Origin of the sequence: Pseudomonas aegrilactucae (assembly GCF_019168305.1) — a bacterium.
Classification (GTDB): domain Bacteria; phylum Pseudomonadota; class Gammaproteobacteria; order Pseudomonadales; family Pseudomonadaceae; genus Aquipseudomonas; species Aquipseudomonas aegrilactucae.
The window spans coordinates 1-50,797 of sequence record NZ_JAHTBI010000068.1; the positions used below are offsets into that span (position 1 = coordinate 1).

Annotated in this window: 46 protein-coding genes and 2 pseudogenes; 18 read left to right on the forward strand and 30 right to left on the reverse strand. The window is 64.5% G+C overall.

The annotated features are described in order from the left end of the window. Positions 1-26 precede the first annotated feature (26 nt). Together glpK and KUO17_RS18580 are read right to left on the reverse strand one after the other, a co-directional pair. Positions 27-1,526, reverse strand: a complete 1,500-nt coding sequence (glpK, locus tag KUO17_RS18575) for a glycerol kinase GlpK (protein ID WP_217976988.1) — start codon at positions 1,524-1,526, stop codon at positions 27-29. Between the two features lie 65 nt (positions 1,527-1,591). Further along, the gene (locus KUO17_RS18580; protein WP_217976989.1) at positions 1,592-2,443 is read right to left on the reverse strand and encodes an MIP/aquaporin family protein; all 852 of its coding nucleotides are present in this window, start codon (positions 2,441-2,443) and stop codon (positions 1,592-1,594) included. Positions 2,444-2,745: 302 nt separating this feature from the next. Between KUO17_RS18580 and ybaK the strand changes: the two genes are divergently transcribed. Together ybaK and KUO17_RS18590 are read left to right on the forward strand one after the other, a co-directional pair. Further along, positions 2,746-3,216, forward strand: a complete 471-nt coding sequence (gene ybaK, locus KUO17_RS18585) for a Cys-tRNA(Pro) deacylase (RefSeq protein ID WP_217976990.1) — start codon at positions 2,746-2,748, stop codon at positions 3,214-3,216. Between the two features lie 91 nt (positions 3,217-3,307). Then, positions 3,308-4,087 carry a PhzF family phenazine biosynthesis protein gene (locus KUO17_RS18590; protein ID WP_217976991.1) on the forward strand — a complete coding sequence of 260 codons (780 nt, stop codon included), beginning with the start codon at positions 3,308-3,310 and terminating at the stop codon, positions 4,085-4,087. Between the two features lie 104 nt (positions 4,088-4,191). Here KUO17_RS18590 and KUO17_RS18595 read toward each other — a convergent pair whose 3' ends face one another. Then, on the reverse strand, positions 4,192-5,301 hold the full coding sequence (locus KUO17_RS18595) for an ABC transporter ATP-binding protein (protein ID WP_217976992.1): 1,110 nt from the start codon (positions 5,299-5,301) through the stop codon (positions 4,192-4,194). Next, entirely contained in the window at positions 5,298-6,218 is a 921-nt protein-coding gene (argF, locus tag KUO17_RS18600; RefSeq protein WP_217976993.1) for an ornithine carbamoyltransferase, read from the reverse strand. Before argF ends, KUO17_RS18595 begins: the two co-directional genes overlap by 4 nt. 369 nt (positions 6,219-6,587) lie before the next feature. Between argF and KUO17_RS18605 the strand changes: the two genes are divergently transcribed. Both KUO17_RS18605 and grxD read left to right on the forward strand, forming a co-directional pair. Continuing rightward, on the forward strand, positions 6,588-8,696 hold the full coding sequence (locus KUO17_RS18605) for a molybdopterin oxidoreductase family protein (protein ID WP_217976994.1): 2,109 nt from the start codon (positions 6,588-6,590) through the stop codon (positions 8,694-8,696). Between the two features lie 92 nt (positions 8,697-8,788). After that, a complete protein-coding gene (grxD, locus tag KUO17_RS18610) occupies positions 8,789-9,124 on the forward strand; it encodes a Grx4 family monothiol glutaredoxin (protein WP_217976995.1) in 336 nt (111 codons plus the stop codon). A gap of 167 nt (positions 9,125-9,291) precedes the next feature. On the opposite strand, the gene bfr is transcribed toward grxD, so the two are convergent. Then, a complete protein-coding gene (bfr, locus tag KUO17_RS18615) occupies positions 9,292-9,762 on the reverse strand; it encodes a bacterioferritin (RefSeq protein ID WP_217976996.1) in 471 nt (156 codons plus the stop codon). Positions 9,763-9,963: 201 nt separating this feature from the next. Continuing rightward, positions 9,964-10,182 (reverse strand): bacterioferritin-associated ferredoxin, encoded by a 219-nt coding sequence (locus KUO17_RS18620; protein ID WP_043861976.1) that lies wholly within the window; start codon positions 10,180-10,182, stop codon positions 9,964-9,966. A 233-nt stretch (positions 10,183-10,415) separates the two neighbouring features. Here KUO17_RS18620 and KUO17_RS18625 point away from each other — a divergent pair, with 233 nt between their 5' ends. Continuing rightward, positions 10,416-11,018, forward strand: a complete 603-nt coding sequence (locus KUO17_RS18625) for a peroxiredoxin (protein WP_217976997.1) — start codon at positions 10,416-10,418, stop codon at positions 11,016-11,018. 171 nt (positions 11,019-11,189) lie between these two features. Here KUO17_RS18625 and rnt read toward each other — a convergent pair whose 3' ends face one another. Next, a complete protein-coding gene (gene rnt, locus KUO17_RS18630; RefSeq protein WP_163947483.1) occupies positions 11,190-11,801 on the reverse strand; it encodes a ribonuclease T in 612 nt (203 codons plus the stop codon). 53 nt (positions 11,802-11,854) lie between these two features. After that, positions 11,855-12,901 carry a dihydroorotase gene (gene pyrC / locus KUO17_RS18635; protein ID WP_217976998.1) on the reverse strand — a complete coding sequence of 349 codons (1,047 nt, stop codon included), beginning with the start codon at positions 12,899-12,901 and terminating at the stop codon, positions 11,855-11,857. 131 nt (positions 12,902-13,032) lie between these two features. Here pyrC and KUO17_RS18640 point away from each other — a divergent pair, with 131 nt between their 5' ends. Both KUO17_RS18640 and KUO17_RS18645 read left to right on the forward strand, forming a co-directional pair. Further along, complete coding sequence (locus tag KUO17_RS18640; protein ID WP_217976999.1) at positions 13,033-14,001, forward strand: flagellar protein MotY; 969 nt, start codon at positions 13,033-13,035, stop codon at positions 13,999-14,001. 135 nt (positions 14,002-14,136) lie between these two features. Then, a complete protein-coding gene (locus KUO17_RS18645; protein WP_217977000.1) occupies positions 14,137-15,354 on the forward strand; it encodes an argininosuccinate synthase in 1,218 nt (405 codons plus the stop codon). A 54-nt stretch (positions 15,355-15,408) separates the two neighbouring features. Here KUO17_RS18645 and KUO17_RS26760 read toward each other — a convergent pair whose 3' ends face one another. After that, positions 15,409-15,921 carry a hypothetical protein gene (locus KUO17_RS26760; protein ID WP_255263671.1) on the reverse strand — a complete coding sequence of 171 codons (513 nt, stop codon included), beginning with the start codon at positions 15,919-15,921 and terminating at the stop codon, positions 15,409-15,411. A gap of 465 nt (positions 15,922-16,386) precedes the next feature. Between KUO17_RS26760 and KUO17_RS18655 the strand changes: the two genes are divergently transcribed. Next, positions 16,387-17,013: a response regulator transcription factor gene (locus KUO17_RS18655; protein WP_217977001.1), complete on the forward strand. Its 627-nt coding sequence runs from the start codon at positions 16,387-16,389 to the stop codon at positions 17,011-17,013. A 73-nt stretch (positions 17,014-17,086) separates the two neighbouring features. Here the strand turns inward: KUO17_RS18655 and KUO17_RS18660 are convergent, their stop codons facing one another. From KUO17_RS18660 to metG, 8 genes and pseudogenes are all read right to left on the reverse strand, one after another. Then, entirely contained in the window at positions 17,087-17,266 is a 180-nt protein-coding gene (locus tag KUO17_RS18660; protein WP_217977002.1) for a PA3496 family putative envelope integrity protein, read from the reverse strand. A 104-nt stretch (positions 17,267-17,370) separates the two neighbouring features. Beyond that, on the reverse strand, positions 17,371-18,009 hold the full coding sequence (gene nth / locus KUO17_RS18665; protein ID WP_217977003.1) for an endonuclease III: 639 nt from the start codon (positions 18,007-18,009) through the stop codon (positions 17,371-17,373). A gap of 4 nt (positions 18,010-18,013) precedes the next feature. Next, positions 18,014-18,535, reverse strand: coding sequence for an Rnf-Nqr domain containing protein (locus KUO17_RS18670; RefSeq protein ID WP_217977004.1), 522 nt, complete (start codon positions 18,533-18,535; stop codon positions 18,014-18,016). Further along, entirely contained in the window at positions 18,528-19,145 is a 618-nt protein-coding gene (locus KUO17_RS18675; RefSeq protein WP_217977005.1) for an RnfABCDGE type electron transport complex subunit G, read from the reverse strand. The genes KUO17_RS18670 and KUO17_RS18675 overlap by 8 nt, the downstream gene beginning before the upstream one ends. After that, positions 19,142-20,125 (reverse strand): RnfABCDGE type electron transport complex subunit D, encoded by a 984-nt coding sequence (locus KUO17_RS18680; RefSeq protein ID WP_425274878.1) that lies wholly within the window; start codon positions 20,123-20,125, stop codon positions 19,142-19,144. The genes KUO17_RS18675 and KUO17_RS18680 overlap by 4 nt, the downstream gene beginning before the upstream one ends. 16 nt (positions 20,126-20,141) lie before the next feature. Further along, positions 20,142-20,957 (reverse strand): annotated as a pseudogene (locus KUO17_RS18685) (RnfABCDGE type electron transport complex subunit B); the annotation flags it as partial. Further along, complete coding sequence (locus tag KUO17_RS18690) at positions 20,954-21,529, reverse strand: Rnf-Nqr domain containing protein (RefSeq protein WP_217977008.1); 576 nt, start codon at positions 21,527-21,529, stop codon at positions 20,954-20,956. The gene KUO17_RS18690 and the pseudogene KUO17_RS18685, both read right to left, overlap by 4 nt. A 91-nt stretch (positions 21,530-21,620) precedes the next feature. Continuing rightward, positions 21,621-23,660, reverse strand: a complete 2,040-nt coding sequence (gene metG, locus KUO17_RS18695) for a methionine--tRNA ligase (protein WP_217977009.1) — start codon at positions 23,658-23,660, stop codon at positions 21,621-21,623. A 151-nt stretch (positions 23,661-23,811) separates the two neighbouring features. Here metG and apbC point away from each other — a divergent pair. Then, a pseudogene (gene apbC / locus KUO17_RS18700) lies at positions 23,812-24,907 on the forward strand (iron-sulfur cluster carrier protein ApbC). A 155-nt stretch (positions 24,908-25,062) separates the two neighbouring features. On the opposite strand, the gene KUO17_RS18705 reads toward apbC, so the two are convergent. After that, on the reverse strand, positions 25,063-25,272 hold the full coding sequence (locus KUO17_RS18705; RefSeq protein WP_163945321.1) for a cold-shock protein: 210 nt from the start codon (positions 25,270-25,272) through the stop codon (positions 25,063-25,065). Positions 25,273-25,624: 352 nt separating this feature from the next. Here KUO17_RS18705 and dcd point away from each other — a divergent pair, with 352 nt between their 5' ends. Continuing rightward, entirely contained in the window at positions 25,625-26,191 is a 567-nt protein-coding gene (gene dcd, locus KUO17_RS18710) for a dCTP deaminase (protein ID WP_163945323.1), read from the forward strand. A gap of 100 nt (positions 26,192-26,291) precedes the next feature. After that, the gene (locus tag KUO17_RS18715) at positions 26,292-26,519 is read left to right on the forward strand and encodes a hypothetical protein (RefSeq protein WP_217977010.1); all 228 of its coding nucleotides are present in this window, start codon (positions 26,292-26,294) and stop codon (positions 26,517-26,519) included. A gap of 1 nt (position 26,520) precedes the next feature. Here KUO17_RS18715 and pdeM read toward each other — a convergent pair whose 3' ends face one another. From pdeM to KUO17_RS18750, 7 genes are all read right to left on the reverse strand, one after another. Then, positions 26,521-27,180 carry a ligase-associated DNA damage response endonuclease PdeM gene (gene pdeM, locus KUO17_RS18720; protein ID WP_217977011.1) on the reverse strand — a complete coding sequence of 220 codons (660 nt, stop codon included), beginning with the start codon at positions 27,178-27,180 and terminating at the stop codon, positions 26,521-26,523. Continuing rightward, a complete protein-coding gene (locus tag KUO17_RS18725; protein ID WP_217977012.1) occupies positions 27,181-29,640 on the reverse strand; it encodes a ligase-associated DNA damage response DEXH box helicase in 2,460 nt (819 codons plus the stop codon). It lies immediately after the preceding gene. 61 nt (positions 29,641-29,701) lie between these two features. Next, the gene (locus KUO17_RS18730) at positions 29,702-30,466 is read right to left on the reverse strand and encodes an ABC transporter ATP-binding protein (RefSeq protein ID WP_217977013.1); all 765 of its coding nucleotides are present in this window, start codon (positions 30,464-30,466) and stop codon (positions 29,702-29,704) included. 10 nt (positions 30,467-30,476) lie between these two features. After that, positions 30,477-31,592, reverse strand: coding sequence for a succinylglutamate desuccinylase/aspartoacylase family protein (locus KUO17_RS18735; protein ID WP_217977014.1), 1,116 nt, complete (start codon positions 31,590-31,592; stop codon positions 30,477-30,479). 8 nt (positions 31,593-31,600) lie between these two features. After that, positions 31,601-32,311, reverse strand: coding sequence for an ABC transporter permease (locus tag KUO17_RS18740; protein ID WP_217977015.1), 711 nt, complete (start codon positions 32,309-32,311; stop codon positions 31,601-31,603). Continuing rightward, on the reverse strand, positions 32,308-33,036 hold the full coding sequence (locus tag KUO17_RS18745; protein ID WP_217977016.1) for an ABC transporter permease: 729 nt from the start codon (positions 33,034-33,036) through the stop codon (positions 32,308-32,310). The genes KUO17_RS18740 and KUO17_RS18745 overlap by 4 nt, the downstream gene beginning before the upstream one ends. A gap of 139 nt (positions 33,037-33,175) precedes the next feature. Continuing rightward, positions 33,176-33,958: a transporter substrate-binding domain-containing protein gene (locus tag KUO17_RS18750; RefSeq protein ID WP_217977017.1), complete on the reverse strand. Its 783-nt coding sequence runs from the start codon at positions 33,956-33,958 to the stop codon at positions 33,176-33,178. A 238-nt stretch (positions 33,959-34,196) separates the two neighbouring features. Here KUO17_RS18750 and KUO17_RS18755 point away from each other — a divergent pair, with 238 nt between their 5' ends. The 7 genes from KUO17_RS18755 (at position 34,197) to KUO17_RS18785 (ending at position 42,452) form a co-directional block, all read left to right on the forward strand. Continuing rightward, positions 34,197-35,453 (forward strand): cystathionine gamma-synthase family protein, encoded by a 1,257-nt coding sequence (locus KUO17_RS18755; protein ID WP_217977018.1) that lies wholly within the window; start codon positions 34,197-34,199, stop codon positions 35,451-35,453. Positions 35,454-35,548: 95 nt separating this feature from the next. Next, positions 35,549-36,979, forward strand: coding sequence for an amino acid permease (locus KUO17_RS18760; RefSeq protein WP_217977019.1), 1,431 nt, complete (start codon positions 35,549-35,551; stop codon positions 36,977-36,979). 52 nt (positions 36,980-37,031) lie between these two features. Next, the gene (locus KUO17_RS18765) at positions 37,032-37,922 is read left to right on the forward strand and encodes a LysR substrate-binding domain-containing protein (protein ID WP_163950385.1); all 891 of its coding nucleotides are present in this window, start codon (positions 37,032-37,034) and stop codon (positions 37,920-37,922) included. 16 nt (positions 37,923-37,938) lie between these two features. Beyond that, positions 37,939-39,312: a threonine synthase gene (gene thrC / locus KUO17_RS18770; protein ID WP_217977020.1), complete on the forward strand. Its 1,374-nt coding sequence runs from the start codon at positions 37,939-37,941 to the stop codon at positions 39,310-39,312. 20 nt (positions 39,313-39,332) lie between these two features. Continuing rightward, the gene (locus tag KUO17_RS18775) at positions 39,333-39,770 is read left to right on the forward strand and encodes an Lrp/AsnC family transcriptional regulator (RefSeq protein WP_217977021.1); all 438 of its coding nucleotides are present in this window, start codon (positions 39,333-39,335) and stop codon (positions 39,768-39,770) included. Between the two features lie 215 nt (positions 39,771-39,985). Continuing rightward, positions 39,986-41,029, forward strand: coding sequence for a homoserine dehydrogenase (locus tag KUO17_RS18780; protein ID WP_217977022.1), 1,044 nt, complete (start codon positions 39,986-39,988; stop codon positions 41,027-41,029). A 31-nt stretch (positions 41,030-41,060) separates the two neighbouring features. After that, on the forward strand, positions 41,061-42,452 hold the full coding sequence (locus KUO17_RS18785) for an aldehyde dehydrogenase family protein (RefSeq protein WP_425274879.1): 1,392 nt from the start codon (positions 41,061-41,063) through the stop codon (positions 42,450-42,452). A 108-nt stretch (positions 42,453-42,560) separates the two neighbouring features. Here the strand turns inward: KUO17_RS18785 and KUO17_RS18790 are convergent, their stop codons facing one another. From KUO17_RS18790 to KUO17_RS18810, 5 genes are all read right to left on the reverse strand, one after another. Continuing rightward, positions 42,561-44,198, reverse strand: coding sequence for an ATP-dependent DNA ligase (locus tag KUO17_RS18790; protein ID WP_217977024.1), 1,638 nt, complete (start codon positions 44,196-44,198; stop codon positions 42,561-42,563). Next, entirely contained in the window at positions 44,195-45,211 is a 1,017-nt protein-coding gene (locus tag KUO17_RS18795) for a ligase-associated DNA damage response exonuclease (protein ID WP_217977025.1), read from the reverse strand. The genes KUO17_RS18790 and KUO17_RS18795 overlap by 4 nt, the downstream gene beginning before the upstream one ends. A gap of 68 nt (positions 45,212-45,279) precedes the next feature. Continuing rightward, on the reverse strand, positions 45,280-47,319 hold the full coding sequence (locus tag KUO17_RS18800) for a c-type cytochrome (protein ID WP_217977026.1): 2,040 nt from the start codon (positions 47,317-47,319) through the stop codon (positions 45,280-45,282). Positions 47,320-47,500: 181 nt separating this feature from the next. Further along, positions 47,501-49,939 carry a penicillin acylase family protein gene (locus tag KUO17_RS18805; protein WP_217977027.1) on the reverse strand — a complete coding sequence of 813 codons (2,439 nt, stop codon included), beginning with the start codon at positions 49,937-49,939 and terminating at the stop codon, positions 47,501-47,503. Between the two features lie 117 nt (positions 49,940-50,056). Beyond that, positions 50,057-50,698: a glutathione binding-like protein gene (locus KUO17_RS18810; protein WP_217977028.1), complete on the reverse strand. Its 642-nt coding sequence runs from the start codon at positions 50,696-50,698 to the stop codon at positions 50,057-50,059. Positions 50,699-50,797 lie beyond the last annotated feature (99 nt).

Genomic DNA, 50,797 nt, shown 5'->3' on the forward strand with positions numbered 1-50,797 from the left:
TGCCAGCGAAGGGGGCCAGTGAGGGCTTATTCCTCGTGCGGCTCCCAGTCACGGGTACGGTCCACAGCCTTGAGCCAGCCGGCATACAGCTTCTCTTTCTGCACCTCATCCAGTTGCGGGGTGAACTCGCGCTCGATGACGGCCTTGCCGCGCAGTTCGTCCAGCCCGCTCCAGAACCCGCACGCCAGGCCCGCCAGGTAGGCGGCGCCCAGGGCGGTGGTTTCGCGCATCTGCGGGCGCTCCACGCAGGTGCCGAGGATGTCGGCCTGGAACTGCATCAGGAAGTTGTTGGCCACCGCGCCACCGTCCACGCGCAGGGCGCTCAGACGTTCGCCGCAGTCCTGCTGCATGGCATCGAGCACGTCGCGGGTCTGGTAGGCGATCGACTCCAGCGCGGCGCGGATGATGTGGTCGACCTTGACCCCACGGGTCAGGCCGAACAGCGCACCGCGTGCATACGGGTCCCAGTACGGCGCGCCCAGGCCGGTAAAGGCCGGCACCAGATACACGCCATTGCTGTCCTTGACCTTGCTGGCGAAGTACTCGGTGTCGTGGGCATCGTTGACGATCTTCAGCTCGTCACGCAGCCACTGCACGGTGGAGCCACCGTTGAATACCGCGCCTTCCAGCGCATACGCCACCTCGCCACGCGGGCCGCAGGCGATGGTGGTGAGCAGGCCATGGGACGACTGCACGGCCTTGTCGCCGGTGTTCATCAGCAGGAAGCAGCCGGTGCCGTAGGTGTTCTTGGCCTGGCCTGGCTCGACGCACATCTGGCCGAACAGCGCGGCCTGCTGGTCGCCGGCGATACCGGCGATGGCGATGCCGCTCTTGGTGTGGCCGTAGACTTCGGAGGAGGAACGCACCTCGGGCAGCATCTGCTTGGGAATACCCAGCAGTTGCAGCATCTTTTCGTCCCACTGCAGCGTGTGGATGTTGAACAGCAGGGTGCGCGAGGCGTTGGTGTAGTCGGTGACGTGCACTTTGCCGCCCGAGAACTTCCAGATCAGCCAGGTATCCACGGTGCCGAACAGCAGTTCGCCACGCTCGGCGCGCTCGCGTGCCCCTTCGACGTTGTCCAGGATCCATTTGAGCTTGGTGCCGGAGAAGTACGGGTCAGTCACCAGGCCCGTGGTTTCGCGAATGTAGTCCTGGTGCCCGTCACGCTTGAGCTGCTCGCAGATCTCGGTGCTGCGCCGGCACTGCCAGACGATGGCGTTGTACACCGGGCGACCGGTTTCGCGGTCCCACACCACGGTGGTTTCGCGCTGGTTGGTGATACCGATGGCCGCCACCTGATCGTGGCTCAGGCCGGCCTGGGCCAGCGCTTCGACCATGGTCGCGCTCTGGGTGGCGAAGATCTCCATCGGGTCGTGCTCGACCCAGCCCGCCTGTGGGTAGTGCTGGGCGAATTCGCGCTGGGAGGTGCCGACCACATTGGCGTCGCGGTCGAAAATGATGGCCCGCGAACTGGTCGTGCCCTGGTCCAGGGCAATGATGTAGTGCTTGTGCTGGGTGTCGGTCATGTCAGTGGCCTTGCACTAAATAGGTGGAGGTCAGGGCAGTGCGAGCCTGGCTCGCAGGTCCGGCATCAGGATGCCTGGGTCTTGCCTTGAGTGTTGTCGTCGGTCTGGGCGCTCGCGCTGGCTGCACTGGGCAGGTTGCGTGCGATCACGCCGCGATAAAGGGCTGCGCCCAAGGTTGCGCCTATGATCGGCGCAACGATTGGAATAAGGAAATACGGAATGTCGCGTGCGCCCGTAAAGGCCACATCGCCCCAGCCGGCCAGGAAGGTCATCAGCTTGGGCCCGAAGTCGCGTGCCGGGTTCATCGCAAAGCCGGTCAGCGGGCCCATGGCGCTGCCGATCACGGCGATCAGCAGGCCGATCAGCAGCGGGGCCAGCGGGCCGCGCGGCAGACCGTTGTTGTCGTCGGTCAGCGACATGATCACGGCCATCAGAATCGCGGTGATGATCGCCTCCACCAGGAACGCCTGGCCGGTGGACAGTGCCGGGTGCGGGTAGGTGGAGAACACCGAGGCCAGTTCCAGGCTGGCCTGGCTGCCGCGCACCATGGCGTGGGTTTGTTCGTAATCGAAGAACAGGTTGCTGTACAGCGTGTACACCAGCGCCGCACCGCAGAATGCGCCAGCGACCTGGGCGAGGATGTAGAACGGCAGCTTGCGCTTGTCGAAGCCGGCGAACAGGCTCAGGGCGATACTGACAGCCGGGTTCAGGTGTGCCCCCGACACCCCGGCGGTGAAGTAGATCGCCATGCTCACGCCCACACCCCAGATGATGCTGATTTCCCACAGGCCAAAGCTGGCACCGGCGACCTTGAGCGCTGCCACACAACCGGTACCGAAAAAGATCAGCAGTGCGGTGCCCAGGAATTCGGCCATGCATTGGCCGGACAATGTCGGTTCTCGTAGAGCGGTCGTCATTCGTTACCTCGGTTCTTGTTGTTGTGAGGCGCGTGTGCGCTCGATAAAAACCCGAACAGAATCCCCATTCTGGTCGGGTTGACGGCAGAAATGCACCTTGTGAGGGCATCTCAATATTCAGAATCGAAAAAATATAGACAAGAAACGATGATGTCAAAGGTCGAAAGTGAACCACCATTCATAATCTGACTGAAGCCATCGCGCGTGATGCTGTAGGTAACCGGTGGGGTATTGGTTGGCACTGAAGTTTTGCCCTACAGTAGCGAGCGAATGGACACCCTTTACCTTGCCCGGAGCCCTGCATGACCCCCGCCCTGGATTTGCTCAAGAAGGTGCGCGCCGAGCACCGTATCCACAGCTATGAACACGATCCCAAGACGGCCTCGTATGGCCTTGAAGCTGCGGAGAAGCTGGGCCTGGCACCGGCCCAGGTGTTCAAGACGCTGCTGGCCAGCAGCGAGAAGGGGGAGTTGCTGGTGGCGGTGGTACCGGTGGTGGGCAGCCTGGATCTCAAGGCCCTGGCCCAGGCCGCCGGGGTGAAGAAATGCGAAATGGCGGACCCTGGGGCCGCGCAGCGCTCCACCGGCTATCTGCTGGGCGGGATCAGCCCGTTGGGCCAGAAGAAACGCCTGCGCACGTTCATCGATGAATCTGCGCAGCAGTTTGACACCATCCACGTCAGTGCCGGGCGGCGCGGGCTGGAGGTGGAACTGGCGGCCGCGGTGCTGGCCGAGCATACCCAGGCGCGCTTCGCAGCGATTGGGCGCGCTTGAGATCTGTATGCTGCAAATCAGCTGACTCTGTCTATGGAGCCCGGACGCGAGTGCAGGCATGCTCGCTGCCTTCATCTACAGGAGTTGCCATATGCCGCTTGAATTTCACCAGGTCGATGCCTTCAGTACCCAGCCGTTCAGCGGCAACCCGGCGATGGTGTATCGCCTGGAGCAGTGGCTGCCCGTTGAACTGATGCAAAAAATTGCGGCCGAGCACAACCTGGCTGAAACCGCGTTTGTGGTGCGTGAGGGGGAGCGCTGGCGTATCCGCTGGTTCACCCCTGTCACCGAAGTGCCACTGTGCGGGCATGCCACGCTGGCCAGTGCTCACGTGCTGTTCGAGGTGTATGGGGAAAGCGCCGAGCGCCTGCAGTTCGACAGCCAGTCCGGGCCGTTGACCGTCACGCGCGAGGGTGATCGGCTGGTGCTGGACTTCCCGCGCTACGACCCGCAGCCGCTGGCCGAACGGCCGCCGGTGGCGCAGGCGCTGGGGTGCCCGGTGGTCGAGGTGTGGCAGACCGAAGAGTTGTTCGTGGTGCTCGACAGCGAACAGGCGGTGCGCGAGTGCCAGCCGGACATGGCCGCGCTGGCGGCGTTGCCGGGGCTTGGCGTGATCGTCACGGCACGTGGCGTGGAGCATGATTTTGTGTCGCGTTACTTTGCGCCGGGGATCGGCATACCTGAAGACCCGGTGACCGGCTCTACGCATTGCTCGCTGATTCCCTACTGGGCGCAGCGCCTGGAAAAGGATGAATTGCGCGCACGGCAATGTTCGTCGCGTGGGGGCGAGCTGTTCTGCCGGCTGGAGGGGGAGCGGGTGAAGATTGGCGGGTATGCGACGCTGGTGGCGAGCGGCACATTGTTCATCTAGGGGTATCAAGGGCCCTTTCGCTGGCAAGCCAGCTCCCACAGGGGTGGTGGTGATCCTTGTGGGAGCTGGCTTGCCAGCGAAGGGCTGCGTAGCAGCCCAGGTTTTCAGAGCGCCGAGCTGTAGCGCCGCACGCCGTTTTCGACCGCTGGCAGTTGCGCTGGCACCGTGCCGGCCACCGGGAACAGCACCAGATGGTCCGCCGCCACTTCGATCCCTACTTCACCACCGACCTGATGGTCGACATGGCTCGGGAAGATCGCCTCCAGCTGGCTGCCCGTGCCCAGTTGCAGGCGGTACAGCGTCGAGGCGCCCAGGAAGCTCTTGCCGACGATGCTGGCCTTGAGCGCGCTGTGCGGTGCATGCACGATGTCGTCCGGGCGCAGCAGCACGTCCACCGCACTGCCCTGTGGCAGGGTGTAGGCACGGTTGCCGCGCAGCTCGCCCAGTTCGGTCTGCACCGACTCGGGGCTGGTCAGCTGGCCGCGGATGAAGTAACCCTGACCGATGAAGCTGGCCACGAATGGCGTAAAGGGCTCGTGATAGAGGTTGTACGGCGTGTCCCACTGCTCCAGCCGACCTTCCTTGAACACGCCCACGTGATCGCTGACCGCAAAGGCTTCTTCCTGGTCGTGGGTGACCAGGATCGCACTGGTGCCACGGCTCTTGAGGATGTCGCGCACCTCATGGCTGAGGCGTCGGCGCAGCTCGACGTCGAGGTTGGAGAACGGCTCGTCGAGCAGCAGCAGTTGCGGCTCGGGTGCCAGTGCGCGGGCCAGGGCCACACGCTGCTGCTGGCCGCCAGACAGCTCGTGCGGGTAGCGCCCGCCGAGCGTGTCCAGCTTCACCAGCTCGAGCATTTCTTCGACCACCTGGCGCTGGCGCGGGTGCTTGCCGATACCGAAGGCAATGTTTTCGGCCACGGTCAGGTGCGGGAACAGTGCGTAGTCCTGGAACACCATGCCGATGCGGCGCTTCTCCGGGGCCAGGGTGAACCCGGCCTTGGAGATGACGTCGCCCGCCAGGCTGATCTCGCCTGCATGTACCGGTTCGAAGCCTGCGATGGCGCGCAGCGTGGTGGTCTTGCCGCACCCGGAGGAGCCCAGCAGGCAACCGATGTCGCCGGCATTGAGGTGCAGGTTGAGGTTCTGGACGATGCGCTGCTCGCCATAGCCGCAGGCGAGGTCGCGCAGGTTGAGCAGTAAAGGTTGACTCATGCGTGGTGATAGGCCGGTTCAACAAGGTATTCGAGAAGTGCCTTCTGTGCATGCAAGCGGTTTTCGGCCTGGTCCCAGGCGACCGAACGTGGGTCGTCGAGCAGGTCCAGGCTGATTTCCTCGCCACGGTGGGCGGGCAGGCAATGCATGAACAGGGCATCCGGAGCCGCCAGGTCGAGCAGTGCACGGTTGACCTGGTAGGGCGCAAACAGCGCCAGGCGCCGAGCAGTTTCCTCCTCTTGACCCATGGAAGTCCAGACATCGGTGCTCACCAGGTGCGCACCGCGCACGGCATCCTTCGGGTCGCGCACGATCTGCACGCGGTCACCGGCCTGCTCGACGAAGCGCGCAGCTGGCTCGTAACCTTGCGGGCAGGCGATGCGCAGCTGGAAGTCGAACTGGATGGCCGCTTCTATATAGCTGTTGCACATGTTGTTGCCGTCACCCACCCAGGCCACGGTCTTGCCCTGGATCGAGCCACGGTGCTCGAGGAAGGTCTGCATGTCGGCCAGCAACTGGCACGGGTGCAGGTCGTCGGACAGGCCGTTGATGACCGGAACGCGCGAGTTGGCGGCGAATTCGGTCAGGGTGCTGTGGGCAAAGGTACGGATCATCACCGCATCGAGCATGCGCGACATGACGATGGCGCAATCGCCGATCGGCTCGCCACGGCCCAGCTGCGTGTCACGCGGGGACAGGAAAATGGCCTGGCCGCCGAGCTGGATCATGCCCGCCTCGAACGACAGGCGGGTACGCGTCGACGACTTTTCGAAGATCATGCCCAGCACGCGATTTTTCAGGGGCTCGAAGAGTACGCCGCGGTTACGCAGGTCCTTCAGCTCGATCCCTCGGCGGATCACACTGACCAGTTCTTCGGCGGTGAAATCCATCAGGGAGAGAAAGTGCCTAGCGCTCATCATTGACTACCTTTTTGCAACAGACCGCAGATCATCCAATGCCGGTTTTTTAAAACAACGGACGTGACCTGCGGCAGAAGCCGCACGGGGCGACGAAATAGGGAAAGGCGCAATACTATAATTAAATGTCGCGTCTTACCAAGAGGGGGCTGCGAACTCGGCACTGCCGAATGTGTTGCAAGCCGTTGTGGCGACGCTTTTCATTGGCCCTGGACAGGCTTTGTACACTGCCCGCAGAGGCGTTTGCAACGGCGCTCACCCTATCGGTGTGCCTGATGCCGGGCGATTCACGCGGCGAACGTCACTGGCGAGCGGCGCGGGGCGGGGCCATAGTCAGGCCTGGCTCAAGACCCGAAAAAAGAGGCAGCCATGAGCAAGACCGTGCATTACCGCGCCTGCCACCTGTGCGAGGCCATCTGCGGCCTCAGCCTTGAGGTCACCACCGAGGAGGGCCAGGCCCCGCGTATCAGTTCGATCAAGGGCGACCCGCTGGACAGCTTCAGCCGTGGCCATGTGTGCCCCAAGGCGGTGGCCCTGCAGGATATCCAGAACGATCCGGACCGCCTGCGCAGCCCCATGCGCCGCCTGGGCGAGCAGTGGCAGCCAATCGGCTGGGACGAGGCGTTTGCGCTGGCCGCCGAGCAGCTTGTGGCCGTGCAGCGGCGTCACGGCGCCAATGCGGTGGCGGTGTATCAGGGCAACCCCAGCGTGCACAACTACGGGCTGATGACCCACAGCAACTATTTTCTCGGGCTGCTCAAGACCCGCAATCGCTTCTCTGCGACCTCGGTCGACCAGTTGCCCCAGCACCTCACCAGCTTCCTGATGTACGGCCACGGGCTGCTGCTGCCGATTCCGGACATCGACCACACGGATTTCATGCTGATCCTGGGCGCCAACCCGCTGGCCTCCAACGGCAGCATCATGACCGTGCCCGACGTCGAAAAGCGCCTCAAGGCCATTCAGGCACGCGGTGGCAGGCTGGTGGTGGTCGATCCGCGGCGCAGCGAGACTGCGGCGATGGCCGACCAGCACCTGTTCGTGCGTCCAGGCGGCGACGCGGCACTGTTGTGTGGGCTGCTCAACACCCTCTTCGAAGAGGGGCTGAGCCGCCCCACGCACCTGCCGGTGAGTGGCCTGGAAACGGTGCGTCAGGCCATCAAGCCCTTCAGTGCCGAAGCCATGAGCCCGCGCTGCGGCATCGATGCGGCGCAGATTCGCCAGCTGGCACGTGACTTCGCCGCTGCCGACAAGGCGGTGTGCTACGGGCGCATGGGCATCTCGACCCAGGCCTTCGGCACGCTGTGCCATTGGCTGGTGCAGATGATCAACCTGGTCAGCGGCAATCTGGACCGGGTCGGCGGCGCGTTGTGCACCGAACCTGCGGTGGACCTGGTGGCAAGCACCGCCGGTGGGCACTTCAATGCCTGGCAAAGCCGGGTGTCGGGCCTGCCCGAGTACGGCGGCGAGTTGCCGGTGGCGGCGCTGGCCGAGGAAATGCTGTGTGCCGGTGAAGGCCAGGTGCGCGCGCTGGTCACCGTGGCCGGCAACCCGGTGCTCTCCACGCCCAACGGACGCCAGTTGGAACACGCGCTGCTAGGGCTGGAGTTCATGCTCAGCGTCGACCTCTACATCAATGAGACTACCCGCCACGCCGACCTGATCCTGCCGTCGACCTCGGCCCTGGAGAACGATCACTACGACACCACCTTCAACCTGCTGGCGGTGCGCAACGTCAGCCGTTTCAACCGGGCGATACTGCCCAAGCCCGAGGGCGCGTTGCATGACTGGGAGATCTTCGTCGGGCTGGCCAGCGCCTATGCGGCGCTGGTCGACAAGCCGCTCAAGCCGACCCTGGCACCGGCGCAGATGATCGACCTGGGGTTACGTGGCGGGCGCTATGGTGCGGGATCGGCGTTCGACCTGTCGCTGCAGACGCTTGAGCAACACCCGCATGGCATCGACCTTGGGCCGTTGCAGCCCAACCTTGCGTCACGTCTGAAGACGGCCAGCCAGATGATAGAAGCGGCCCCCCAGGTGGTACTGGCCGATCTGGAGCGTTTTGCCGGACAGACGGCCCCCGCCGTCAGCCAGTTGCTGCTGATCGGTCGTCGGCATGTGCGCAGCAACAATTCCTGGATGCACAATTACCATCGCCTGGTCAAAGGCAAGCCGCGTCACCAGTTGCTGATGCACCCCGATGACCTGGCACGCCGGCATCTGCAGGATGGCCAGCGGGTACGGGTGAGTTCGCGGGTAGGCAGCATCGAGGTCGAGGTGCAGGCCAGCAGCGACATGATGCCCGGGGTGGTGAGCCTGCCGCATGGCTTTGGCCATGGTCGGCCTGGGGTGCGCCTGGGCATCGCGCAGGGCCAGCCGGGGGCCAGTGCCAACGATCTGACCGACGAACGTCAATTCGATGCGGTATCGGGCAATGCGGCGCTCAACGGGGTACCGGTGCAGGTGGTTGCGGCCTGAGTGCGGCAAGGCCGAGCGTCATGCTCGGCTTTCCGATACAATGCGTCACCGTGCCGACAACCAGGTCGGAAAGTTCAGCCGCGAGGTGCTTCATGGATATCATCGAAACAATCAAAGAGCAGATTGCCAACAACACCATTCTGCTTTACATGAAAGGCTCGCCGAATGCCCCGCAGTGCGGTTTTTCGGCCAAGGCGGCGCAAGCCGTGATGGGTTGCGGCGAGAAATTCGCTTACGTGGACATCCTGCAGAACCCGGAAATCCGCGCCAACCTGCCCAAGTACGCCAACTGGCCGACCTTCCCGCAACTGTGGGTAGCCGGTGAGCTGGTCGGCGGCAGCGACATCATGACCGAGATGCATGCTGACGGTTCACTGCAGGCCCTGATCAAGGACGCTGCAGCCAAAGCCGAGGCCGCCAAGGCCTGATTTTGCTGTGGTACTGAAGAGCCCCGCATCTGCGGGGCTTTTTTGTGCCTGTCGCCCAAAAGCTTCGCTGGCAAGCCCGCTCCCACAGGGTTTTATGAGTGCCACGACCGCCCCCATAAAAAAGCCCCGCGGATGCGGGGCTTCTCGTTGCAGCCAGACCGGCGCGATTACTCGCCCATCTGCGACTGCAGGTAGTTCTCCAGGCTGACCTTGTCGATCAGGCTCAGCTGGGTTTCCAGCCAGTCGATGTGCTCTTCCTCGGCTTCTAGGATGTCTTCGAGCAGTTCGCGGCTACCGAAGTCGCCCACGGTCTCGCAATGCGCAATCGCAGCCTTCAGGTCGGTCAGGCCTTTTTGCTCCAGGCGCAGGTCGCATTCGAGCATTTCTTTGGTGTGCTCGCCGATCATCAGCTTGCCCAGGTCCTGGACGTTCGGAATGCCTTCGAGAAACAGAATACGCTTGATCAGTTTGTCAGCGTGTTTCATCTCTTCGATGGATTCTTTGTATTCGTGCTTGCCGAGCTTTTCCAGGCCCCAGTCTTCATACATGCGCGCATGCAGGAAGTATTGGTTGATCGCGACCAGCTCGTTTCCGAGGATCTTGTTGAGATGCTGGATGACGCTAATGTCGCCTTTCATGATGGGGTCCTGTCCTGCGTAAGTGTGTCTATAGGCAGGAGTTTGAGCCCGGCAACTTCCGGTGTCAAACCTAAGTTATTGAATAATAAGTGAAAATTAATCGGAATAAGAATGTTTGTGTTCCGCGTTTTAACCCTAACTACTTGAATTACAGGCATAAAAAAACCGGACGCAGGGTCCGGTTCTTCAAATTCGCTGTTTTTACGCCGCTGTAAATTCCACGGGGTAGGGCAGGGCGGCCTGGCTGACCTGCAGTTTGGTCAGGGTTTCACGTACCACTTCCTTGGCCAGGCAGGCACATTTGCCGCACTGGGTGCCTACGTTGGTGGCGGCACGGACTTCCTTGTAGCTGCAGCATCCTTCGTAAATCGCATCGCGGATCTGTCCGTCGGTCACACCAACACAAAGACACACATACATAAGGGAGACCATCGCTGGTAAAGGCTTGATGTCGTGGAGCTTAATGCTAATGAGAATGCTTGTCAAAGTACCTGGCGCAAAGCCGTGTTCCAGAGCGACCGGCGGTACGCATTACTGGCCGGCGGCCATTAACTCGGCGAGTGGCGCAGGTGGTGTATGATGCGCAGTTCTTGTGATGCCAGCCGGCCTCAGGCCCGCTGTGCGAACTGTTCACTACCATCAGGAGATACCGAATGAGCGTACTCGTAGGCAAAAACGCCCCGGACTTCACCGTTCCAGCCGTGCTGGGCAATGGCGAAATCGTTGACAGCTTCAACCTGGCTTCGGCCATCAAGGGCAAGTACGGCCTGGTGTTCTTCTACCCGCTGGACTTCACCTTCGTCTGCCCGTCCGAGCTGATCGCCCTGGACCACCGCATGGACGACTTCAAGGCGCGCAACGTCGAAGTGATCGCCGTTTCGATCGACTCGCACTTCACCCACAACGCCTGGCGCAACACCCCGATCAATGCCGGCGGCATCGGTCAGGTCAAGTACATCATGGCAGCCGACCTCAAGCACGAGATCGCCAAGGCCTATGACGTCGAGTCCGAAGGCGGCGTAGCCTTCCGTGGCGCGTTCCTGATCGACGACAAGGGTGTCGTGCGTTCGCAGATCGTCAACGACCTGCCGCTGGGCCGCAACATGGAAGAGCTGATCCGTCTGGTCGACGCGCTGCAATTCCACGAAGAGCACGGCGAAGTCTGCCCTGCCAACTGGAAAAAAGGCGACAAGGGCATGACCGCTTCGCCAGAAGGTGTTGCTGCTTACCTGAGCGAGAATGCTGGCAAGCTGTAAGCGCCACGCACAAAAAAACCGGCCCTGGTGGCCGGTTTTTTTGTGCCTGTGAAACAGCAGCCCTGCAGCGACGACACTGGCCTCTTCGCTGGCAAGCCAGCTCCCACAGGTGTCCGGTGATCCTTGTGGGAGCTGGCTTGCCAGCGAAGTGGGCGACACGGCCCTCACGGGTCAGTCGCGAAAATCCTGCCAGCCGCCCATTTCCTTCCAGCGGTTGACGATGCCGCAGAACAGCTCGGCGGTCTTTTCGGTGTCGTAGCGCGCCGAGTGCGCCTCGCGCCCGTCAAAGTCGATGTCGGCACTCTGGCAGGCACGCGCCAGCACCGTCTGACCATAGGCCAGGCCGGCCAGGGTAGCGGTGTCGAAGCTGGAGAACGGGTGGAACGGGTTGCGCTTCATGTCGTGGCGCGCCACGGCAGCATTCAGGAAGCCCAGGTCGAAGCTGCTGTTGTGCCCGACCAGGATGGCGCGCTTGCAGCCATTGGCCTTGAGTGCCTTGCGAATGCCGCGGAAAATGTCGGTCAGCGCCGACTCTTCGCTCACCGCCATGCGCAGCGGGTGATCGAGCTTGATCCCGGTGAAGTCCAGGGCCGCCTGTTCGATGTTGGCACCCTCGAACGGCTCGACGCGGAAGAAATAGGTGTGTTCCGGGAACAGGAAGCCTTTTTCGTCCATGCCGATGGTGACGGCGGCAATTTCCAGCAGCGCGTCGGTGGCGCAGTTGAAGCCACCGGTCTCCACATCCACGACGACTGGCAGGTAGCCGCGAAAGCGCTCTGCCATGGGGTGGCGCGAACCGCCGCCTTGACCTTCCTGGTCGTCTTCGTAATCGTCGCTCACACAGTGTCCTCCAGCAGGCGCCAGCGCAGTTGCTCACCGGCGCGCAGCGGAATGACAGTCTGCTCACCAAAGGGCAGGCTGCTTGGGGCGGTCCAGCTTTCGCGGACCAGGGTAATACGGTCGGTGTTCGCCGGCAGGCCGTAGAACGCCGGGCCATGCAGGCTGGCAAAGCCTTCGAGCTTGTCCAGTGCATTGCGCTGTTCGAACGCCTCGGCATACAGTTCGATGGCGGCGTAGGCGGTGTAGCAGCCGGCACACCCGCAGGCCGCTTCCTTGGCGTGCTGGGCATGCGGCGCCGAGTCGGTGCCGAGGAAGAACTTGCTGCTGCCGCTGGTAGCTGCGTCAAGCAGGGCCACCTGGTGGGTGTTGCGCTTGAGAATCGGCAGGCAGTAGAAGTGCGGGCGAATCCCCCCCACCAGCATGTGGTTGCGGTTGTACAGCAAATGCTGCGCGGTGATGGTCGCGCCCACGTTGGCCGGGGCCTCGTTGACGAACTGCACGGCTTCGGCGGTGGTGATGTGTTCGAACACCACCTTCAGCGTCGGGAAGCGTTCGACCACACGGCGCAGGTGCTCGTCGATGAACAGCTTCTCGCGGTCGAACACGTCGATCTCGGGGCGGGTCACTTCACCGTGCACCAGCAGCGGCATGCCCACCTCGGCCATGGCTTCGAGTACCGGGAAAATCTTGTCCAGGCTGGTCACGCCGGAGTCCGAGTTGGTGGTCGCACCGGCCGGGTACATCTTGGCGGCATGCACGAAGCCACTGGCCTTGGCCGCGCGAATGTCTTCGGGCTGGGTGCGGTCGGTGAGGTACAGTACCATCAGCGGTTCGAAGCGGCTGCCGGCCGGCCGGGCCGCCAGAATGCGCTGGCGATAGGCGTCGGCTTCGGCGGTGTTGCGCACCGGCGGTACCAGGTTGGGCATGATGATGGCGCGGGCAAAAGTGCGCGCTACGTCACCGACGGTGTGGGGCAAGACAGCGCCATCGCGAAGATGGATGTGCCAGTCGTCGGGACGCAGGAGGGTCAGGCGGTCGGACATTGGGGATTCCAGGCGGTTCGAACTCCCGGTGAATGCTACCGGAAAAGCCTGATCACGGCACTCGCTATCAAGTTTTGCCGAGGCTGTCCGATAGCTTGCAGGTATGCCGTAAGAAATTTGTGGAGCCGCCCGTGCGCCAGCGTTACCTAGCCCTGCTCAGTATGTTTGCCAGCCTGCCGGCCGTGGCACTCACCTTCCAGACTCGCGTGGAGAACATCGAGTGGAAAGTCGAGGGCGACCAGTTCGAGTGTCGGCTGATCCAGCCGATTGCCGATTTTGGCAGCGGTGAGTTCGTGCGCCGTGCCGGCGAGCAGGCAACCTTCCAGCTGCGCTCAAGCAGCAATGTGCTCGGCGCAGGCTCTGCGACCCTGTTGGCGGCCGCCGCGCCGTGGCAGCCCGGGCGTGGCGATATCAGCCTGGGCTCGGTGCGCATGGCCCGCAGTGGCGTGCTCTTCACCAGCTCGCAGGGACAGGCCAGTCGCCTGATCAACGGCCTGCTCGACGGGCGCAGCACCGTGGTGCGCAACTATGCCGGCGAAGCCGGACGCACCATGGAGGTACGCCTGCTGCCGGTGAAGTTCAACCGGGCCTACGGTGACTACCAGGCCTGTGCCGCCAAGCTGTTGCCGATGAACTACGACCAGGTGCGCCAGGCACGTGTCGGCTTCCCAGGTGGGGGTATCGACCTGGATGCCGATGCACGGGCGCGGCTGGACGTGATCATCGACTTCCTCAAGGCCGACCCGACGGTCAACCACATCGAACTCGACGGGCATTCCGACAACAGCGGCAATCGTCTGACCAACCGCGACCTGTCGCGTCGTCGCGCCCTCGCCGTGCAGGAATACCTCAAGGCCCATGGCATCCCCGAAGAGCAGATCAGCGTGCGTTTCCATGGCGAGCGCTACCCGCTGGCAGCCAACAGCAATGCTGCCAACCGCGCGCGCAATCGCCGGGTCAATATCCAGTTGGACCGCGTGACCCCGGTCGAGAAGCCCAAGGAGGTCGCGCCGCCGGCACCGGCAGCGCCTGCCGGCACTGCCCCGGCACCTGCGCCGACGCAAACCCCGGCGGCCCGCGCAGGCAAGCCTGCCGCCTGATCGATCGGTGCGACGTTGCGTCGCGCCGACGACAGTTACTGTCGCTTTGTCGTCACAAGCTGTCGCCCCACTGTAAATTTTGCGGTAAGGCCGGTAGAATCATCGGCTTTCCGTACAACCCCGTGGAGTGATGGCATGGCGGACGTAAAAAAGGTCGTACTGGCGTATTCCGGCGGCCTTGATACTTCGGTGATTCTCAAGTGGCTGCAAGATACCTACAACTGTGAAGTGGTGACGTTCACCGCCGATCTGGGGCAGGGCGAGGAGGTCGAGCCGGCCCGCGCCAAGGCTCAGGCCATGGGTGTCAAAGAGATCTACATCGATGACCTGCGCGAAGAATTCGTCCGCGATTTCGTGTTCCCGATGTTCCGCGCCAACACCGTTTACGAAGGTGAGTACCTGCTGGGTACTTCCATCGCGCGTCCGCTGATCGCCAAGCGCCTGATCGAGATCGCCAACGAAACCGGCGCCGATGCCATTTCCCATGGCGCTACCGGCAAGGGCAACGACCAGGTGCGTTTCGAGCTGGGTGCCTACGCGCTCAAGCCAGGCGTCAAGGTCATCGCGCCATGGCGCGAATGGGACCTGCTCTCGCGCGAGAAGCTGATGGACTACGCCGAGAAACACGGCATCCCGATCGAGCGTCACGGCAAGAAGAAGTCGCCGTACTCGATGGACGCCAACCTGCTGCACATCTCCTATGAGGGCGGTGTCCTGGAAGATACCTGGACCGAGCACGAAGAAGACATGTGGCGTTGGACCAAGTCGCCAGAGGCCGCGCCAGATGTTGCGACCTATCTGGAGCTGACCTACCGCAACGGTGACGTCGTGGCGCTGGACGGTGTCGAGATGACCCCGGCCACCGTGCTGGCGACCCTCAACCGCATCGGCGGCGAGAACGGCATCGGCCGTCTGGACATCGTCGAGAACCGCTATGTGGGCATGAAGTCCCGTGGTTGCTACGAAACCCCGGGCGGCACCATCATGCTGCGCGCGCACCGTGCGATCGAGTCGATCACCCTGGACCGCGAAGTCGCACACCTCAAGGACGAGCTGATGGCCAAGTACGCCAGCCTGATCTACACCGGTTACTGGTGGAGCCCTGAGCGTCTGATGCTGCAGCAGATGATCGACGCCTCGCAGGCCAATGTGAACGGTGTGGTTCGCCTGAAGCTGTACAAGGGCAACGTGATCGTGACCGGTCGCCAGTCCGATGATTCGCTGTTCGACGCCAACATCGCGACCTTCGAAGAAGATGGCGGTGCGTACAACCAGGCTGACGCTGCGGGCTTCATCAAGCTCAATGCACTGCGCCTGCGCATTGCCGCGAACAAGGGCCGTTCACTGGTGTGAACCGGCTCCTGAGCGCACGAACCCCGGCCTGATGGCCGGGGTTTTTTTTTGCCTTCAGTTTTGCTGTGGCGCCGCTGTGATGGTGCCCGTGGTCAGGGTGGTCTGGGTGCCGGTGTCCAGGTTCTGGAACACCACGTTGCCCGGCGTGCTGTTGTGTGTGATGAGGTGGCGCACCAGATGATCGATCAGTTGCGTGGCGTGCGCGCCGCTCACGATGATGGTCGACCCCAGCGAGAGATCGGCAGGGCGTACGTCGGGCAGGCGCGGCGTGGTATCCGCAGGCGGTGCTGCAGTGACCTCGCGATCGGCATGGGCAGGGCCTTTGAGTTCTTCCACTGCGCCGCCATTGGCCTCCTGATGATCCTGCAGGTAAAGGCTCTTGGTGTTGAAGTTCAAGGTGAGGAAAAACAGGATCGTCAGGAAGGGCGGAAACCCGACCAGGAACCAGGTGTAGATACTCTGGCTGTCTTCCCCGAGAAATGGCAATGAGGCCAACGCCGAGGCTTCGATGATGCCGGCGAAGATGGCAATGATGGTCAGCGGGCTTTTCGGTTCGGCGTTGCTCATATGCGTGCCTTCTGCTCGGCGGGAGCCTGTGCGACGTAGGCGGCAGGGCTCGCCCGCCAACTGTTTTCGCTCACTATGCCGTGCCCCTGTGGCGCTGTTCAGGGGGTGATGGATCACCCGCAGGAACTGTTTCGGCGGGTGTGCCACACGCTGACGCCATGCGTGTCGGATATTGACTTGTACGGCCCGAATATCCCGGATATTTCCTTCAGTAACGGGCGTGTTGTCATATAGCCGGTGCCGGTGGGCAATGTTAGTGTTTGTTGGAGTGTCTAGCCCGCTTATATAGCCGTTAGATGTTTCGAGTACATGCAAACTACCGGGAAGTTTTGTAGGAATAATCTTCTATTTGTGTGGGTTGTGTCTTGGTCTGCAACTGTGCAAGGAAGCTGCAATGCGCTCGGCCAGTTGACTAGGCTATTGTGCGGGCTCAAAAAATCGAACAGCGAAAATTGGATTTTGCCCATGAATAAAGTGCTGATCGTGGATGATCATCCGGTCATTCGCCTGGCTGTACGCATGCTGATGGAACGGCATGGCTATGAAGTCGTGGCGGAGACCGACAATGGCGTGGATGCGCTGCAGTTGGCCAAGGAACACTTGCCCGATATCGTGATTCTGGATATCGGCATGCCCAAGCTCGATGGCCTGGAGGTCATCGCCCGATTGACCTCCAACGGCATTATTCTCAAGGTGCTGGTGCTGACCTCCCAGGCGGCCGGGCATTTCTCCATGCGGTGCATGCAGGCGGGGGCGGCAGGCTATGTGTGCAAGCAGCAGGACCTGACCGAGTTGCTCAGTGCCATCAAGGCGGTGCTGTCGGGTTACAGCTACTTCCCCAACCAGGCCTTGCACTCGGTACGTTCCAACCTGGGCGGTTCAAGTGAAGCGGACATGGTCGAGCGTCTATCGGGTCGGGAAATGATGGTGCTGCAGCAGTTGGCCCGCGGCAAGAGCAACAAGGAAATTGCCGACGGCATGTTCCTGAGCAACAAGACCGTCAGTACCTACAAGACCCGCTTGCTGCTCAAGCTCAATGCCCGTTCGCTGGTGGATCTGATCGAGCTGGCTCAGCGTAACGGTCTGGTCTAGGCGTACGGTGGGCAGCAGGGCCTGCCTGGCGCAGGCTCGCTACCGCGGGCCGACCTGCTGCCAGGGGTAGGGCTCAGAGGTCGAAGTCGTAGTCGGCCAACTGCTTTTGCAGGCGCCGTTCTTCCAGCATGTTGTCGATGGTGCGACGCTTGCTGAGGTTGGTTTTGGCCGCTTCCGGCTGCACCTCGGCTTCCTGATCTTCACTCTGGTCGGACTCGACGTCGATATCCAGCTCTTCGTTATCGGTGCTCATCAGTCACTCCACGCCAAGAGGGCTATTGGCGCACCTTATAACGATATTTTCAAAGCCGGTAAAAAAGATTTTTTCAATCGGCTGTGATCGTTTTCACTATTTGTTCAATCGTCAGAGGTTTTCTGCGGGTACTCGCACAGGTCCTCTATGCGGCAACTTCCACAACGCGGTTTGCGTGCCTGGCAGACATAGCGTCCATGCAGGATCAGCCAGTGGTGGGCGTCGAGCAGGTAGTCCCTGGGTACAAACTTCATCAGCGCTTTTTCTACCTCCAGCACGGTCTTGCCCGGCGCGATCCGGGTACGGTTGCTGACCCGGAAAATATGCGTGTCCACCGCCATGGTCGGTTGGCGAAAGGCTGTGTTGAGTACCACGTTGGCGGTCTTGCGTCCCACGCCGGGCAGGGCTTCGAGTGCCTCGCGGGTTTGCGGCACTTCACCGCCATGCCGCTCGACCAGCAGGCGGCAGGTCTCGATCACGTTCTTGGCCTTGCTGTTGTACAGGCCGATGGTCTTGATGTAGCTCGACAGCCCTTCGACACCCAGCGCATGGATTGCCTGGGGTGTATTGGCCACGGGGTACAGGCGCGCGGTGGCCTTGTTGACGCCCACGTCGGTGGACTGGGCCGAGAGGATCACGGCAATCAGCAATTCGAACGGGGTGGTGTAGGCCAGTTCGGTTTTCGGGTCCGGATTGTCTTCGTGCAGCCTGCGAAAGATTTCCAGGCGTTTGGCAGCGTTCATGGGCTCAGAGGCTTCCTTGACGGCTAGAGGAGGTGGGCGTGCGCCGCACCCGGTTGAAAAGGGCCAGGGCCAGGCCCAGCAGGATCAAGGCGCCTGGGGCCAGTTGGGCCAGATGCAGCCCGCCATTGCCCAGCAGTTCGCGGCACAGGCCCAGCAATACCTGCACTGTACCGAGCGCGACCAGCAACAGCATGGCCGCTCGCCAGCCATGGCGGCGTCCCAGGCTGTGTTCGAACAGCACGCATTGCAGTGCAATCAGTGCCGGGTAAGGCCCCAGCGTGGTGTACAGCTCCAGTGCCCAGGCGCGCAGGCTCAGTTCCAGGCAGGTCACCAGCGCGCACGCCAGCAGCAGGCTTGCCAGTTCTGCGCCCAGGCCGTGCAGAGCATGGCGCAGCGGCGTCATGCACGCGCGGTGCAGGCTCAGGCTCAACAGGCTGAGCACGGCGATCGTGGCGGCCTGCAGCAGGCTCTGGCTTGCGCCCAGCAGGGGTGCCAGGCTCAGGCTCAACAGGGCGCGGTTATTCATTGGCGGTACCTGTCAGCAGGTAAGGCGCATGCTCGTCAAAGTAGCGCAACGCGTCGTGCACGGCCTGGATCACCGCCCGCGAGGTCACGCTGGCCCCTGCCAGTTGGTCGAACTGGCCATTGTCTCGCTTGAGCGCCCAGGCCGAGTCCGGCGTATCGCTGCGTGACCGGCCGACGAAATGCTGCAGCCAGGTGTTGCCAGGCTCGACCAGTTGGCCGCCCAGCCCTGGGGTTTCCCGTTGCTGCAGTACCCGCGTGGCCATCAGCCGACCGTTGCGGTCAATCGCGATCAGCAGGTGCAGCGGGCCGGCATAACCTTGTGCCTGGCTGTGCAGCAGCACGGCACTGGGCTGGCCTTGCAGGGTGGCGAGGTAGCCGCCCAGCAGGGTGCTGTGTGCCAGCTCGGGAGCCAGGAGGGTAATCGGCTGTTGCAATGGCTGGTTGTCGTAGCGTTCGCTTGGCAAGACACCTAGCCAGGTGCGGGCCTTGAGCTGCTGTTCGGCCTGGCTGATGCGGCTGGCGCCCAGATGGTGCCAGCCAACCGCCATGCCGATGCTCACGCATGCCAGCAGCGCCACCCATAGCGCGGGACGCAGCGCTGCGCTGTTCATGCGGGCTCCGCTTGCCGGCGTGTGGCCCAGCGGTCGAGCGCCGGTACGCACAGGTTCATCAACAGCACTGCAAAGGCGGTGCCGTCCGGGTAGTTGCCCCAGGTGCGGATCAGGTAGATCAGTGCGCCGACACCGGCGCCGAACAGCAGGCGGGCGCTTGCCGCCCTGGGGCCGCTGACCGGTTCGGTGACGATGAAGAAGGCGGCGAACAGTGTCGAACCGGCCAGCAGGTGAAACAGGGGCGAGCCATTGGAGTCGGAGCCGGTGCCGTTCCAGCACACCAGGCTGATCACGAACAGGGTGCCCAGCATGGCGGCCGGCGCATGCCAGCTGAACACCTTGCGTTGCAGCAACAGCAGGCCGCCGGCGAGAAACGCCAGGCTGGCCCATTCGCTGCCTCGGCCAGCCCAATGGCCGAAGCCCGGCTGCAGGCTGAACAGCTCATCGACGGTCAGGCTGCGGTTGTTGCGCAGTACATCGAGCACCGTTGCCTGGGCCCAGGCGTCGACCGCTTCGCCGACGCCGAACACCGCCTGCAGGCTGGCGCTCAGGTCCAGTGGCTGGGGGGCAGGCCACTGGGTCATCTGCGCCGGGTAGGCAATCAGCGCCACTGCGTAACCCAGCATTGCCGGGTTGAATGGGTTCTTGCCCACCCCGCCGTAGAGGTGCTTGCCCAGGGTAATGGCGCTTGCGCTGGCCAGCACCGGGATCCACCCGTTCAGGTAGGCGGGCAGGGCGATGGCCAGCAGCGTGGCGCTGACCAGTGCACTGCCATCGCCCAGTGCACTGGTCACGGCGCGGCGCTGCAGGCGCAACAACAGGGCCTCGGTGGCCAGCGCTGTACTGCTGGTGAGTACCAGCGTGAACAGCAGACCCCAGCCGTGCAGCCACAGCAGCACCAGCAGGCCCGGCAGGCAGGCCAGCAACACCAGGCGCATGCTCGCGTGCAGGCGCTCGCTGGCGTCAGGCGCGGCCATCATCGCTCATCGCCTGCAGTGACTCGAGCTCGGCCTGCGCCTGTTGCTGTGCTTGCAGGAGGTCGGCCAATTGCGCTTGCTGAACGGCATTGGGGGTATCGCCGAACGCGCTGCGGGCCTTGTTCAATTGGGCGCGGCTCATGGCTGCGGCAATCTTGGCTTTTTTCAGGGCGCTGTCCGCTGCAGCGGCTTTCTGTGCCTGAACACGTGCGATCGCGGCCTTGATAGGGTCATCGGGCGGGCTCGGGATGCTGGTGCTGGGGACGGGGCGCTGACTGCGGGCCAGGCGTTCGGCCTGTTTGCGTGCCTCTTCACGTTGCAGCCTGCTGGCGCGCAGTTCGAAGCGCCGCCTGGCATGCTGGCGCTTGGCGCTGCGGGCAGCGTGTTGTGCTTCGGTGTGCGCCAGACCGCCGACAATCGGCACGACGTTGCTGCCTGCCGCCAGTGGCAGCAGGTCGATGCAGTCGACCGGGCAGGGCGCCACACACAGATCGCAACCGGTACATTCGGCGCTGATCACGGTGTGCATCAATTTGGCCGCGCCAACGATGGCATCCACTGGGCAGGCCTGGATGCATTTGGTGCAGCCGATGCATTCGGCCTCGCGAATGAAGGCCACCTGGGCGGGCGCGCTACCGCGTTCCGGGTCCAGGGCGATCACCGGCACCTGCAGTAGCGCTGCCAGTGCGGCGATCGTTTCGCTGCCGCCGGGCGGGCATTTGTTGATCGCTTCGCCAGCGGCCAGCCCTTGTGCATAAGGCTGGCAGCCGGCATGGCCACATTTGCCGCACTGGGTCTGGGGTAGCAGGGCGTCAATGCGTTGAATCAGGTTCATGGGGTAAACAATCCGTTGAAGCCGAGAAAGGCCAGGGCCATGATCCCGGCGCCGATCAAGCTGATGGGCAGGCCACGAAATGCAGCCGGTGCCGCGTTGCTGCGCCGGCAAAGGTCGTCGAACAGGCTCAGGACCAGCCAGAAGCCCAGGCCGCTGCCCAGGCTCAGGGCCATGCTTGCCAGCAGCCCGATACCCGCATCACTGGCCTGCAGCGCCAGCCCGAGTACCGCGGCATTGCCCAGCAGCAACGGCTTCAGCCCCGCAAACGGCCAGTATGGCAGCTGACGTTGCAGCAGGCTCAGCACGGGGGTGACCAGCAATACGCACAACGGCACGAACACGAACAGGCGCAGGTAGTCGAGCGCCAGCGGGCGCAACAGTTGCAGGAACAGCAACTGCCCCAGCGGTATCGCCAGCACCATCATCACCACGGTCGCCAGCCCCAGTGCATGCACACGGTGGCGCTGCGTCGCCGCGGCCTGCTGCAGCAGCGGGTCGAGGCCCAGTGCCTGGTGCAGGACCACGTTGTTGACCAGCGCGGCGCTGATCAGGGTGAGCAACAGTTCAGTCATGGGGGCGCCACAGGCGAGGGGCTGAGCGCCATTATCCGGCAATCACGACGCAATGAGAACGCCCCGGCCGGTGAGGGTCGGGGCGCGGGGCTTACTTGATGCGCTGGCCTGGCTTGGCGCCGCTGTCGGGGCTGAGCAGGTAGATCTCTTCGCCGCCGGGGCCGGCCGCCATCACCATGCCTTCGGAGATCCCGAAGCGCATTTTGCGTGGCTTGAGGTTGGCGATCATCATGGTCAGGCGACCTTCCAGCTTCGCCGGGTCCGGGTAGGCAGACTTGATGCCGGAGAACACGTTGCGCTGCTCGTCACCGATGTCCAGGGTCAGGCGCAGCAGCTTGTCGGCACCTTCGACGGCCTCGGCCTTGAGGATCAGCGCTACTCGCAGGTCCACGGCAGCAAAGGCATCGAAGTCGATTTCGGGCGACAACGGGTCCTTGGCCAGTTCACCGTTGCCGGTGGCGACGCTGGTCTGGCTGGCGGCGAGGTCTTGCTTGGAGGCGTCGGACATCGCCTGCACCTTGAGCGGGTCGATGCGCGTCATCAGTGCCTTGAACGGGTTCAACTGATGATTTTCGAGGCGGCTCTGGTGATCGTTCCAGGTCAGCGGCGCGACGTTCAGGAACGCCTCGGCATCGGCGGCCAGCAGCGGCAGCACCGGCTTGAGGAAGATCACCAGTTGGCGGAACAGGTTGATGCCCTGGGCGCACACGGCCTGCACCTCGTCCTGCTTGCCTTCCTGCTTGGCCAGCGACCATGGGGCCTTGTCGGCGATCCAGGCGTTGGCGCGGTCGGCCAGGGCCATGATCTCGCGCATGGCGCGGGCAAAGTCGCGGCCTTCATAGGCCTCGGCAATGCCAGGCGCTGCGGCGAGGAAGGCCTCGGTCAGCTCGGGTGCGGCATCGCCGGCTACCATTACGCCGTCATTGCCCTTGTGGATGAAGCCTGCGCAGCGGCTGGCGATGTTGACTACCTTGCCGACCAGGTCCGAGTTGACCTTCTGCACGAAGTCTTCCAGGTTCAGGTCCAGGTCATCCACGCCGCGCCCCAGCTTGGAGGCATAGTAGTAGCGCAGGTATTCCGGCGACAGATGATCCAGGTAGGTGCGCGCCTTGATGAAGGTGCCGCGCGACTTGGACATCTTCTGGCCGTTGACGGTCAGGTAGCCGTGCACGTTGATGGCGGTCGGCTTGCGGTAGCCTGCACCTTCGAGCATGGCCGGCCAGAACAGGGCGTGGAAGTTGACGATGTCCTTGCCGATGAAGTGGTACAGCTCGGTAGTGGAGTCTTTCTGCCAGTACGCGTCGAAGTCCAGTTCCGGGCGACGTGCACACAGGTTCTTGAAGCTGGCCATGTAGCCGATCGGCGCGTCCAGCCACACATAGAAGTACTTGCCCGGCTCGTCGGGGATCTCGAAGCCGAAGTACGGCGCATCACGCGAGATGTCCCATTGCTGCAGGCCGGCATCCAGCCATTCGGCGATCTTGTTGGCCACGGCGTCCTGCAGCGTGCCGCTGCGGGTCCACTGCTGCAGCATGGCCTGGAAGTCGGGCAGCTTGAAGAAGAAGTGCTGGCTGTCCTTGAGTACCGGGGTGGCACCGGAGATCGCCGACTTGGGGTTCTTCAGCTCGGTGGGCGCATAGGTGGCGCCGCACTTCTCGCAGTTGTCGCCGTACTGGTCTTCGGCCGCGCACTTGGGGCAGGTGCCCTTTATGAAGCGGTCGGCCAGGAACATCTGCTTGTCGGGGTCGAAGTACTGGGTGATCGAGCGGTTGGCGATGTGCCCCGCGTCACGCAGCTTGAGGTAGATCTGGCTCGACAGCTCGCGGTTTTCTTCGGCGTGGGTGGAGTGGAAGTTGTCGAACTCCACCAGGAAGTCGGCGAAGTCACCGCTGTGCTCGGCCTGCACGGCGGCGATCAGCTGCTCGGGCGTGATGCCTTCCTTTTCGGCACGCAGCATGATCGCAGAACCGTGCGCGTCGTCGGCACAGACGTAGGTGCACTGGTTGCCGCGGTGCTTCTGGAAGCGCACCCACATGTCTGTCTGGATGTACTCGAGCATGTGGCCAAGGTGAATCGACCCGTTGGCATAGGGCAGGGCGCTGGTGACGAGAATCTGACGTGGCTCGGACATGGGGGCTCGGCTACTTTCGGCTACAGGGTATGAACGGTGATCGGCCACTATAAAACGATGGGAAATATATTTCACCCCATGCCGGTATCTGCCGAGGTTTCGCGGGTTAGCATAGTGGCCTGTTTCACTCAGTCTTTTATCGGGAGTCTCCATGAGCGCCGTCACTCGCGCAGCGGTTGAAGCCGTCCTTCGCCAATACACCGACCCTTACCTGAACCAGGACCCGGTCAGCGCCGGCTGTGTGCAGGCCATCGATATCCAGGGCGATCGCGTCAGCATCGCGCTGCAGTTGGGCTATGCCGCCGGTCTGTTCAAGAACGGCTGGGCCCAGGTGCTGCAGACCGCAGTGGAGGGCATCGAAGGTGTCGCTTCGGCGCGCGTCGAGATCACCTGCGTGATTGCCGCGCACAAGGCTCAGGCGCAGATCCCGGGCTTGGCCAACGTCAAGAACATCATCGCCGTGGCCTCGGGCAAGGGGGGGGGTGGGCAAATCCACCACCGCCGCCAACCTGGCCCTGGCGCTGGCCCGTGAAGGGGCGCGTGTGGGTATCCTGGATGCGGACATCTATGGCCCGAGCCAGGGCGTGATGTTCGGCATCGCCGAGGGTACGCGGCCCAAGATCAGGGATCAGAAGTGGTTCGTGCCGTTGCAGGCGCATGGCGTGGAGGTCATGTCGATGGCCTTCCTGACCGACGACAACACGCCGATGGTCTGGCGTGGGCCGATGGTCTCAGGCGCGCTGTTGCAACTGGTCACCCAGACCGCGTGGGACAACCTCGACTACCTGGTGGTCGACATGCCGCCAGGTACCGGTGACATTCAGCTGACCCTGGCGCAGAAGGTCCCGGTGGCCGGCTCGGTGATCGTCACCACGCCGCAGGACCTGGCCTTGCTCGACGCGAAAAAGGGTGTAGAGATGTTCCGCAAGGTGAATATCCCGGTGCTGGGCGTGGTCGAGAACATGGCTGTGCACATCTGCTCCAACTGCGGGCATGCCGAGCATCTGTTCGGTGAGGGCGGTGGCGAGAAGCTGGCGTCGCAGTTCGGCGTGGAGTTGCTGGCCTCGCTGCCGTTGTCGATGCTGATCCGCGAACAGGCCGACAGCGGCAAGCCAACGGCGATTGCCGAGCCGGAAAGCCAGATTGCCATGGTGTACCAGTCGCTGGCACGGCACGTCGGTGCGCGAATCGTATTGCAGGCTGCGGCGGCGCCGGCGATGCCGAGCATTACCGTCAGCGAAGACTGAGTCGATACCCTCGCGGGTCAAGCCCGCTCCCACAGCAGCTGTGCCCTGTGGGGGCGGGCTTGACCCGCGATCGGGTTGCGCAGCATCCCGGAAATCAGGGCAAAAAAAAGCCCCGCCGATGAGGGCGGGGCTTTCTTCAAGCAGTGAAGCGCAAGTTAGGCAACTTGTACTTCTTCAGCTTGCATGCCTTTCTGACCGCGGGTAGCGATGAAAGTGACCGCTTGGCCTTCTTTCAGGCTTTTGAAGCCGTCAGCTTGAATGGCTTTGAAGTGAACGAACAGGTCGTCACCCGATTGTGGGGTGATGAAACCGAAACCTTTTTCATCGTTGAACCACTTAACAACACCGGATTGGCGATTGGACATAGTCTGTCTCCTTGGACAAAGTTAATTACGGCTCAGGAAATGCCCTGGCCGAGACTGAGTGCAAAGAGGCAGAAAATTCATGAAGATGTGTTGATCAAGATCTTGCATCAGGTAGAGATTCTCAGTGACACGTGCAGCACAGTGGCGTCACCATAACCCTTTTTCCAGAACGTGCCAATGGTCTTGTTCAGGTTTCGCATAATTGAGGACTGACGGCACTGCACCCCTCTCTCGCAGGCCCCATTTGACAGGCATCCGAGCGCTGCGACCCCGGGAAACTTTGAACCCGGCGCCGGGCCCGGTAAGATGCCCCACAGAATTTCTTCACCACGCTATTTCAGGACACCCCGCCATGAGCATCAAATCGGACAAGTGGATTCGCCGCATGGCGCAGGAACACGGCATGATCGAGCCTTTCGTCGAGCGTCAGGTGCGCGGCGAAGCCGACAACCGTCTGATCTCCTTCGGCGTCTCCAGCTACGGCTACGACGTGCGCTGCGCCGATGAATTCAAGGTGTTCACCAACATCAATTCGGCTACCGTCGATCCGAAGAACTTCGACGCCGGCAGCTTCGTCGACGTCAAGAGCGACGTGTGCATCATCCCGCCGAACTCGTTCGCCCTGGCGCGCACCGTCGAATACTTCCGTATCCCGCGCAATGTACTGACCATCTGCCTGGGCAAGAGCACCTATGCGCGTTGCGGCATCATCGTCAACGTCACCCCGCTCGAGCCTGAGTGGGAGGGCCACGTGACACTCGAGTTCTCCAACACCACCACGCTGCCGGCCAAGATCTACGCCAACGAAGGCGTGGCGCAGATGCTGTTCCTGGAGTCGGACGAAGAGTGCGAAGTGTCCTATAAGGATCGTGGCGGCAAATACCAGGGCCAGCGCGGCGTGACCTTGCCGCGCACCTGAGGCGATGCGCCGAGGGAATTAGTTGCCCGATTGGCGCTCCAACGAGATGAACCGTCCCGATACGCCAGGAGGCGTATCGGATTTCGCTCAGGAGCCGCCGATGAAACTCGATCCTACTATCAGCGCCAAACTGGCCGTGCTGCAGCCCAACCACATCGGGCTGGTGGCCTGGTCGCTGCTGGCGCACCCGCCGTTGATGCATGCCGGCGGCGTCCCCGGGCAGCCCGGCCCGGATACCCCCGACACCCCGCAACCCGGTGAAACCCAGCCCACGGAGCCAGGCGAGCCGACCCTGCCCGACGAACCGCCGCCGGCACCGGTCGCCTGACCTAGCGTGCTATCGGCCATACCTGACCCTCTGCGGCCAGGTAGACCTGTTCATCCGGCTGGGGCTCGATCGCCCAGCCGCCGGTGAAGTCGCCAAATGCGGGCAACAGGCTGACCCGTTCGCCCATCACGAAGCACGGCAGGCGCAAGCGTTGCCGGGCGCGTGCGCGCAATACGAACACGGGGTGAACATGCCCGGCGATCACGCTGTGGCTGGCGTGCGGGGTGGGTTCGTGCTGCAACGCGAACGGCCCGATCAACAGCGGCCCGTCCACCACGTCGATGTGCAGACAATCCGGTGGGTCGCCAGCGTGCTGGTCATGGTTGCCGCGCACCAGTGTGACGGCGAGCTGTGCATGTGCCTGGCGCCATACGCGCACCCTTTCCAGGGTTGCCGCGGCCCGACCTGCGCGAGCGTGCAGAAAGTCGCCGAGTATGATCAGGTGCTCGCAGGGGTAGCGCGCCAGCAGGCGACTCAGGCGCTCCAGCGTGGCGTGGGTGGTGCCGCGCGGCACCGGCACGTGCTGCGCACGAAACGCAGCAGCCTTGCCGATGTGCACGTCGGCCACCAGCATCAGGTGCCGGGCCGGCCAGTACAGCGCCTTGTCCGCCAGCAGCCAGAGCTCCTGGCCGCGCAGTGTCATGCCCAGATGACTGTCCATTCAACGCTCCTTGTTGGCGGCGCGCTCCAGGTCGGCGACCATGCGCGCAATGCGATCAGCGAGTTTTTCGGTGCTCAGGGTTTCGCGCATGCCCTCCACCAGCAGCGGGAACGCCAGCGGGCCTGGCCGCTTGAGTGCCTGGACATGCAGGCCCAGCTCGCCCAGGCGTGCGAGCAACTGCCCCAGCCGGTCGATCTCCAGTTCCTCGTTGAGCACCTCGTCACGCGCCTGACCCAACAGCAGATTGCTGGCGTCATGCTGGCGAAACACCTCGAAGAACAGGCCGCTGGAGGCCTGGATCTGCCGCGTGCTTTTTTGCGCGCCGGGGTAACCGCCAAATACCAGCCCGGAAATCTGCGCAATCTCGCGAAAGCGCCGCAGCGCCATTTCGCCGGCATTCAGGCTGGCCAGTGCATCCTCCAGCAGGTGCGCGGGGCTGAGCAGTTCGGGCAACAGCGTGGCCCACGCCACCTGGCTTGGGCACAGCAATTCCAGGCCGTAGTCATTCACTGCGATCGAAAAGCTCAATGGTTGCACCCGGCTGCAGCGCCACGCCAGCAGGCTGGCAAGGCCCAGGTGGGTGGTGCGCCCGGCGAAGGGGTACAGAAACAGGTGGCAGCCCTGGCGCGAACGCCAGGTTTCAGCCAGCAACATGTCCCGTGTCGGGATCACCGACCAGCGTTGCTGCAGCCTCAGCAGCGGGCGCACCGCTTGCATCGCCGGCCCGTTGAAACGGCCGTGGGCGGCGGCGTCGAGCTGCTCCACCACAGCCTTGGCCAGTTCATTGGAGAGCGGCATGCGACCACCATTCCAGCGCGGCACGGCGGCTTTTGACGCCGTGCTGCGGCGCACATAGGCGGTCATGTTGTCGATGCGCACCAGTTCCAGGGTGCGCCCCGCGAACAGGAAGGCATCGCCGGGGCGCAGGCGCGCGATGAACGCTTCTTCGACGCTGCCCAGGTTGCGCCCGCCACCGCCCTTGCTCCAGAACTTCAGCTGGATGCTGGCGTCGCTGACGAGGGTGCCGATGCCAAAGCGGTGACGGCGTGCCAGGCGTGCGTTGGCCACCCGCCATACCCCGTCATCGTCTTCGATCACGCGGTGGTAGTCGGGGTAGGCGCCGAGCGAGGCGCCGCCGTTGCGCACGAACGCCAGCGCCCACTGCCATTGCTCGTCGCGCAGAGGGCGGTAAGCCCAGCAACTGCGCACTTCCTCCAGCAGTTCGGACGGCCTGAACCCTGCGCCCAGGGCCATGCTGACCAGGTGCTGGACCAACACGTCCATGCACAGCGACGGCGCGCGCCGTGCCTCGATCTGGCGTGCGGCTACCGCTTCACCGGCAGCGGCGGCTTCCACCAGCTCCAGGCTGTGGGTGGGTACCAGGGTCACGCGCGACGGGCGCCCCGGCGCGTGCCCCGAGCGCCCGGCACGCTGCATCAGGCGCGCCACGCCCTTGGCCGAGCCGATCTGCAGCACCCGCTCCACGGGCAGGAAATCCACCCCCAGGTCCAGGCTGGAGGTGCACACCACCGCCTTGAGCTGGCCTTGCTTGAGGCTCTGCTCCACCCAGTTGCGGGTTTCGCGGGCCAGCGAGGCGTGATGCAGGGCGATGATGCCGGCCCAGTCCGGGCGCGCCTCCAGCAACGCCTGATACCACCGCTCGGCCTGCGCGCGGGTGTTGGTGAAGACCAGGCAACTGCTGCTGGCATCGATTTCGTCGCGCACCTGCGCGAGCATTTTCAGGCCCATGTGCCCGGCCCAGGGGAAGCGTTCGATGGCCGCGGGCAGCAGGGTGTCGACCTCGATGCGCTTGTCCTGGCGACCTTCTACCAGACAGCCACCTGCGGGCAGCAGCACCTCGCGCGCATGTTCCAGGTTGCCCAGGGTGGCCGAGATCCCCCACACGATGAGCCCGGGGTGCCAGCGCCGCAGGCGTGCCAGGGCCAGTTGCAGCTGTACGCCACGCTTGTTGCCGAGCAATTCGTGCCACTCGTCCACCACCACCATACGCAGGCTGGCGAAATGGCTCTGCGCGGCGTCGTGGGTCAGCAACAGCGTCAGGCTTTCGGGCGTGGTGATCAGGCTGCTGGGCAGGCGACGGCTCTGGCGTGCGCGTTCTGCGCTGGAGGTGTCGCTGCTGCGCACACCCACGCTCCAGTGGATCGCCAGTTCGTCCAGGGGCGCCTGCAGGGCCCGCGCGGTGTCGGCGGCCAGGGCACGCATGGGCGTAATCCAGAGCACCTGCAAGGGCGCAGGGTGCTTGGCCTTTGGCGTGTCCGCGGTGGCCAGGTATTGCAGTGCGGCCAGCCACAGCGCGTAGGTTTTGCCAGCGCCGGTGCTGGCATGCAACAGCCCGGATTCACCGCGCGCCACGGCGGCCCACACGCGCTTTTGAAAGGCGAACGGTTTCCAGTTGCGAGTGGCAAACCAGGGGCCTGCGAGGTTGGACGGTTTGCGCATGCCGGGGCTGCTTGTGGGCAAGGGGTGTGTCTTCACAGACCACACCCGCCGGGCATTAGTTTTACTTGAGGTTGCCGCTCAGGAACTGGCGCAACCGTTCGCTGTTCGGATTGCCCAGCACATCGGCAGGCGCTCCGTGTTCCTCCACCAGCCCCTGGTGCAGAAACAGCACCTGGCTGGATACCTGCCGCGCAAAGCTCATCTCGTGGGTCACCATGATCATGGTGCGACCTTCCTCGGCCAGGCCCTGGATCACCCGCAACACTTCACCTACCAGCTCCGGGTCCAGCGCCGAGGTCGGTTCGTCGAACAGCATCACCTCCGGCTCCATCGCCAGTGCCCGGGCAATCGCCACGCGCTGCTGCTGGCCACCGGACAGAAACGCCGGGTACTGCTCGGCCACCCGTGGCGCCAGGCCGACCTTGTCCAGATACGCACGGGCGCGTTCCTCGGCTTCGTGCTTGCTCACCCCCAGCACACGGCGCGGCGCCATGCTGATGTTGTCCAGCACGCTCAGGTGGCTCCACAGGTTGAAGTGCTGGAACACCATGGCCAGGCGCGTGCGGATGCGCTGCAACTCATCGGCATCGGCCACGTGCATGCCATGGCGGTCATGCACCATGCGCACCGCCTGGCCGTCCAGGGTCATGCTGCCTTCGTCGGGCTGCTCGAGAAAGTTGATGCAGCGCAGGAAGGTGCTCTTGCCCGAGCCGCTGGCGCCGATCAGGCTGATCACGTCACCGCTGTTCGCCTGCAGCGACACGCCCTTGAGCACGTGGTGCTCGCCATAGCGCTTGTGCAGGCCTTCGATGGTCAGTTTGTACATGCACACCCTCTCATGGCGATAACAGATAGCCGCTGCGATACGGCTGATTGCCCGCGACATGCGCAATCACCATGCCAGCGGTGGCCATGCGGCGCAGCGAGCGGGCATACAGCAGCCCCGCCTGGCGGTTGTGAACCGGCGTCACGCGATCACTCAGCGGGTCGATCACCTCGGCAATCAGTTGCCCTGCCTGCAGGTGCTGCCCGGGTGTGGCGTGAAACACCAGCAGGCCGCCCAATGGCGTGGCCACCGGCTCCACTGCGGCCAGCGGCGTGGCCGGGCAGGGCAGCGGCGGCAACGGCGCGGGTTCGCCGTCGATGGCACCCAGGCGCGTCAGGTAGTTCAGGATCGCGGCGCAGTCGGCACTGGCCAATGGGTGGCTGACATCGCCCTGGCCACGCAACTCGACGGTCACCGAGTAGCTGCCCTGGGGGATCGGGAACTGCTTGCCCAAGCGCTGCTGCAACTGCCACCACACCAGGGTGAAACATTCATCGAACGACTGCCCGCCCGAGTCGGTGGCCAGCAGGCTGGCCTGCGCCCCCAGGTAGCGCGACAGGGGTTCGACCTGAGGCCAGGCTTCGGGGGTGGTGTAGAGGTGTGCCACGGCCTCGAAGTCGCAGTGCAGGTCCAGCACCACGTCGGCGTCACAGGCCAGCCGTTGCAGGGTCAGGCGTTGTGACTGCAGCGGGGTCAGGGCAGGGTGTGCGTGCAGCTCGCGGCGCAGGCATTCGCGGATCAGCGCCAGGTTGTGCGTCGGCTCCTGGGTCAGGTGCGCTTCGACCTGGTCACCCACCGCGTCGCTCAGGTCGACGAACTTGCGGTTGAAGTTTTCGCCACTCTGCAGCTCGTAGCGCCCCAAGGGCACGTCCATCAGTACCTGCTCCAGGCCCACCGGGTTGGCGATGGGTACCAGCACGATCTCGTGACGCAGAAGGCCTTGGCTTTCCAGTTCGGCCAGGCGCTGCTTGAGGTGCCAGGCCACCAGCATGCCCGGCAGTTCGTCGGCGTGCAGCGACGCCTGGATATACACCTTGCCGGCCCCTCGCGGGCCGAAGTGGAAGCTGTGGATCTGGCGAGAAATCCCCGGCACGGGGGCCAGGATGTCGTGGGTCTTGTGGTGCATGAACTGTCCTAGTGAGCAGGTCCGAGGAACGCCAGCCAGCGTCGTTCGGCCAGGCGGAACAGGCCTACCAGGGCGAAGGTCACGCACAGGTAGATGGCCGCGGCGGTACCGAACGACTGAAAGGTCAGGAAGGTGGCGGAGTTGGCGTCGCGGGCAACCTTGAGGATATCCGGCACCGTGGCGGTGAAGGCCACCGTGGTCGAGTGCAGCATCAGAATCACCTCATTGCTGTAGTACGGCAGCGAGCGGCGTAGCGCGGACGGCATGATGATATAAGCATAAAGTTTCCAGCCGCGCAGGCCGTAGGCCCTGGCCGCCTCGACTTCGCCATGGTGCATGCTGCGGATGGCGCCGGCGAAGATCTCGGTGGTGTAGGCGCCGGTGTTCAGGGCAAAGGCCAGGAGGGTGCAGTTCATCGCGTCGCGAAAGAAGCTGTCGAGCAATGGCTGCCCGCGTACCGCCTCGAGGCTGTAGATGCCGGTGTAGCAGATCAGCAGCTGGATATACAGCGGGGTGCCGCGAAACAGGTAGGTGTAGAACTGCACCGGCCAGCGCACCCAGAAGCGCCGCGAGACCCGTGCGATCGACAGCGGGATCGACACCACGAAGCCGATCAGCAGCGAGGCGCTGAGCAGCCACATCGTCATGGCCAGCCCGGTGATGTGGGTGCCGTCGGTGTAGAGGAACGCGCGCCAGTAGTCCTGCAGCAGCTCGATCATCGCAGGGCCTCCCGGGTGCCCACGTTGTAGCGCCGTTCCAGCCAGCGCAGGGCCACGTTCGAGGCGCTGGTGATCAGCAGGTAGATGAAGGCTGCCACCACCAGGAAGTAGAACAGCTGATAGGTGCTCTTGCCGGCATCCTGGGCGGCCTTGACCAGGTCGGCCAGGCCGATGATCGACACCAGTGCGGTGGCCTTGAGCATCACCATCCAGTTGTTGCCGATGCCGGGCAGGGCAAAGCGCATCATCTGCGGGAAGACCACGAAGCGAAAGCGCTGCAAGCGCTTGAGGCCGTAGGCGGTGGCAGCCTCGACCTGGCCGCGTGGCACGGCCAGGATCGCGCCGCGAAAGGTCTCGGTGAAATAGGCGCCGTAGATGAAGCCCAGGGTGATCACCCCGGCGGCGAACGGGTTGATCTCGATGTACTCCCACTCCATCGCGTCGGTCAGGGTGGTGAGCCAGGTTTGCAGGCTGTAGAAGATCAGCAGCATCAGCACCAGGTCGGGCACGCCGCGGATCAGCGTGGTGTAGAGCTGGGCGGGAATGCGCAGCAGGCGCACCGAGGACAGCTTGGCGCTGGCGCCCAGCAGGCCCAGCCCGACGCTGACCAGCAGCGACATGATGGACAGTTGCACGGTCATCCAGGTGCCTTGCAGCAGAAGAGGGCCGAAGCCCCTCAGGCTGAAGGCCGAGAGGCCGAGGTACTGCAGTAGGTCGTCGAACATGGAGCGAACCTGTGCGGAGGACACGAAACCGCACCGCGCTCTTCGCTGGCAAGCCAGCTCCCACAGGCTTTGGGTGATCTCTGTGGGAGCTGGCTTGCCAGCGAAGGCGTCAGTGCGACCAACGTCTAGCTATCGGGTCCTACTTGCCGCTGTACAGGTTCAGCGCCCCAAAGTGCTTCTTCTGGATTGCGGCATAGGTGCCATCATCGTGTAACGCTTTGATACCTTTGTTCAGCAAGGCCTTCAGCTCGCTGTTACCTTTCGCGATACCCACCGCGGTCTTCGACGGCAGCAGCTCGCTGTCCACCGGCTCGCTCACCTCGTAGCCGGCGCCCTGCGGGGATTTCAGAAAGCCCAGCTCAGCCTGCAGCATGTCCTGGATCGAGGCATCCAGGCGCCCCGAGATCAGGTCGGCGTACACCTGGTCCTGGTTCTGGTAGGCCTGGGTCTTGACCCCGGCCTTGTCCAGCACCGCCTTGGCGTAGGCCTCCTGGATGGTGCCTTGCTCGTAGCCGACGGTCTTGCCCTTCAATGAGGCAGGGTCGGCGCTCAGCCCTGCACCTTTTTTGAACACCAGCGAGGTTGGCCCGGAGAACAGCTCATTGGAGAAATCGATGACTTTTTCCCGCGCCGGCGTGACGGTCATGGACGAAATCACGCCGTCGAATTTCTTCGCCTTGAGCCCCGGAATCATGCCGTCGAAATCACTTTCGACCCACGTGCACTTGACCTTCAGCTCGGCACAGATCGCATTGCCCAGGTCGATATCGAAACCCACCAGGCTGCCGTCGGCGGCCTTGGATTCGAACGGGGCATAAGACGGATCGACGCCAAACCGCAGCGCCTTGTATTCCTTGGCCAGGGTGGAGCCAGCGGCCATACACAGCGCCAGAGCAGACAGGGTCAGCAGTGCTTTTTTCATTGTGTGGTCCTTGATGCCAAAAGAGGGTGGGCGGCCACCTGGCGTTACCGCTCGGGGCTCGACATCAAAGTGATAGCAAAATCCGCACCATAGTCCCAGGTGCGCCCCGTGCAGCCATTAAAAAAACCGCCCCTTTGGCCACGATCACATCGTTTCTACGGCCGTCGGCATTTGCCTATATTGGCGTCATGTTCACGCGCGGCACCTCTTCGCCGCCGATCCCAGACAGGTCGTAGCCATGAAAAAACCAGCTGAAAACACCACACCCGCAATGGGTTTCGCCACCCGCGCCGTGTGGGGCGGCGAGCAAGTGCGTCACCCCTACAACGCCACCCAGGTGCCGGTGGTGATGAGCGCCGCACACGCCTATGACGATATCGACCACTGGTACGACGTGGCCCTGGGCAGCGAACCGGGGTTTATCTACAGCCGCATGAGCAACCCCACGGTTGCCGCGCTGGAAGCCAAGCTGTGCGAGCTGGAAAGCGCCGAAGCGGCGGTGGCGTTCAGCAGCGGCATGGCCGCCATCAGCGGCGCGCTGTACACCTTCCTCAGCCACGGCATGCGCGTGGTCTCGACCAAGGACAGCTACGGCGGCACCAACAAGATCTTCGAAGAGTTCCTGCCGCGCATGGGCGTGTCGGTGACCCTGTGCGAAACCTTCGACCATGACGCCATCGAGCGCGAGATCGCCAAGGGCTGCGACCTGCTGTACCTGGAAACCCCGACCAACCCGACGCTGAAGATCGTCGATATCCGGCGCCTGGTGCAGGCGGCGAAAAAGGTCGGTGCGCTGGTGATGGCCGACAACACCTTCGCCACGCCGCTCAACCAGAACCCGCTGGCGCTGGGCGTGGACGTGGTGGTGCACAGTGCGACCAAGTTCCTCAGCGGGCACGGCGACGTGCTCGGCGGCCTGGTCTGCGGCGACGCGGTGCTGATGGACAAGGTGCGCCATTACCGCGAGATCAACGGCGCCGCGCTGGACCCGTTCGCCGCCTACCAGATCATCCGCGGCATCAAGACCCTGGCCCTGCGCCTGCGCCAGCAGCAGCTCAGTGCGCGGGCCCTGGCCGATTACCTGTGCACCGAGGCACTGGTGGAATCGGTGAACTACCCGGGCCTGCCCAGCCACCCCAATCATCAGGTGGCCTGCGCGCAGATGCGCGGGTTCGGCGCCATCGTCAGCTTCGTGCTCAAGGGCGGCATGGACACGGTCAAGCTGCTGCTGCCGCAACTGCGCTATGCGCACTGTGCCGGCAACCTTGGCGCGGTGGAAACCATCTACGGTCCGGCGCGCACCACCAGCCATGTCGAAAACACCCTGGAAGAGCGTCAGGCCCTGGGTATCTGCGAAGGCCTGGTACGCGTCTCGGTAGGTATCGAAGACACCGACGACCTGCTGGCCGACCTGAAACAGGCATTCGCCTTCGTACGCCGCCAGCAGGCTGCGTCGCAGGCCCACACCGAACGTTGCCCTGAGGCGGCCAACTGACGTTCAGTGGCACACCCCCACGGCAGGAGCACGGTGGGGTCTTCATGAACAGGAAGAACAACAAAAATCCGCTTCAGCCTTCATGAGAATCAGTCATGTCCTCATTAGAACAACAACGCAGCACGCGGGCCGGCTTCAAGCAGGAAATGCAAACGCGCCATATCGTCATGCTCGCCCTGGGCGGGGTGATCGGTACGGGGCTGTTCCTGACCTCCGGCTACACGGTCAACCAGGCAGGGCCGCTGGGCGCGGTGATCGCCTACATCATCGGCGCGGTCATGGTCTACATGGTCATGATGTGCCTGGGCGAGCTGGCGGTGCAGATGCCCGAGACCGGTTCGTTCAGCACCTACGCCACGCGCTTTCTCGGCCCCGGCACGGGCTACACCGTGGCCTGGCTGTACTGGCTGACCTGGACGGTGGCGATCGGTTCGGAGTTCACCGCCGCCGGCATCCTCATGGTGCGCTGGTTCCCCGACACCCCGGTGTGGATCTGGAGCGCGCTGTTTGCCGGCGTGGTGTTCCTGAGCAACGTGGTCTCGGTGCGGCTGTTCGCCGAAACCGAGTTCTGGCTGTCGCTGATCAAGGTGCTGACCGTGCTGGCGTTCCTGGTGGTGGGCGGCGGGGCGATCCTGGGCCTGTTCCAGATCGAGCAGGCGCACAGCATCGGCCTGAGCAACTTCACCCGCGAAGGGCTGTTCCCGACCGGCTTCATGCCGATTGCGATGACCTTGCTGGCGGTGTCGTTCGCCTTCTCCGGCACCGAGCTGATCGGCATCGCCGCCGGCGAGACCAAAGACCCGCAACGCAACGTGCCGCGGGCCATCCGCACCACCGTGGTGCGCCTGGCGGTGTTCTTCGTCGGCACCATCTTCGTGCTCGCCACCCTGCTGCCGCGTGAACAGGCCGGCCTGGTCGAGAGCCCGTTCGTCACCGTGTTCAGCAACATCGGCATCCCGTACTCGGCCGACATCATGAACTTCGTGATCATCACCGCGCTGCTGTCGGCGGCCAACTCCGGCCTGTATGCCGCCTCGCGCATGCTCTGGACCCTGAGCGACCAGGGCCACCTGCCCAAGCAGTTCTGCCACTTGAGCCGCAGCGGCACCCCGTTCAACGCCATTGTGGTGAGCATGGCCGGTGGCGCTGCGTCGCTGCTCAGCAGCGTATTCGCGCCCGATACCATCTACCTGGCGCTGGTGTCGATCTCGGGCCTGGCCGTGGTGGTGGTGTGGATGAGCATCGCCGCCAGCCAGTTGGCCTTCCGCCGCGACTATGTGGCCAAGGGCGGCGATATCAACGCGCTCAAGTTCCGCGTGCGCGGCTACCCGTGGATTCCGCTGGGGGCGCTGGCGTGCTGTGCACTGGCCTGCGTTGGCATCGCCTTCGACCCCGAGCAGCGGGTGGCCCTGTACTTCGGCGTGCCGTTCATTGCCTGGTGCTACTTCGTTTATTTCATGACCCGCAAGCGCCGAGCGCGTCGGTTGGGCATGAGCGAGCAGGCCAGCGTTGCCAGCGTGACGTGAGACAGCCACGGGGCATGTGCCTAGAATCGAGGCTCGTCCAGAGGGCCAGAGCATGAATCAGAAGGCGTTACCCCCGTTGAACTGGCTGCGTGCGTTCGAGGTGTCGGCGCGTGCGCTGAACTTCACCCACGCCGCCGACGAGCTGTGCCTGACCCAGGGCGCAGTGAGCCAGCAGATCCGCCAGCTCGAGCGTCACCTGGGGGTGGCACTGTTCAAGCGCCTGCCACGCGGGCTGGGCCTGACCGAAGAGGGCCAGGCCTACCTGCCGGTGGTGCAGGACGCCATCACCCGGCTGGCGGTCGGTACCAGCGAGATCTTCGGTCAGCACACCCGCCGGCCGCTCAAGGTACGGGGCAGCCTGGCCTTCTTCGTGCACTGGCTGGCGCCCAAGCTTGCGCAGTTCAGCCTGGCCTACCCGCAGGTGGACATTCGCTACATCAGCAACATCTGGGTCAAGGAACTCGATGGCGAAGACGACCTGGAGATCCGCTGGGGGCGTGGCCAGTGGCCGGGCCTGGTGGCGCAGCGGCTGACCTGGGACACCTTGTTCCCGGTGTGCTCGCCGGCGCTGATGGCGGCGTCGCCACTGCGCGAGCCCGCCGACATCGGCCGCCACCCGTTGCTGCATGTGCTCGGTTACGAGGAAGGCTGGGGCTACTGGCTCAAGCGGGTGGGGGCCGACCAGGTGGATGCCTCCACCGGCATGCAGTTCGACACGCTGATTTCGACCTTGCGCATGGCCGAACTGGGCCAGGGCATTGCCCTGGCGCGTTCTTCCATGGTCGCCGAACTGCTGGCCGAGGGGCGCCTGGTGGCGCCGTTCACGCAGCACATCGAAGCCAGCGAATCATTTTATCTGGTCCGCAGCTCCGGGGCTGAACAGCACCCGGATGCGGTCGGTTTTTCTGCCTGGCTGGTCGAGCAGGCGCATCGTTTCAAGTGAAAGGGCAGGGCCAGGCATGCGCTATGTGAGTACCCGCAATGCGGCCGTCGAGGTCGATTTCGAGCAGGTTGTATTGTCCGGCATCGCCGCCGACGGCGGGCTGTATGTGCCGGCCGAGCTGCCGCAGTTCCAGGCACAGGAAATCGTCGACTGGTCGTGGTTGCCCTATGACGAGCTGGCCTACCGGGTGCTGGCGCCGTTCGTGGGGCAGAGCATTCCCGAAGCGGACTTCAGGCGCCTGCTCAGGGCTGCGTGCAGCCACTTCAGCCACCGCTCCATCGCCCCGTTGCACCAGGTCGACAAGAACGAGTGGGTACTGGAGCTGTTCCATGGCCCCACCCGCGCCTCCAAGGATTTCGCCGCGCAGCTGCAGCGCCAGTTGGTGGGCTGGTTTCTCGAACGTCGCCAGCAGCGTGCAGTGCTGCTGGGGGCCACCAATGGCGATACCGGGCTGGCGGTGATCGAGGCGTTCAAGGACTGCCAGGCGGTGGAGGTGGTGGTGCTGTACCCCGAGGCCGGCGTGCCGGCGCAGCGCCTGCAGCACTTGCAGGGCGCCGACCCCGCGCGCCTGCAGCGCTTTGCCGTGCGCGGCAGTTTCGACGACTGCCAGACGCTGGTCACCGGCCTGCTGCGCCAGTGGGATGACCGCGAGCGGGTGGCGATCGCCTTCAACTCCAGCAACTGGGTCAGCGTGATGGCGCAACTGGTGTTCTATTTTCACGCGGTGCTGCAACTGGGGGGGGGGCAGCGGCCGATCGGCTTCAGCGTGCCGGCGGCCAGTTTCGCCGAGGTGTACGCCGGCTATATCGCGCAGAAGATGGGGCTGGCGATCAACCAGATCATCGTCGCCACCAACAAGAACGATGCGCTGCACCAGTTGTTCGAGAAGAACCACTATTCGCGCAGCCAGGCCAACACGTCGCTGTCGCCGGCCATGGACCTGTCGATTTTCGCCAACCTGGAGCGGTTCCTGTGGGCGTTGTACGAGCACGACGACCGCGCCGTGGCGCAGTTGATGGCGCACTTCGAGACCAGCGGGCAGATGTGCCTGGACAACACGCACTGGCTGCGTGCGCGGCTGATCATCGACTCCTATGCGGTGAGCGATGCCGACACGCTGGCCGAGATCACCACGCTGTACCGCGACACCGGCTACATCATCGACCCGCATACTGCCACCGGTGTGCTGGCTGCGCGGCTGTACCGGCGCAGCATGGTCGCGCCGATGGTGACCCTGGGCGAGATCGCCCCGTGCAAGTCGGCGGCGTTGCTGGCGGGGCAGGGCATCGTGGTGGCGCAGGCGCTCGAGGCTTTCGCGCCAACCACGCCGGTGTACCGCATCGACGCGACTGACCTGGGCGCGGTACAGCAGGTACTGCGCCGTCTCTGAACGGTACCCAAGGGGGCGGTATGAAGCGAATTCTGGATCCTCTGGACGAACGTATCCTGGCCGAGCTCACGTTGAATGCGCGGGCCGCGCACGCGGAGCTGGCGGCCAAGGTCAACCTGTCGCGCAATGCGGTGCGCCAGCGCATCGAACGGCTGGAGCGCGATGGCGCGATCCAGGGGTATACGTTGCGCCTGGGCGATGGGCGCCAGCCCACGGCGACCATCAACGCGGTGATCTTCGTCTACCGCTATGACCGCATGCGTGGCGCGCAGGTGCTGGAGGCGCTGCGCAGCATTCCCGAGATCACCCAGTGCGAGGTGATGAGCGGCGAGTTCGACCTGATGGTGCGCGTCGGCGCGGCCAGCGCCGAGCGGGTGCACAAGGTCTGGACCGAGATCGCGGCGATGCCCGGGGTGGAGAACACCGTGACCTCGTTCGTGCTGTCGGCAGTGGTGTAGAACGTGCGGGCCCCTTCGCTGGCAAGCCAGCTCCCACAGGGGCCCGCTGAGCTTGAGGGCAGTGGTGTACCTGTGGGAGCTGGCTTGCCAGCGAAGGGGCCCGCAAGCCTGGTCAAAATGGCCACAAAATAGAGCAAACCGGCATATTTCACTGCCACCCCCACGCTCCTACTCTAGCCCCAGGCAACCCTGGCTCGATATCGGAGAAAACAACAATGACTGAATACAAGATCGCCCTCGTCGGCTTCGGCGGCGTCAACCGCGGCCTGGCCCAACTGATCGCCGACAGCAACCCGAGCTGGCAGGCCACCCTCGGTTTCAGCCTGAAGATCGTCGGCGTCACCGACCTGTTCCTGGGCTCGATCATCGGCCGCGACGGCCTCGATGCCGCCACCCTGGTGCGCCTGCCGGCCGCCAAGGGCGCCTTTGCCCAACTGCCCGGTGGCAGCGCCGACGCCATGAACGAAGAGGTGATCAAGCACTCCGGCGCCGACATCGTCGCCGAAGCCACCTTCACCAACCCGGTCGATGGCGAACCCGCCACCTCGTTCTGCCGCTGGGCCCTGCAGGCCGGCAAGCACCTGGTCACCACCAACAAGGGCCCGATCGCCCTGCACGCCGCCGAGCTCAAGGCCCTGGCCGAGGCCAACGGCGTACGCTTCGAATACGAAGGCGCGGTGATGAGCGGCACGCCGGTCATCCGCCTGGCCAGGCAGGCCCTGGCCGGCAGCCGGATCAAGGGCTTCGAGGGTATTCTCAATGGCACCTCCAACTTCGTCCTGACCCGCATGGAAGAGGGGTTGGGCTTTGCCGAGGCGGTCAGCAAGGCGCAGGCGCTGGGCTACGCCGAAGCCGACCCGACGGCCGACGTCGAAGGCTTCGATGTGCGCCTCAAGGTCGTGATCCTGGCCAACGAACTGCTGGGCGCACACCTGGGCGTCAACGATGTGAGCTGCAAGGGTATCAGCGGCCTGAGCGCGGCCGATATCGACGCGGCCAAGCGCGATGGCGCCCGCTGGAAACTCATCGGCGCCGCGCAGCGCAATGCCGACGGCTCTATCCACGCCAGTGTCGAGCCGCGCCTGCTCAAGGCCGAGCACCCGCTGGCAGGTATCTCGGAGGCGATCAACGCGGTGTCGTTCGACACCGAGCTGCTGGGCGCAGTGACCGTGTCCGGCCCGGGGGCGGGGCGTATCGAAACCGCCTTCGCGCTGCTGTCGGACATCATCGCCATCCACACCGCCAAGACCGGCCAATAGGAGAGCAGCCATGAACGTATCGCGCCTGGCCATGGCCATCGTGGGACAACAGATCGACGTGCTCAACCCGTTCGATGCCAGCCTGATCGACTCGGTGCCCGACATGCCGGCCGCGCAGGTGCCGCAGTTGCTGGCCCAGGGGCGCCTGGGCGTGCAGGCCAGCGCCGCGTTGCCGCGCTATCGCCGGGCACAGATCCTGGAGCAGGCCGCACGCCTGATCGAGGAGGACGCCGGGGCCTTTGCCGCGCTGATCATCGCCGAAGCGGGCAAGACCCTGCAGCAGGCGCGCAAGGAGGTCAAACGCTGCGTCAACACCCTGAAGCTGTCGGCCGAAGAGGCGCGGCGCAATGGCGGTGAAGTGGTGCCGTTCGACGCCTACGAAGGTTCCGAGTCGCGCCAGGGCTGGTTCAGCCGCGAGCCGCTGGGCCTGATCGTGGCGATCACACCCTACAACGACCCGCTCAACCTGGTGGCGCACAAGCTTGGCCCGGCGATAGCCGGCGGCAACGCGGTGATCCTCAAGCCGTCTGAGCTGGCGCCGCTGTCGGCGCTCAAGCTGGTCGAGTGCCTGGTGGCGGCCGGGCTGCCGGAGTCGGTGGTCACCGTCGCCACCGGCGGCGCAGAGCTGGGCAAGGCATTGGTGGCGGCTCGCGAGGTGCGCATGATTTCCTTCACCGGGGGCTTCGTCACGGGCGAGCACATCGCCCGTGGCGCGGGCCTCAAGAAACTGGCGATGGACCTGGGCGGCAATGCCCCGGTGATCGTGCTGGAGGATTGCGACCTGGAGGCGACGGTGGAGGCGTGCGTGTCGGGGGCGTTCTGGGCGGCCGGGCAGAACTGCATCGGTACCCAGCGCCTGCTGGTGCAGGCGTCGATCTACCCGGCGTTTCGCGAGCGCTTCGTGGCCTTGAGCAGCCGGCTGGTGTGCGGCAACCCGGCGCTGGCCGAGACTGACGTGGGGCCGATGATCACCGAGCAGGCGGCCAAGAATGCCCAGGCGGTGGTGGACGAGGCGCTGGCGCAGGGCGCCACGCTGTTGTGCGGGCATGTACGTGACGGTGCGTGTTATGCCGCGACCGTGCTGGAGCAGGTCGATCATGCCAGCCGCCTGTGGTGCAACGAGGTATTTGCGCCGGTGGTGGTACTGGAGCCGTTCGATGACTTCGAGCAGGCGATCGCCTTGGCCAATGCGCCGGACTACAGCCTGCATGCGGGGATCTTCACCAACGACCTGGGCAAGGCGCTGAAGGCGGCCAAGCGGATCGAGGCGGGTGGGGTGATGATCAATGATTCGTCGGATTATCGTTTCGATGCCATGCCGTTCGGCGGCTTCAAGTACGGCAGCCTCGGGCGTGAAGGCGTGCGCTTTGCCTACGAGGAGATGACCCAGCCCAAGGTGGTGTGCATCAACAACCTGCGCTGAACCCACTGGCCTCTTCGCTGGCAAGCCAGCTCCCACAGGTAAATCGTTGCTCTCAGGATCAGTGATATCCCTGTGGGAGCTGGCTTGCCAGCGAAGGGGCCATCACCTTCACCCCAGCAGCGACTGCAGTGTCCCCAGGTCATCGGCTTCGTCCACCGGCTTGTCCAGCCGCCAGCGCAGCATGCGCGGAAAGCGCACGGCAATCCCGCTCTTGTGCCGCTTGGACAACGCAATCCCCTCGAAGCCCAGCTCGAACACCAGCGTCGGCGTCACGCTGCGCACCGGCCCGAAGGTCTCCACGGTGGTCTTGCGAATGATCGCGTCGACCTTGCGCATCTCGACATCACTCAACCCCGAATATGCCTTGGCGAACGGCACCAGGCTGCGCTGCGGGCTGCCCGCCGGCGCGTCCCACACCGCAAAGGTGTAGTCGCTGTACAGGCTGGCACGGCGGCCATGCCCGCGCTGGGCATAGATCAGTACCGCGTCCACGCTGAACGGGTCGATCTTCCACTTCCACCACACGCCCACGTCCTTGGTGCGGCCCACCCCGTACAGGGCATCGCGCGCCTTGAGCATCAACCCTTCCACCCCAAGGCTGCGCGACGCCTCGCGCTGGGCGGCAAGCTCGGCCCAGCTGCCGCCCTGCACCACCGGCGACAGGCGCAACGCCGGGTGCGCACTTTCGTGCACCAGCGCTTCCAGCTGCGCCCGGCGTTCGGCCTGCGCGCGGCTGCGCCAGTCAGCGCCCTGCCACTCCAGCAGGTCGTAGCCCAGCAACACCACCGGTGCATCGGCCAGGCTCTTCTTGCCCAGGGTCTTGCGCCCGATGCGTTGCTGCAGCAGCGCGAACGGCTGCACGCCCTCGCGCCACACCACGATCTCGCCATCCATCACACAGCCATCGGGCAGCACCGTGGCCAGTGCCTGCAGCTCGGGAAAACGCTCGGTGAGCAGCTCTTCACCGCGCGACCACACCCACAGCTGGCCCTCGCGCTTGACCAGTTGGGCGCGAATGCCGTCCCACTTCCATTCCGCCTGCCACTGCCCGGGTGGCCCGAGCAGGGCGTCGAACTGTTCCACCGGCTGTTGCAGCGCATGGGCCAGGAAGAACGGGTACGGCTGGCCGCCGCGCTGGGCATGTTCGTCGTCGGACTCGGCTGCGATCAGCTTGAGGTAGCTGTCAGCGGTGGGGCGATGCGACAGGTCGGTGTAGCCGACCAGCCGTTGCGCCACGCGCTTGCTGTCGATGTCGGCCAGTTGCGCCAGCGCGCGGGTCACCAGCAGCTTCGACACACCGACCCGAAAACTGCCGGTAATCAGCTTCAGGCACACCATCAGGCTTTGCCGGTCCAGTTGCGCCCACAGTGGCGGCAGGCGCTGCGCCAGCGTTTCGGGCGGCAGGCCGCGCAATGGCAACAGGCACGCCTCGACCCAGTAGGCCAGGCCCTCATCACTGCTGTGGCTGGCCTCGGGCAGCAACAGCGAAAAGGTTTCGGCCAGGTCGCCTACGGCCTGGTAGCTCTCTTCGAACAGCCACTGCGGCAGGCCGGACAGGCTGATCGCCAATTCGCGCAGCAGGCGCGTGGGCACCAGCTGGCGCGGGCGCCCGCCGGCCAGAAAGTACACCGCCCAGGCCGCATCGGCGGGCCGTGCGCCGGCAAAGTAGGCCACCAGCGCCTCGCGCTTGGCATTGCTCGAGGTGGTGCCATCGAGTTGCGCGTAGAGCTCGGCGAAGGCCTTCATGCGGCAGGCTCGACGCCGGGCGCCTCGTCTTCGTCGCCGTATTCGGTGACGAACGCCTGCGCCTCCAGCCCGCGCTCGCACAGGTAACGCACCAGCACGGCGACCGAACCGTGGGTCACCATCACCCGCTGTGCACCGGTCTGTTCGATGGCCCACAGCAGCCCCGGCCAGTCGGCGTGGTCGGAGAGCACAAAGCCGCGGTCCACCCCGCGCCGCCGCCGCGTGCCGCGCAGGCGCATCCAGCCGCTGGCGAAGGCATCGCTGTAGTCGCCAAAGCGGCGCATCCAGGTACTGCCGGCGGCCGACGGCGGCGCCAGGATCAGGGCCTGGCGCATCAACGGGTGGTGCTTGTCCATCTCGCTGGCGTGCAGGGTGGCGGGCAGTGCCACGCCGGCCTCGCGGTATACCCGGTTCAGCGGCTCGACCGCGCCGTGCACCAGGATCGGCCCCAGGCTCGGGTCCAGGCCATACAGGATGCGTTGCGCCTTGCCGAACGAATAGCAGAACAGCACGCTGGCCTTGCCCAGCTGGATGTTCTCGCGCCACCAGGCGTTGATCTGGTCGAAGATCTGCTGCTGTGGCTGCCAGCGGTAGATGGGCAGGCCGAAGGTCGACTCGGTAATGAAGGTGTCGCAGCGCACCGGCTCGAACGGGGCGCAGGTGGCGTCGGGCTCGACCTTGTAGTCCCCCGACGCCACCCACACTTCGCCGCGGTATTGCAGGCGCACCTGGGCCGAGCCGAGCACGTGGCCGGCCGGGTGAAAGCTCAGGGTGACGCCGCCATGCTCCAGGCGCTGGCCGTAGTCGAGGGTCTGCAGGTTGATATCGGCGCCCAGGCGGCTGCGCAGGATGCCCGCGCCAGGGCTGGCGGTGAGGTAGTGGCGGTTGCCGCTGCGCGCGTGATCACCGTGGCCATGGGTGATCACCGCGCGCTCCACCGGGCGCCACGGGTCGATGTAGAAATCTCCCGGCGGGCAGTACAGCCCTTCGGGTCGTGCAATCACCAGGTCCATGCCAAGGCCGCTGCGCAGGGGTTTAACGTAGGAGCGCGGCCTGGCCGGTGAAGTTCGATCCGAACGCGTCAGTAGCGCGCGTCTACCGGGCGCCCGCCGTTGGGCCAGTCCTTGACCTTGTCGGGGAAGTCCGGGCGTGGCTGGCTGGAGAACCAGGCAGCGACGTCCACTGCATCCTGGTCGGACAGGCCGCCCTGGCCCAGCGGGAATTTCCCGTGCAGGCCGATCGGCATGTTGCGTTTGACGAACGCGGCCGCGGTGTAGGTGCGCGCCATGCCGGCACCGATATTGAACGACTGCTCGCCCCACAGCGGCGGGAACACCCAGGTGCCGTCGGCGCGGGTCAGCCCTTCGCCTTCATTGCCATGGCACACGGCGCACTGCCTGGCGTACACCTGCTGGCCGTTGTGCAGGTCCGGCTGGATAGACGGGTCGACCTTGCCCACGCCACGGCCGGGCACCTTGTCCTGGGGCTGAGTGTTGTTCTTCATCCAGTCGAAATAGGCCACCATCGCCTGCATGTCGGGCCCCTGGGGTGGCAGCGGCGTGCCGCTCATCGAACGCCGGAAACAGCCGTTGATGCGTTCCTCCAGGGTGATGACCTTGCCCGCCCGCGGCGCATAGCCGGGGAAGAACGCCGACACGCCGACGAACGGCGAGCCATCGGCCACGGTGCCGGCGTTGAGATGGCAACTGGTGCAGTTGAGCGCGTTGCCGACGTTGTCCGGCAGCAGCTCGCGGGTTTGCAGGTGCAGGCGCATGCCGCGCACCACCTGGTCGGCGTTGCGTGCGGCGAGCAGGTCGGCCAGGCGCGGCGTCTGGAAGGTCGAGGCGTCGCGGTCCCGGGGCTTGAGCTGCTCGCGCAGTTGCCTGACCTGCACCGCGCTGATCGCCGAAGCGCGGTTGCCCCAGCTGCTGCGCACAAAGGTGAGGATCTCGGCGATTTCCTCATCGGCCAGGCGCGCGAACCCGGGCATGCTGTACACCCGTGGGTGGGCGGCGGTTTCGGCGGTCTGCCAGCCGGTCAGGGTGATGTGCAGCAGCGAGGTCGGGTTGGCCGACGCCACGCCGGGGTTGTGCGCCAGCGGCGGAAACATGCCCGCCACGCCGGCGCCGTCCGGGCGGTGACAGTCGCTGCAGAACTGCGTGTACCCAAGGCCCCCACGGCTGCTGTAGAGCGTCGACGGCGGGGCGGCCGGTGTCAACGGCACGGCCGGGATCGGCAGGTCATCCTTGCCGGCCGGCAGGGATTTTAGGTAACGGGCGATGGCCGTCAGGTCGGCGTCGGTGAAGTGCTGGGTGCTGTGCGAGATCACGTCGGCCATGTTGCCCGATACCGTGGCGAAGCGGTTCTGCCCGGTCTTGAGCAACTGCACGGTGTCGTCCACCGTCCACAGGTTGCGCAGGCTCAGGGCGCGCCAGTGCTCCACGGTTTCACCGGCCAGGAAGTGCTGGCCGCTGGCGCCGCTGTCATCCATGGCCTTTTCCTGGAAGGCCACGCCGCGCGGGGTGTGGCAGGCGCCGCAGTGGCCCAGGCCCTGCACCAGGTACGCCCCGCGGTTGAGTTCGGCACTGCGGGCGGGGTCGGGCACGAACGGCTGGGTATCGAGAAACATCAGGTTCCACAGCGCCAGGCCCCAGCGCTGGCTGAACGGGAACTTCATGTCCGCTTCCAGGTTGGGCTGGCTGACCGGCTTCACGTCCTCCATGAGGTAGGCGTACAGGTCGCGCATGTCGCCTTCGGTCATTTTTGCGTAGGAGGGGTAGGGCATCGCCGGGTACAGGTGGATGCAGGCGCGGTTTACGCCTTCGCGCATGGCGCGGTCGAACTGCACGAAGGTGTAGCGGCCGATGCCGGTGGCCTTGTCCGGAGTGATGTTGCTCGAATAGATCGTGCCCATCGGTGTGCTCAGCTCCAGGCCGCCGGCCATCAGCGCGCCGCCTTTGGCGGTGTGGCAGGCGACGCAGTCGCCCAGCTGGGCAATGTAGCGGCCACGGTCGAGGGGGGTGTCGCCTGCCGATGCCGGGGTCGGCTCACTGGCAAGCAGCGGGTGCACAAACAGCAGCGTCGAGCCGAGCATGGCCAGACGCGAGACGAGAGAAGCCATCGCAATTGTCCTTTGCAGCCGGCCGCAGGGGATCCTGTAGGCACGGATCCGCATTCATTTTTATAGGGATATCAGGCTGAGCCCGGATTTATAGCGAAAGGACGTGGATGGCACTTTGATATGGATCAGCGGCCGACAGAAAAGGGCTCGCCGCCAGGGCGGCGGCGAGCCGGGCAGGGGCTTACTTGCCGGGTACCAGGGTCAGGCGCTTGGTGCCGTAGGCGCGTTCGAAGTTCTGCGGCTGCATCGGGAAGCTCACGTAGCGTCCCTTGAACCAGGCATCCAGGCCGTCGGCAAAATGCGCGCTGGCCGGGTTGCCCGACTGCCCGCTGCTGCTCACCCCTTGCAGCGGTTCGGCCAGGCCGAAGTCCACCACCATGCGCATCGAGGGCAACAGGCGCGCGTTGAAGTCCTGGCCCCAGGCATACGGCGAGGCATTCAGTGTGGTGTGGTCGCCGCCACTGGCCAGCGGGCCGCGCTTGACCGTGTCGCCCAGGCCGTACGGTGCGCTGACGGGCCAACGGTACTGGTGCAGCTTGCCCCACTGCCAGGCACGGCGGTCGCTGCCCAGCTGTGCTTCGCCAGCGCTGATGGCCGCGGCCAGGCTGCGCGCCAGGATCGCGGGTTTGTCTTCCTTGGCCGGGGTGTTGCGGTCATCCCAGAACGGGCTGTCGTCGCGCCCCAGCAGGTGGTCGGCCTGGGCCGAGTAGGACAGCCGTGCAGTGGCGACGAAGGCTTGCCAGCTCGGGCTGGACTCCGGGCCCAGTTCGTCGAGGAAGGTCTGCCGGGTGCTTTGCTGCAGAAACAGTTCATACAGCGCAGCGTCTGCCGATTGCACGCTCAGGCGGCCATCGAAGGCCATCAGCCGGGTATAGGCCTCGCGGGCGCGGGCCTTCTGGTCTGCGGGCAGGGCGTCGATGGCCTGTTTGAGCGGCTGGGCCATGCCCGGTGCTTCGAACATGGCCTTGAGCTTGGCGGCAAACAGCGTGGTCTGGTCGTTGTGCATGGCCATCAGGCTGCGGCTATCGTGCTTGCCGTTGCCGGCCAGCTGCGCCAGGCGCTCGGCACGCTCGGGGTAGTACCAGCTGTTGGACAGCTGCAGGCCATAGCCCTTGGGTACGCTGCGCTGGTTGGCGTTGCCCAGCCAGCCCTGTTGCGGGTCCTGGTCGTAGGGGTGGAGCATGGCGTCGGCATAGCCGTCCCAGTCGTAACGCCCGTCGGCACCGGGCGAGGGCAGCAGGCCCTGGCCTTCGCGGCGGTTGGGGAAGCGTCCGGTGACCTGCCAGCCGATGTTGCCGGCATCGGCGAACACCAGGTTCAGCGCGGCGGCGCCGATTGTGCGGCTGGCGTCGAAGGCGCGCTCGACGTTCTGTGCCCGCGACAGGTCGAAGAACGCATCCAGGCTCTTGTCGCCCTTGAGGTCAGGCAGTTTCAGGGCCAGCCCTAGCGAGCCCTGGGTGCCGGTCAGCAGCGTGCCGTGACGCGTCTCGTAGAGGGTTTCGCGGCGGGACGGGCTGCCTTTCACGAAGTAGGTTTCGTTGCGCGCCTGCACCGGTTGCCAGCGGCCGTCGACCTCGTACATCACGCGGTTGCCTTCGCGCCTGAGTTTTTCCAGGTACAGGTCCTGGTTGTCGCCCATCGCGGCGCTGCTGCTCCAGGCCACCTTGCCGTTGAAGCCCGACAGCACGAACGGCAGGCCGGCCAGGCTGAAGCCGGCGGCCTGGTACCTGGTGGTGCGTATCTGCACCGGGCTCAGTGCCCAGGCGCCCTGGCTGTCGCTGGCCAGCAGGCTCTTGCCGCTGCGGCTGCGCTGCGGGCCGATGGCCCAGTTGCTCGAGGCCGGGGTGCCGAGCAGGTTGAGCGCGGCCAGTTGCTCGCTGACCGCCGCCAGCGGTGCCAGACCCGGCAGCGCGCTGCCCAGGTTCAGGCCCTTGAGCTTGTCGGCTTCGGCCATGGCCAGCGGTTCGTCCGGGTAGCTGGGCAGCAGCCAGGCGAGAGGGTCGGCGCCGACTTTTTGCGCCAGGGTCAGCGCGGCGAGTTCTTCCTGCAGGTTCACCGACTGGCTGAAGCTGTACAGGCTGAAGATCAGTGCCGAGTCTTCCGGCTTCCAGTATTCGGGGCGGTAGCCGCTCTGCGCCAGCGGCGCCGGCAGGCGGTCGCGGTAGCGGAACAGGTAGGCGTTGACGCCGCGCGCGTACACCTCGAAAAAGCGCTTCAGGCGCGGCGAGGCGTCGGCATACAGTTCGTTGGCGCTTTTCTTGAGGTTGACGGCGCGCATGAAACGGTCGACTTCCAGCGCATCCGGGCCGGCCATTTCGGCCAGGCGCCCCTGCGCCAGCAGGCGCATGCCGACCATCTGGCCGATGCGGTCGCCTGCGTGCACGTAGCCCAGGCTGAACAGCGCGTCATGGAAGCTGCTGCTTTCGATCAGCGGCATGCCCATGGCATTGCGCCGCACCGAGACGTTTTGCGCCAGCCCCTTGAGCGGCTGCACGCCGGTGGTGGGCAGCACGCTGTCGCGCGGGCCGCCCATCTGGCAGCCTCCGAGGCTGAGCAGCCCGAGCAGGGCCGCGGCGACGCCGAACCGGGGTAGAACGGGGGAAAGGGCTGGCGAGGCCATGGGCAAAGCTCCTGCAGGGGGTGACGTCTGAAAGGCGCTACGTTAGTGAGCGCGATCACACCATGCAAGCGGGGGCGCGGGCTTTATTTTCACAGTACCGCACCGCAGCTTTGCGGTTCAGGGCTGTGGCGGGTTGATCTGCTGCACCAGGGCGTAGGCACGCTGGGTGGCAGGACGGGCCTGGATGCGCAGGAACCAGTCTTTCAGGGCAGGGAAGTCGTCGAGGTTCTGTTGTTGCCAGGTGTGCGAAACGATCCACGGGTAGATCGCCATGTCGGCGATGCTGTAGTCGGTGCCGGCGACGAACGGTCGGTCTTGCAGGCGCTTGTCGAGTACGCCGTAGAGGCGTGCAGTCTCATCCACATAGCGCTTGATGGCGTAGGGAATCTTCTCGGGGGCGAAGCGGTTGAAGTGGTGGTTCTGCCCGGCCATCGGCCCCAGCCCGCCCATCTGCCAGAACAGCCATTGCAGGGTTTCCTGGCGACCGCGCAGGTCGTTGGCAATGAACTGGCCGGTCTTTTCGGCGAGGTACAGCAGGATTGCGCCGGACTCGAACAGCGACAGCGGCTGGCCGTCGGCGGCGTCCTGGTCGACGATGGCGGGGATGCGGTTGTTGGGGGCGATTTTCAGGAAGTCGGCGGCGAATTGCTCGCCTTTGCCGATGTTGATCGGGTGGATCGTGTACGGCAGGCCGGCTTCTTCGAGAAACAGGCTGACTTTGTGGCCGTTGGGGGTGGTCCAGTAGTACAGGTCGATCATGCTCACGCTCCAGTTCAGGGCCTATTCGCTGGCAAGCCAGCTCCCACAGGTTCTACACCATCCTGAAGACCGGTGCAGTACCTTGTGGGCGCTGGCTTG

Excerpts from the sequence above, each read along its gene's own strand:
- KUO17_RS18810 (WP_217977028.1), bottom strand. The coding sequence starts at position 50,698 with ATGATCGACCTGTACTACTGGACCACCCCCAACGGCCACAAAGTCAGC.
- KUO17_RS18725 (WP_217977012.1), bottom strand. The coding sequence starts at position 29,640 with ATGCGCAAACCGTCCAACCTCGCAGGCCCCTGGTTTGCCACTCGCAAC.
- KUO17_RS18800 (WP_217977026.1), bottom strand. The coding sequence starts at position 47,319 with ATGGCTTCTCTCGTCTCGCGTCTGGCCATGCTCGGCTCGACGCTGCTG.
- KUO17_RS18675 (WP_217977005.1), bottom strand. The coding sequence starts at position 19,145 with ATGAACAGCGCAGCGCTGCGTCCCGCGCTATGGGTGGCGCTGCTGGCA.
- ybaK (WP_217976990.1), top strand. The coding sequence starts at position 2,746 with ATGACCCCCGCCCTGGATTTGCTCAAGAAGGTGCGCGCCGAGCACCGT.
- metG (WP_217977009.1), bottom strand. The coding sequence starts at position 23,660 with ATGTCCGAGCCACGTCAGATTCTCGTCACCAGCGCCCTGCCCTATGCC.
- KUO17_RS18605 (WP_217976994.1), top strand. The coding sequence starts at position 6,588 with ATGAGCAAGACCGTGCATTACCGCGCCTGCCACCTGTGCGAGGCCATC.
- KUO17_RS18795 (WP_217977025.1), bottom strand. The coding sequence starts at position 45,211 with ATGGACCTGGTGATTGCACGACCCGAAGGGCTGTACTGCCCGCCGGGA.
- KUO17_RS18620 (WP_043861976.1), bottom strand. The coding sequence starts at position 10,182 with ATGTATGTGTGTCTTTGTGTTGGTGTGACCGACGGACAGATCCGCGAT.
- KUO17_RS18760 (WP_217977019.1), top strand. The coding sequence starts at position 35,549 with ATGTCCTCATTAGAACAACAACGCAGCACGCGGGCCGGCTTCAAGCAG.
- KUO17_RS18670 (WP_217977004.1), bottom strand. The coding sequence starts at position 18,535 with ATGAATAACCGCGCCCTGTTGAGCCTGAGCCTGGCACCCCTGCTGGGC.
- rnt (WP_163947483.1), bottom strand. The coding sequence starts at position 11,801 with ATGGCAGAGCGCTTTCGCGGCTACCTGCCAGTCGTCGTGGATGTGGAG.
- KUO17_RS18755 (WP_217977018.1), top strand. The coding sequence starts at position 34,197 with ATGAAAAAACCAGCTGAAAACACCACACCCGCAATGGGTTTCGCCACC.
- KUO17_RS18730 (WP_217977013.1), bottom strand. The coding sequence starts at position 30,466 with ATGTACAAACTGACCATCGAAGGCCTGCACAAGCGCTATGGCGAGCAC.
- KUO17_RS18655 (WP_217977001.1), top strand. The coding sequence starts at position 16,387 with ATGAATAAAGTGCTGATCGTGGATGATCATCCGGTCATTCGCCTGGCT.
- thrC (WP_217977020.1), top strand. The coding sequence starts at position 37,939 with ATGCGCTATGTGAGTACCCGCAATGCGGCCGTCGAGGTCGATTTCGAG.
- KUO17_RS26760 (WP_255263671.1), bottom strand. The coding sequence starts at position 15,921 with ATGAGCAACGCCGAACCGAAAAGCCCGCTGACCATCATTGCCATCTTC.
- KUO17_RS18735 (WP_217977014.1), bottom strand. The coding sequence starts at position 31,592 with ATGCACCACAAGACCCACGACATCCTGGCCCCCGTGCCGGGGATTTCT.
- pdeM (WP_217977011.1), bottom strand. The coding sequence starts at position 27,180 with ATGGACAGTCATCTGGGCATGACACTGCGCGGCCAGGAGCTCTGGCTG.
- KUO17_RS18690 (WP_217977008.1), bottom strand. The coding sequence starts at position 21,529 with ATGACTGAACTGTTGCTCACCCTGATCAGCGCCGCGCTGGTCAACAAC.
- KUO17_RS18750 (WP_217977017.1), bottom strand. The coding sequence starts at position 33,958 with ATGAAAAAAGCACTGCTGACCCTGTCTGCTCTGGCGCTGTGTATGGCC.
- nth (WP_217977003.1), bottom strand. The coding sequence starts at position 18,009 with ATGAACGCTGCCAAACGCCTGGAAATCTTTCGCAGGCTGCACGAAGAC.
- KUO17_RS18790 (WP_217977024.1), bottom strand. The coding sequence starts at position 44,198 with ATGAAGGCCTTCGCCGAGCTCTACGCGCAACTCGATGGCACCACCTCG.
- dcd (WP_163945323.1), top strand. The coding sequence starts at position 25,625 with ATGAGCATCAAATCGGACAAGTGGATTCGCCGCATGGCGCAGGAACAC.
- KUO17_RS18740 (WP_217977015.1), bottom strand. The coding sequence starts at position 32,311 with ATGATCGAGCTGCTGCAGGACTACTGGCGCGCGTTCCTCTACACCGAC.
- KUO17_RS18660 (WP_217977002.1), bottom strand. The coding sequence starts at position 17,266 with ATGAGCACCGATAACGAAGAGCTGGATATCGACGTCGAGTCCGACCAG.
- KUO17_RS18775 (WP_217977021.1), top strand. The coding sequence starts at position 39,333 with ATGAAGCGAATTCTGGATCCTCTGGACGAACGTATCCTGGCCGAGCTC.
- KUO17_RS18745 (WP_217977016.1), bottom strand. The coding sequence starts at position 33,036 with ATGTTCGACGACCTACTGCAGTACCTCGGCCTCTCGGCCTTCAGCCTG.
- KUO17_RS18705 (WP_163945321.1), bottom strand. The coding sequence starts at position 25,272 with ATGTCCAATCGCCAATCCGGTGTTGTTAAGTGGTTCAACGATGAAAAA.
- KUO17_RS18765 (WP_163950385.1), top strand. The coding sequence starts at position 37,032 with ATGAATCAGAAGGCGTTACCCCCGTTGAACTGGCTGCGTGCGTTCGAG.
- grxD (WP_217976995.1), top strand. The coding sequence starts at position 8,789 with ATGGATATCATCGAAACAATCAAAGAGCAGATTGCCAACAACACCATT.
- argF (WP_217976993.1), bottom strand. The coding sequence starts at position 6,218 with ATGAGCGCTAGGCACTTTCTCTCCCTGATGGATTTCACCGCCGAAGAA.
- KUO17_RS18805 (WP_217977027.1), bottom strand. The coding sequence starts at position 49,939 with ATGGCCTCGCCAGCCCTTTCCCCCGTTCTACCCCGGTTCGGCGTCGCC.
- KUO17_RS18595 (WP_217976992.1), bottom strand. The coding sequence starts at position 5,301 with ATGAGTCAACCTTTACTGCTCAACCTGCGCGACCTCGCCTGCGGCTAT.
- KUO17_RS18625 (WP_217976997.1), top strand. The coding sequence starts at position 10,416 with ATGAGCGTACTCGTAGGCAAAAACGCCCCGGACTTCACCGTTCCAGCC.
- KUO17_RS18680 (WP_425274878.1), bottom strand. The coding sequence starts at position 20,125 with ATGATGGCCGCGCCTGACGCCAGCGAGCGCCTGCACGCGAGCATGCGC.
- pyrC (WP_217976998.1), bottom strand. The coding sequence starts at position 12,901 with ATGTCCGACCGCCTGACCCTCCTGCGTCCCGACGACTGGCACATCCAT.
- KUO17_RS18785 (WP_425274879.1), top strand. The coding sequence starts at position 41,061 with ATGGCCATCGTGGGACAACAGATCGACGTGCTCAACCCGTTCGATGCC.
- KUO17_RS18590 (WP_217976991.1), top strand. The coding sequence starts at position 3,308 with ATGCCGCTTGAATTTCACCAGGTCGATGCCTTCAGTACCCAGCCGTTC.
- glpK (WP_217976988.1), bottom strand. The coding sequence starts at position 1,526 with ATGACCGACACCCAGCACAAGCACTACATCATTGCCCTGGACCAGGGC.
- KUO17_RS18780 (WP_217977022.1), top strand. The coding sequence starts at position 39,986 with ATGACTGAATACAAGATCGCCCTCGTCGGCTTCGGCGGCGTCAACCGC.
- KUO17_RS18715 (WP_217977010.1), top strand. The coding sequence starts at position 26,292 with ATGAAACTCGATCCTACTATCAGCGCCAAACTGGCCGTGCTGCAGCCC.
- KUO17_RS18580 (WP_217976989.1), bottom strand. The coding sequence starts at position 2,443 with ATGACGACCGCTCTACGAGAACCGACATTGTCCGGCCAATGCATGGCC.
- KUO17_RS18645 (WP_217977000.1), top strand. The coding sequence starts at position 14,137 with ATGGCGGACGTAAAAAAGGTCGTACTGGCGTATTCCGGCGGCCTTGAT.
- bfr (WP_217976996.1), bottom strand. The coding sequence starts at position 9,762 with ATGAAAGGCGACATTAGCGTCATCCAGCATCTCAACAAGATCCTCGGA.